57 protein-coding genes, 1 tRNA gene and 2 pseudogenes (1 of these 60 running past the window's edge) are annotated in these 56,066 nt (G+C 66.3%); 23 read left to right on the top strand and 37 right to left on the bottom strand.

The window, feature by feature from the left end; all coding sequences use genetic code 11:
* A protein-coding gene (locus tag V6M48_RS05315; RefSeq protein ID WP_332811482.1) for a TonB-dependent receptor crosses the window boundary here: on the bottom strand, positions 1-1,405 show its 5' portion. It extends 923 nt beyond the left edge of the window; only the first 1,405 of its 2,328 coding nucleotides appear in the window; the start codon lies at positions 1,403-1,405; the stop codon falls past the left edge of the window.
* Positions 1,406-1,923: 518 nt separating this feature from the next.
* Between V6M48_RS05315 and V6M48_RS05310 the strand changes: the two genes are divergently transcribed.
* Both V6M48_RS05310 and rarD read left to right on the top strand, forming a co-directional pair.
* A complete protein-coding gene (locus V6M48_RS05310; protein ID WP_332811481.1) occupies positions 1,924-2,931 on the top strand; it encodes an AraC family transcriptional regulator in 1,008 nt (335 codons plus the stop codon).
* Positions 2,932-3,054: 123 nt separating this feature from the next.
* Positions 3,055-3,999, top strand: coding sequence for an EamA family transporter RarD (gene rarD / locus V6M48_RS05305; protein ID WP_332811480.1), 945 nt, complete (start codon positions 3,055-3,057; stop codon positions 3,997-3,999).
* A gap of 180 nt (positions 4,000-4,179) precedes the next feature.
* Here rarD and V6M48_RS05300 read toward each other — a convergent pair whose 3' ends face one another.
* Positions 4,180-5,889, bottom strand: coding sequence for a cytochrome b5 domain-containing protein (locus tag V6M48_RS05300; protein WP_332811479.1), 1,710 nt, complete (start codon positions 5,887-5,889; stop codon positions 4,180-4,182).
* A gap of 193 nt (positions 5,890-6,082) precedes the next feature.
* On the opposite strand from V6M48_RS05300, the gene V6M48_RS05295 reads away from it, so the two are divergent.
* A complete protein-coding gene (locus tag V6M48_RS05295) occupies positions 6,083-6,514 on the top strand; it encodes a Rid family hydrolase (RefSeq protein WP_332811478.1) in 432 nt (143 codons plus the stop codon).
* Positions 6,515-6,544: 30 nt separating this feature from the next.
* Here V6M48_RS05295 and V6M48_RS05290 read toward each other — a convergent pair whose 3' ends face one another.
* Positions 6,545-6,694: a hypothetical protein gene (locus V6M48_RS05290; protein WP_332811477.1), complete on the bottom strand. Its 150-nt coding sequence runs from the start codon at positions 6,692-6,694 to the stop codon at positions 6,545-6,547.
* Positions 6,695-6,865: 171 nt separating this feature from the next.
* Between V6M48_RS05290 and V6M48_RS05285 the strand changes: the two genes are divergently transcribed.
* Entirely contained in the window at positions 6,866-8,128 is a 1,263-nt protein-coding gene (locus tag V6M48_RS05285) for a cation:proton antiporter (RefSeq protein WP_332811476.1), read from the top strand.
* A gap of 124 nt (positions 8,129-8,252) precedes the next feature.
* Here the strand turns inward: V6M48_RS05285 and V6M48_RS05280 are convergent, their stop codons facing one another.
* Positions 8,253-9,740, bottom strand: coding sequence for an oligosaccharide flippase family protein (locus tag V6M48_RS05280; RefSeq protein WP_332811475.1), 1,488 nt, complete (start codon positions 9,738-9,740; stop codon positions 8,253-8,255).
* A gap of 199 nt (positions 9,741-9,939) precedes the next feature.
* Here V6M48_RS05280 and V6M48_RS05275 point away from each other — a divergent pair, with 199 nt between their 5' ends.
* Complete coding sequence (locus V6M48_RS05275) at positions 9,940-10,629, top strand: hypothetical protein (protein WP_332811474.1); 690 nt, start codon at positions 9,940-9,942, stop codon at positions 10,627-10,629.
* Positions 10,630-10,798: 169 nt separating this feature from the next.
* On the top strand, positions 10,799-12,049 hold the full coding sequence (locus V6M48_RS05270; protein ID WP_332811473.1) for a carboxylate--amine ligase: 1,251 nt from the start codon (positions 10,799-10,801) through the stop codon (positions 12,047-12,049).
* A gap of 556 nt (positions 12,050-12,605) precedes the next feature.
* Here V6M48_RS05270 and V6M48_RS05265 read toward each other — a convergent pair.
* From V6M48_RS05265 to V6M48_RS05210, 12 genes and pseudogenes are all read right to left on the bottom strand, one after another.
* Positions 12,606-12,681, bottom strand: a tRNA-Phe gene (locus tag V6M48_RS05265).
* 40 nt (positions 12,682-12,721) lie between these two features.
* Positions 12,722-12,928: a DNA gyrase inhibitor YacG gene (gene yacG, locus V6M48_RS05260; protein WP_332811472.1), complete on the bottom strand. Its 207-nt coding sequence runs from the start codon at positions 12,926-12,928 to the stop codon at positions 12,722-12,724.
* 138 nt (positions 12,929-13,066) lie between these two features.
* Positions 13,067-13,528 (bottom strand): hypothetical protein, encoded by a 462-nt coding sequence (locus V6M48_RS05255; RefSeq protein WP_332811491.1) that lies wholly within the window; start codon positions 13,526-13,528, stop codon positions 13,067-13,069.
* Between the two features lie 126 nt (positions 13,529-13,654).
* Positions 13,655-13,768 (bottom strand): annotated as a pseudogene (locus tag V6M48_RS05250) (DUF4167 domain-containing protein); the annotation flags it as partial.
* 324 nt (positions 13,769-14,092) lie between these two features.
* On the bottom strand, positions 14,093-14,935 hold the full coding sequence (prmC, locus tag V6M48_RS05245) for a peptide chain release factor N(5)-glutamine methyltransferase (RefSeq protein WP_443019049.1): 843 nt from the start codon (positions 14,933-14,935) through the stop codon (positions 14,093-14,095).
* Positions 14,898-15,983 carry a peptide chain release factor 1 gene (gene prfA, locus V6M48_RS05240; RefSeq protein ID WP_332811470.1) on the bottom strand — a complete coding sequence of 362 codons (1,086 nt, stop codon included), beginning with the start codon at positions 15,981-15,983 and terminating at the stop codon, positions 14,898-14,900. Before prfA ends, prmC begins: the two co-directional genes overlap by 38 nt.
* On the bottom strand, positions 15,980-17,224 hold the full coding sequence (gene hisS, locus V6M48_RS05235; protein WP_332811469.1) for a histidine--tRNA ligase: 1,245 nt from the start codon (positions 17,222-17,224) through the stop codon (positions 15,980-15,982). Before hisS ends, prfA begins: the two co-directional genes overlap by 4 nt.
* Entirely contained in the window at positions 17,221-17,640 is a 420-nt protein-coding gene (locus tag V6M48_RS05230; protein ID WP_332811468.1) for a TfoX/Sxy family protein, read from the bottom strand. Before V6M48_RS05230 ends, hisS begins: the two co-directional genes overlap by 4 nt.
* Entirely contained in the window at positions 17,637-17,966 is a 330-nt protein-coding gene (locus V6M48_RS05225) for a DMT family transporter (RefSeq protein WP_332811467.1), read from the bottom strand. Before V6M48_RS05225 ends, V6M48_RS05230 begins: the two co-directional genes overlap by 4 nt.
* On the bottom strand, positions 17,963-18,847 hold the full coding sequence (locus V6M48_RS05220) for a DMT family transporter (RefSeq protein ID WP_332811466.1): 885 nt from the start codon (positions 18,845-18,847) through the stop codon (positions 17,963-17,965). Before V6M48_RS05220 ends, V6M48_RS05225 begins: the two co-directional genes overlap by 4 nt.
* Positions 18,848-19,045: 198 nt before the next feature.
* The gene (locus tag V6M48_RS05215) at positions 19,046-19,480 is read right to left on the bottom strand and encodes a hypothetical protein (protein ID WP_332811465.1); all 435 of its coding nucleotides are present in this window, start codon (positions 19,478-19,480) and stop codon (positions 19,046-19,048) included.
* A 175-nt stretch (positions 19,481-19,655) separates the two neighbouring features.
* Complete coding sequence (locus tag V6M48_RS05210) at positions 19,656-20,369, bottom strand: threonine/serine exporter family protein (RefSeq protein WP_332811464.1); 714 nt, start codon at positions 20,367-20,369, stop codon at positions 19,656-19,658.
* Between the two features lie 379 nt (positions 20,370-20,748).
* Here V6M48_RS05210 and V6M48_RS05205 point away from each other — a divergent pair, with 379 nt between their 5' ends.
* Positions 20,749-22,146, top strand: a complete 1,398-nt coding sequence (locus tag V6M48_RS05205; protein WP_332811463.1) for a dihydrolipoyl dehydrogenase family protein — start codon at positions 20,749-20,751, stop codon at positions 22,144-22,146.
* Positions 22,147-22,191: 45 nt separating this feature from the next.
* Here V6M48_RS05205 and V6M48_RS05200 read toward each other — a convergent pair whose 3' ends face one another.
* Positions 22,192-22,830 (bottom strand): cation transporter, encoded by a 639-nt coding sequence (locus V6M48_RS05200; RefSeq protein WP_332811462.1) that lies wholly within the window; start codon positions 22,828-22,830, stop codon positions 22,192-22,194.
* Positions 22,831-22,837: 7 nt separating this feature from the next.
* Positions 22,838-23,965 carry a flavodoxin-dependent (E)-4-hydroxy-3-methylbut-2-enyl-diphosphate synthase gene (gene ispG, locus V6M48_RS05195; protein ID WP_332811461.1) on the bottom strand — a complete coding sequence of 376 codons (1,128 nt, stop codon included), beginning with the start codon at positions 23,963-23,965 and terminating at the stop codon, positions 22,838-22,840.
* A 171-nt stretch (positions 23,966-24,136) separates the two neighbouring features.
* Between ispG and V6M48_RS05190 the strand changes: the two genes are divergently transcribed.
* Positions 24,137-25,072: an isoaspartyl peptidase/L-asparaginase family protein gene (locus tag V6M48_RS05190; protein WP_332811490.1), complete on the top strand. Its 936-nt coding sequence runs from the start codon at positions 24,137-24,139 to the stop codon at positions 25,070-25,072.
* 134 nt (positions 25,073-25,206) lie between these two features.
* On the opposite strand, the gene pal is transcribed toward V6M48_RS05190, so the two are convergent.
* The 11 genes from pal to V6M48_RS05135 all read right to left on the bottom strand — a co-directional run bounded on the left by pal (position 25,207) and on the right by V6M48_RS05135 (position 33,035).
* On the bottom strand, positions 25,207-25,725 hold the full coding sequence (gene pal, locus V6M48_RS05185) for a peptidoglycan-associated lipoprotein Pal (protein ID WP_332811460.1): 519 nt from the start codon (positions 25,723-25,725) through the stop codon (positions 25,207-25,209).
* Positions 25,726-25,764: 39 nt separating this feature from the next.
* Complete coding sequence (gene tolB / locus V6M48_RS05180) at positions 25,765-27,135, bottom strand: Tol-Pal system beta propeller repeat protein TolB (protein WP_332811459.1); 1,371 nt, start codon at positions 27,133-27,135, stop codon at positions 25,765-25,767.
* On the bottom strand, positions 27,132-27,938 hold the full coding sequence (locus V6M48_RS05175) for a cell envelope biogenesis protein TolA (protein WP_332811458.1): 807 nt from the start codon (positions 27,936-27,938) through the stop codon (positions 27,132-27,134). The genes tolB and V6M48_RS05175 overlap by 4 nt, the downstream gene beginning before the upstream one ends.
* Entirely contained in the window at positions 27,935-28,375 is a 441-nt protein-coding gene (gene tolR / locus V6M48_RS05170) for a protein TolR (protein WP_332811457.1), read from the bottom strand. The genes V6M48_RS05175 and tolR overlap by 4 nt, the downstream gene beginning before the upstream one ends.
* Positions 28,376-29,056 (bottom strand): protein TolQ, encoded by a 681-nt coding sequence (gene tolQ / locus V6M48_RS05165; protein ID WP_443019048.1) that lies wholly within the window; start codon positions 29,054-29,056, stop codon positions 28,376-28,378.
* Between the two features lie 4 nt (positions 29,057-29,060).
* Positions 29,061-29,519 (bottom strand): tol-pal system-associated acyl-CoA thioesterase, encoded by a 459-nt coding sequence (gene ybgC / locus V6M48_RS05160; RefSeq protein ID WP_332811456.1) that lies wholly within the window; start codon positions 29,517-29,519, stop codon positions 29,061-29,063.
* A gap of 101 nt (positions 29,520-29,620) precedes the next feature.
* Positions 29,621-30,649: a Holliday junction branch migration DNA helicase RuvB gene (gene ruvB / locus V6M48_RS05155; protein WP_332811455.1), complete on the bottom strand. Its 1,029-nt coding sequence runs from the start codon at positions 30,647-30,649 to the stop codon at positions 29,621-29,623.
* A 160-nt stretch (positions 30,650-30,809) separates the two neighbouring features.
* A complete protein-coding gene (gene ruvA / locus V6M48_RS05150) occupies positions 30,810-31,409 on the bottom strand; it encodes a Holliday junction branch migration protein RuvA (RefSeq protein WP_332811454.1) in 600 nt (199 codons plus the stop codon).
* On the bottom strand, positions 31,406-31,918 hold the full coding sequence (ruvC, locus tag V6M48_RS05145; protein ID WP_332811488.1) for a crossover junction endodeoxyribonuclease RuvC: 513 nt from the start codon (positions 31,916-31,918) through the stop codon (positions 31,406-31,408). Before ruvC ends, ruvA begins: the two co-directional genes overlap by 4 nt.
* Positions 31,915-32,658 carry a YebC/PmpR family DNA-binding transcriptional regulator gene (locus V6M48_RS05140; RefSeq protein ID WP_332811453.1) on the bottom strand — a complete coding sequence of 248 codons (744 nt, stop codon included), beginning with the start codon at positions 32,656-32,658 and terminating at the stop codon, positions 31,915-31,917. Before V6M48_RS05140 ends, ruvC begins: the two co-directional genes overlap by 4 nt.
* A 134-nt stretch (positions 32,659-32,792) precedes the next feature.
* A complete protein-coding gene (locus V6M48_RS05135; RefSeq protein WP_332811452.1) occupies positions 32,793-33,035 on the bottom strand; it encodes a DUF2312 domain-containing protein in 243 nt (80 codons plus the stop codon).
* A gap of 214 nt (positions 33,036-33,249) precedes the next feature.
* Between V6M48_RS05135 and pyk the strand changes: the two genes are divergently transcribed.
* Complete coding sequence (pyk, locus tag V6M48_RS05130; protein WP_332811451.1) at positions 33,250-34,722, top strand: pyruvate kinase; 1,473 nt, start codon at positions 33,250-33,252, stop codon at positions 34,720-34,722.
* Between the two features lie 31 nt (positions 34,723-34,753).
* Here the strand turns inward: pyk and V6M48_RS05125 are convergent, their stop codons facing one another.
* The 6 genes from V6M48_RS05125 to galE all read right to left on the bottom strand — a co-directional run bounded on the left by V6M48_RS05125 (position 34,754) and on the right by galE (position 40,636).
* Positions 34,754-35,650 (bottom strand): NAD(P)H-hydrate dehydratase, encoded by an 897-nt coding sequence (locus tag V6M48_RS05125; protein ID WP_332811450.1) that lies wholly within the window; start codon positions 35,648-35,650, stop codon positions 34,754-34,756.
* A complete protein-coding gene (locus tag V6M48_RS05120; RefSeq protein ID WP_332811449.1) occupies positions 35,647-36,387 on the bottom strand; it encodes a histidine phosphatase family protein in 741 nt (246 codons plus the stop codon). The genes V6M48_RS05125 and V6M48_RS05120 overlap by 4 nt, the downstream gene beginning before the upstream one ends.
* Before the next feature lie 305 nt (positions 36,388-36,692).
* On the bottom strand, positions 36,693-37,304 hold the full coding sequence (locus tag V6M48_RS05115) for an HAD family hydrolase (RefSeq protein ID WP_332811448.1): 612 nt from the start codon (positions 37,302-37,304) through the stop codon (positions 36,693-36,695).
* Positions 37,305-37,314: 10 nt separating this feature from the next.
* Entirely contained in the window at positions 37,315-37,440 is a 126-nt protein-coding gene (ykgO, locus tag V6M48_RS05110) for a type B 50S ribosomal protein L36 (RefSeq protein ID WP_006833921.1), read from the bottom strand.
* 110 nt (positions 37,441-37,550) lie between these two features.
* Complete coding sequence (locus tag V6M48_RS05105) at positions 37,551-39,257, bottom strand: M28 family metallopeptidase (RefSeq protein WP_332811447.1); 1,707 nt, start codon at positions 39,255-39,257, stop codon at positions 37,551-37,553.
* Between the two features lie 347 nt (positions 39,258-39,604).
* Positions 39,605-40,636: a UDP-glucose 4-epimerase GalE gene (gene galE, locus V6M48_RS05100; protein ID WP_332811446.1), complete on the bottom strand. Its 1,032-nt coding sequence runs from the start codon at positions 40,634-40,636 to the stop codon at positions 39,605-39,607.
* Positions 40,637-40,731: 95 nt separating this feature from the next.
* Here galE and V6M48_RS05095 point away from each other — a divergent pair, with 95 nt between their 5' ends.
* The 12 genes and pseudogenes from V6M48_RS05095 to V6M48_RS05040 all read left to right on the top strand — a co-directional run bounded on the left by V6M48_RS05095 (position 40,732) and on the right by V6M48_RS05040 (position 52,441).
* On the top strand, positions 40,732-41,331 hold the full coding sequence (locus tag V6M48_RS05095) for a DUF4136 domain-containing protein (protein ID WP_332811445.1): 600 nt from the start codon (positions 40,732-40,734) through the stop codon (positions 41,329-41,331).
* On the top strand, positions 41,328-42,473 hold the full coding sequence (locus V6M48_RS05090; RefSeq protein ID WP_332811444.1) for a M14 family metallopeptidase: 1,146 nt from the start codon (positions 41,328-41,330) through the stop codon (positions 42,471-42,473). The genes V6M48_RS05095 and V6M48_RS05090 overlap by 4 nt, the downstream gene beginning before the upstream one ends.
* Positions 42,473-43,159, top strand: a complete 687-nt coding sequence (gene gpmA, locus V6M48_RS05085; RefSeq protein ID WP_332811443.1) for a 2,3-diphosphoglycerate-dependent phosphoglycerate mutase — start codon at positions 42,473-42,475, stop codon at positions 43,157-43,159. Before V6M48_RS05090 ends, gpmA (V6M48_RS05085) begins: the two co-directional genes overlap by 1 nt.
* A gap of 337 nt (positions 43,160-43,496) precedes the next feature.
* A complete protein-coding gene (locus tag V6M48_RS05080) occupies positions 43,497-44,111 on the top strand; it encodes a hypothetical protein (protein WP_332811442.1) in 615 nt (204 codons plus the stop codon).
* A 351-nt stretch (positions 44,112-44,462) separates the two neighbouring features.
* Entirely contained in the window at positions 44,463-45,794 is a 1,332-nt protein-coding gene (locus V6M48_RS05075; RefSeq protein WP_332811441.1) for an APC family permease, read from the top strand.
* The gene (locus V6M48_RS05070) at positions 45,791-46,363 is read left to right on the top strand and encodes an SAM-dependent methyltransferase (RefSeq protein WP_332811440.1); all 573 of its coding nucleotides are present in this window, start codon (positions 45,791-45,793) and stop codon (positions 46,361-46,363) included. The genes V6M48_RS05075 and V6M48_RS05070 overlap by 4 nt, the downstream gene beginning before the upstream one ends.
* 45 nt (positions 46,364-46,408) lie before the next feature.
* Positions 46,409-47,152: a protein-L-isoaspartate(D-aspartate) O-methyltransferase gene (locus V6M48_RS05065; RefSeq protein ID WP_332811439.1), complete on the top strand. Its 744-nt coding sequence runs from the start codon at positions 46,409-46,411 to the stop codon at positions 47,150-47,152.
* A gap of 10 nt (positions 47,153-47,162) precedes the next feature.
* Positions 47,163-47,327: pseudogene (gene gpmA / locus V6M48_RS05060) on the top strand (2,3-diphosphoglycerate-dependent phosphoglycerate mutase); the annotation flags it as partial.
* Between the two features lie 306 nt (positions 47,328-47,633).
* A complete protein-coding gene (locus V6M48_RS05055) occupies positions 47,634-48,884 on the top strand; it encodes a PIN-like domain-containing protein (RefSeq protein ID WP_332811438.1) in 1,251 nt (416 codons plus the stop codon).
* 228 nt (positions 48,885-49,112) lie between these two features.
* On the top strand, positions 49,113-50,111 hold the full coding sequence (locus V6M48_RS05050) for an ABC-three component system protein (RefSeq protein ID WP_332811437.1): 999 nt from the start codon (positions 49,113-49,115) through the stop codon (positions 50,109-50,111).
* A complete protein-coding gene (locus V6M48_RS05045) occupies positions 50,112-50,609 on the top strand; it encodes an ABC-three component system middle component 2 (protein ID WP_332811436.1) in 498 nt (165 codons plus the stop codon).
* A gap of 2 nt (positions 50,610-50,611) precedes the next feature.
* Positions 50,612-52,441 (top strand): hypothetical protein, encoded by a 1,830-nt coding sequence (locus V6M48_RS05040; protein WP_332811435.1) that lies wholly within the window; start codon positions 50,612-50,614, stop codon positions 52,439-52,441.
* A 232-nt stretch (positions 52,442-52,673) separates the two neighbouring features.
* Here the strand turns inward: V6M48_RS05040 and V6M48_RS05035 are convergent, their stop codons facing one another.
* Together V6M48_RS05035 and V6M48_RS05030 are read right to left on the bottom strand one after the other, a co-directional pair.
* Positions 52,674-53,408, bottom strand: a complete 735-nt coding sequence (locus tag V6M48_RS05035; RefSeq protein WP_332811434.1) for a hypothetical protein — start codon at positions 53,406-53,408, stop codon at positions 52,674-52,676.
* Between the two features lie 258 nt (positions 53,409-53,666).
* A complete protein-coding gene (locus tag V6M48_RS05030) occupies positions 53,667-54,305 on the bottom strand; it encodes a GGDEF domain-containing protein (protein ID WP_332811433.1) in 639 nt (212 codons plus the stop codon).
* 384 nt (positions 54,306-54,689) lie between these two features.
* On the opposite strand from V6M48_RS05030, the gene purE reads away from it, so the two are divergent.
* Positions 54,690-55,178: a 5-(carboxyamino)imidazole ribonucleotide mutase gene (gene purE, locus V6M48_RS05025; RefSeq protein WP_332811432.1), complete on the top strand. Its 489-nt coding sequence runs from the start codon at positions 54,690-54,692 to the stop codon at positions 55,176-55,178.
* 2 nt (positions 55,179-55,180) lie between these two features.
* The coding region (locus tag V6M48_RS05020) for a 5-(carboxyamino)imidazole ribonucleotide synthase (protein WP_332811431.1) at positions 55,181-56,066 on the top strand (886 nt) is incomplete at its 3' end.

The raw sequence follows: 56,066 nt of genomic DNA, 5'->3' as shown, positions 1-56,066 counted from the left end.
CGTGGATCAGCCGGCCGCCGACCACCAGGGTCAGCCGCTCCCCGAGCGGCACGTCGACGTTGGCGAAGCCGGAATAATTGGTGTTCTTGTAGTCGGCCACGTCGATCAGATCGATGCCGGTCGCGCTCGCGCCGAACACGCCCGCGAATAAGGAGTTGGCCGCGGCCAGGAAGCCAAGCGCCCCCTCGGCCTTGACCTGCGAGAAGAAGATGCCCCCTGCCCAGCGCAGCCCGCCGTCGGTCTCGCCGACCGCGCGCACCTCCTGGCTGAAGCTGTTGACCTTGTTGCGCAGCCCGACGTTGACGAAATTGGTCGGCCCGCCGTCGACGTCGACCGCAAGCGACTTGCGGAACCACTTCTTGCTGGTCACCCAGATCAGGTCGAAGCCGTCGAATTCGTAATCGGCGTGCAGCGAGAGATCGTAGGAGCGCGCATAAAAACCGTCGTCACGCGCGAAATCCGCGGCGGTCTGCTCCGATCCCGGCGGCGGGGCGACGAAGCCGAGCCCATCCGGCGTCCCGGGCGGGAGCGCGATCGTGTCGATATGCTGGCCCGCGGCGTTGAACACCGGCGCGATCGCGTGATTCGAATAAGGACCGATGCCGCTCGTCCCGCGCGCGATCGTGCCGGCGAGCCGGACGTTGAGCCGTTCGGTGACGTCGCCTTCAATCTGGAGGCGGCCCGCTAACAATTCCTCCTTGCCGAGATCCTCGCCGAAGCGTGGCCCTGCCGGAGGGGTCGGGATGGCGAGGCCGGTCGGGTAGATGTTCTCGAGCCAGGCATCGTTGCGCGAATAGAGGCCGGAGACGCGCGCGCGCAGGCCCGGGGTGATCGGGCCGCTCATTGCCGCTTCGAGCCGGACCTCGTCGAAGCGCCCGTAACCGGCGTCGATGAAGCCTTCGAATTCCTTGGTCGGGCGCTTGGGGATGAAGTGGATCAGGCCGCCGGTGGCGTTCTTGCCGAACAACGTGCCTTGCGGCCCCTTGAGGATCTCGACGCGCTCGAGGTCGAAGGTGCCGAACACCTGCCCCTGCAGCGTGGGGGCGTAGGTGTCGTCATAATAGACGGCGATCGGGCCTTCGAAGATGTCATTATAGTCGTTCTGGGTGACGCCGCGGATCGAATATTGCTGGCTCTGGCCGGCAAAGGAGCTCGAGATCGAGACGCCAGGCGTGAAGCGCGCGATGTCGGCGCCAGTCTCGACGTTGAACGTCTCGAGCTCCTCCGCTCCCATGGCCGAAACCGAAAGCGCGACGTCCTGCAGATTCTGCTCGCGGCGGTTGGCGGTGACGACGATGTCCTGCACCCCGGTCGTGCCGGCTTGCGGTGCGTCCGGCGCGGCGGCCGGCGCATCCTGCGCGAGCGCCGGCGCGTAAGCGACAGTCGCCGCCGAAATCAGAAGCACTCGCACGAGCGCGTTGCACCGCAATGGCCTTTTCCTCATGACCCGCCCCCCTGTTGTCCGCCGCTCGCCCCGATGGGCTACGGCTTCGGTCGGCTCTATGCCGATCCGATCGTCCCGTTCGGCCGATCCCCATCAGCCTCAGGGACAGAAGGCTGGTCGCAGGCGGGGCGCCGCGCAATCCGGATCGCGCAGACCGCGGCCTCGGCTATCCGGATCGCGCAGAAATCGGACGAATTCGATCCCCGCGCGCCGGCGCGCGTCCCGCCAGCTGCAACGGCGGTTGCAGCCAAGTGCTGACTGTCCGCTCAGACGAACGCGAGACGTTGACCTCGAAGCGAGACGATGATTAGCTGCCTTTGGAGCGTGCGGATTCAGGCTTCGCGGCAAATGGAGACAGGCTTCGTGACTCGGCGACGACGAATGAAACGCGTCTTGCCGATGATGCGGCTGATGACGGGGCCTGCAGTTTCGAAGGCGCGGCGAGGCGCCGATCGCACTGGTGCAGATAGCGGTGCTTCATGACACAGCCCAGACAGCTTGCGCGCGAGACGGCGCTGCACAATTGCCGAATATTCGCATCGCGCGACATGGACGAGACGCGCGCCGGCGTCTCGCGGCTGATGAACCCTTATTTCGTCGAATATGCCGAGGGTCGCAAAGATTGCGAGGCGCATCTCGATTTCCTCGAGATGCGCGGCCTGGCGATCGCTGCGATCAAGCAGCTCGGCCATATCAGGATCAATGTCGCGCCGATCGAAAGCTTCCACTTCCTGATCTTCTGCCTGAAGGGACGCGCGTTGCTGAGCTCCTCGCACGGCGAGGCGATGATCGACTCCAGGACCGGCCTCTATTTCGGTCCCGGCCAGCGCTTCCAGGGAGACCTTCCCGACGATTGCGAGCAGCTCGTCGTGCGCATCGACGCGGCCGCCTTCCAGTCCTACGCTGGTCCTTCCAATGTCGGGCTGCGGGCGTTCGTCGATCTCTCGCAGCCCGAGCTCGGGCCATGGCTGCATCTGCTCAACGCGATGATCAGCGATCCGAGCGCGATCGACCTGCTCCAGCGCAACGACAAGATCGCGCGCGATTACGAGCAATTGTTCATGAGCCTGCTCTTCTCCGGCCAGGGCTACAGCCGAGCGCCCGCCGGCAGCGAAGGCAATCGGGGCGCCGCGCCGGCGAGCATCCGCCGGGCGGAAATGTTCATCGAGGCGAACGCGCGCGAAGCGCTCCGGCTCGAGGACATCGCCGCGGCCGCGAACGTGCCGGCGCGCACCTTGCTCGACGGCTTCCGCCGTTTCCGCCAGACCAGCCCGGGACGATTCCTGCGCGACATCAGGCTCGATCGAGCGCGCGAGAGCCTGCTCGAGCGCGACGGCGAGGCCAGCGTCACCGGCGCCGCGCTCGAAGCGGGCTTCACCCATCTCGGCCGCTTCGCGCGCGCCTATGCCGAGCGGTTTGGCGAGAAGCCTTCCGAGACCTTGGCGCGAGGCTCGACGCGGCGCAGCAGGCCGCTCCGCCGCGATTGATCGGCGCTCCCATTTTGCCCGCAAAAATTGTGGCGGCGTGTCTCCATCTCGGCCACTGTCCCGCACCATGATGCGGACGCCCCGGCAGGGTTTCGCACGTCAAAACCCTTATAGGGACGCAGCATGATCGAGCAGGGAAGCGAAGCGGAACGGATTCGCCAGATGCGGCTGGGGTTCGTCTTCGCCCTTGCCGCCTATCTGATCTACGGCATCATGCCGATCTACATGAAGCTGCTCAAGGCGGTGCCGCCGGGGCAGATCATGGCGCATAGAGTCATCTGGTCGGTGCTGCTGCTGGCGCTGATCGTCTCGCTCACCCGGCGCTGGCCGGCGGTCCGCACCGCGCTGAGCAAGCCGCGCATGGTCCTCGCGATGCTGCTCTGCGCGGTTCTGATCGGCACCAACTGGATGGTCTATATCTGGGCGGTGCTTGCCAACCATGTGCTCGAGACCAGCCTCGGCTTTTTCGTCACGCCGTTGATGACCGTGCTGCTCGGCGTGGTCGTGCTGCGCGAGCGGCTGCCGCGGCCCCAGGCGATAGCGGTCGGCCTGGCGACGATCGGGGTCGCGGCGCTCGCGATCGGCCAGGGCGGCACCTTGTGGATCGCGCTCGTGCTGGCGATCACATTCAGCACGGCCGGGCTGATCCGCAAGCTCGCGCCGGTCGATCCGTTGTGCGAGCTGTTGATCGAGACCTCGCTGATGGCGCCGATCGCGCTCGCCTGGCTGTGGTGGGTGACGGCGCAAGGGCAAGGCGCGTTCGGCGCCGATCCGATCGACGACAGCTTGCTGGTGCTGACCGGCGTCGTCACCGCCGTTCCTTTATTGCTGTTCAGCGCGGCGGCCAAGCGCATGCCTTATTCGCTCGCCGGCCAGTTCCAATATATCGGCCCGACGTTGCAGTTCCTGCAGGCGGTGCTGCTCTTCCACGAGCCGTTCACGCCGCTCCACATGTTCACCTTCGCGTGCATCTGGACCGGGCTTGGGATCTTCACCTACGACGTGTTGCGCACCGCGCGCCGGAACTCGGCGGCGACCGCAGCGGCGGCAGTCGCGACCGCCGATTAGGTAGTCAGGCCGAGCGCCCGTCGCCGCGCGGGTCCGCTTTGCAGCTCCCTCCCCCTTGCGGGGCGCTGCAAGACTCCGTTCGCGGTGAACTGCCAAACCCCCGTCATGCCAGCCTTCGCTGGCATGACGGGGTAGGAGGATGACTAATCGAGTGCCATCCCACCGAGTTCAACGCGCCAATTAGCCCCTGATCGGCTGGGCCGCCTCCGCCGCTTTGTCCTCCTCGACCAGCGGCCCGACGCAGAAATGCGCCATGTGCCGCCACGCTTGGGGGCTGTGATAGTCGCCGAATTCCGCGGTCGCATCCTTGCCGGCATACATGCGGGCGACGAACGGACCGCCGGGATGATGATCCTTCCACTCGGTGAAGTCGTAGACCTTGTTGTGGATGATGATCCAGCAATCCTCGAAGCTGTTGTGCGTCGCGACCTCCGCCCGCGTCACCTTGCGGTCGCCGTTGAGCGACACCGGCGGCACCCACAGATTGGCGAGCATTTCCGCCTTGGCTGCCTTCACCGCCTCGCGGTCGCGGAAATCCCACGGCCCGAGTTTCTTGAGCGGCAATTTGTCGCCGATGTTCCGCGCGTCGTGGGCGTAGATCCAGTTCATGTCGTTGCCGGCGCGCTTGTCATGGTTGAACGCGGCATAATCGCGCTCGTTGGCGGCGGCGAGGATCGCCTGGCGCTGCGGGCTGTCCTCGGGCTCGAGGTGCTTGAACAGGAACTTCGATCCGAACTGGAATCGGGTCGCGCGATAGTGACGAACCCTTTCGTAGTGGAGCAGCGCCTTGTTGACGTCGGTGCCGTGCATCTTGAAGCATTGGCTGAGCGCGGCGCCGTCCTCGAACGCCTGGGTCGCCGCTTGGCCCATCGTCGGCAGCATCGGGTGCGCGGCATCGCCGAGCAGGCAGACCCGGCCTTCCGTCCAATGCTCGAACGCGTCGCGATCGAACAGGCCCCACTTGGTCGGATCCTCGATCGCTCCGGCGAGCGCGAGCACGTCGTCGAGCCGCGGATCGTCCTTGAACGCTTCGCTGGCCCGCGCCCGCAGCTCGGCGCGGTCGGCCGGGAACCAATCGCCTTCCTCGCCGGCGAACTCGGCCGAGTTGGGCTCGTAATAAGCGAACCACACGTTGAGCAGCTCGCCGCCGCGCACCCAATAGGTCAGCGCCCAGGCGCGCAATGTCTTGCGCGTGTCCATGCTCGCGGAGTCGATCGGATTGTTGTCGAGCGGCTGGCCGTTCGCCTTGCGAAGGGCCGCGACCTTGTCGCGCGGGATCAGGCCGCGATAGCAGGTCACCTCGGTCCAGCGCCGCGGCGGCGTCTCCGGCCACACGTCCTGGAGCACCTTCGAATTGATGCCGTCCGCGCCGATCAGCAGCTCGCCCTGCGCGCTCGTGCCATCGGTGAACGTCGCGGTGACGGTGCCGGTGTCCTGGACCAAGGTCTCGAAGCGCTTGCCCATGTGAATGCGGATCGGGCAGGCGACGCCGGAATCGGGACCGAGCTCCATCGCCCTTTTGTGCAGGCACATCAAAAGGTCGAGCCGGTGCATGTGATGGAAGCCGGCGCCGTCGTTGGCGGCGGTGTTGTGATCGAGCGGCTTGGTCGAGACGTCGCCATCCGCCGGTATGTCGCGCGTGGCATCGAGGATGATCGCGCGGCCGCCGTCGACGGCGCCGTGCGGCCCCTTCGGATCGCCGCCGTCGAGATCGATGCCGAGCCACTTGCAAAGCCGCGCGCCGTTGGGCGCGATGTTCAGCCCCGCGCCGGCCGTCGTCGGGGATTTCGCCTGCTCATAGACGTCGACCGAAGTGAACACGCCCGCTTCGCGCAGCGCGATCGCGGTGAACAACCCGCCCATTCCGCCGCCGATGATGATAGCCCTCATGCCGCCCCTCTTTCCGCTCTGTCGTCGTTTTGCGTAAGCTAACAACGCGCGCGAAGCTGTCCAACGATTTGAGGGGCCGCATGCATCGGGGAGCCGCCTTCCCTCCCCTCCGACCGGCGCTGCTTGGAGTCGAACTTTCGACCTGCTAGCCTTGGCGGAACAAGAGCCCAAGAAGCACAGGAGGAGAGCCGACATGGCGAGCATGACCAGGAGCCCCGCGCGCAGCAACGAAAACGTCCTGATGTCCGATGACGAGGAAGCGCGCCGTTCGCAGGAGCAGTTCGGCTTCGCCGATGCGGTGACCGCAGGCGACAAAATCTATCTCTCGGGGATCGTCGCGGTGCTCAACGAGGGCGAGACCGACATCGAAGCGTCGTTCGAACGAGTCTATCAGCGGGTCGGCTCGATCCTGAAGCGTGCCGGCGTCGGTTGGGACGACATCGTCGACATCACCAGCTTCCACACCGACGTCACCACCCAGATCGAGCCGATGGTCAACGTCCAGAAGCGCTACATCAAATCCCCGCCGCCCGCCTGGACCGCGATCGGCATCGACCGCCTGATCCGCCCGAACGGCATCACCGAGATCAAGTTCGTCGCGCAGCGGAGCGACACTGTCGCCTGAGCAACGCACACAGCGTCGTCGTGGTGCTTTTTAGGTGAACTCGACCAGCAGCACGATCAGCGAGATCAGGAAGACGAGGGAAAGCAGCAGGAGCGCGGCCAGCATCGCGACCGGCCTCGACCGGCTCGGGCGATTCCGCCCCGCCCGCCAGCGGTCGTTCTTGAGAGGGGCGATATGCATTGCTTCACCTCCTAAATGTCTGTCCTATATGGGGTTTCCGTCCGTGAATTCCAGCCGGCGCCGATAGCCGCCTTCGGGTCACGCTCGCATGCCGAACGTGGAACCATAGGCTGCGGCGCGCTTTCCGCTGTCTGGCGACCAGCACAAGGCTTTCCAGATTGAACCTCCGCCTTGGCAGATAGCCCGTTCTTCGGCTTCGAAAGCTACCATGTGGTGCTGGCCGCACTAGGGGCTGTCATCCTGCTCGCTTACTGGATTCCGCGCTTTCTGTCCGGGCGGGAGCCGGCCGCCTCGGCGCTGCTCATCATGTTCGGAATGCTGGCATTCTCGTTCGTTCCAGGGATGCCGGCGGCCATGGACCCCCGCACCTCGCCCAGGCTCTGGGAGCTCGGCAGCGAGCTCGCGGTGATCGTCGCGCTGTTCGGGACCGGCCTCAGGATCGACAATTTGCGCTCCTATCGCCACTGGCAGCCGACGGTGCGCCTGCTCGTCATCGTCATGCCGCTGACGATCCTTTCCGTAGCGCTGCTTGGATGGGCTCTCGCCGGGATGACCCTGGCGGGTGCCCTTCTCCTCGGTGCGGTGCTCGCGCCGACCGACCCGGTGCTGGCCGGCGACGTCCAGGTCGGGCCGCCCACGGAGGGCGGCGAGCATCCCGTTCGCTTCTCGCTCACCGCTGAAGCCGGGCTCAACGATGGGCTGGCATTTCCGTTCGTCTATCTCGGCTTGATCATTGCCGCGCACGGTCTCGCGCCCGGCTCCTGGCTGGTGGAATGGTTCGCCCGCGACGTTGTCTATCGCATCGTCGTCGGCGTCGTATCCGGAGCCGCAATGGGCTGGCTGCTCGGCCGCATCTTGTTCGCCATCCCGTTGCGCAACGTCCTCGCCGATACCGGTTCGGGCGTTCTGGCGCTGGCCGGCGTGCTCCTCTGCTACGGCGCGACCGAGCTGCTCGAAGGCTATGGCTTCATCGCCGCGTTCGTCGCCGGCCTCGTCCTGCGCCGCGCGGAGGTGGACCATGCGTTCCACGGCAAGCTGCATGGCTTCAACGAAGCCATCGAGCATGCGCTCACCGCTGTCCTGCTCGTGCTCATCGGCGGCGTGCTGCCGGTGCTGTGGCCGGAGCTCGACTGGCGGCACATCGCGATCGCGCTGGCGCTGATCTTCGTCATCCGGCCGCTGTCCGGCTGGTGGAGCTTGCGCGGCACCGAGCTCAAGCGCCGCGAGCGCCTCGTCGTCGCGGCCTACGGCGTCCGCGGCATCGGCTCGATCTATTATCTTGGCTATGCCACCAGCCATTTGGAACTGGTCAACGAAGGGCAGCTCTGGGCCACGATTGCCTTCACCATCACGGTCTCGACAATCGTCCACGGCCTCACCGCCGGCGCCGCCGTCGAGCGTGCGACGAAGGAAGAGGAAGGGCGATCAGTCTAGAGCCCGATCCGCTGAGGTGGATGCGCTTCGCGCTTCCGCCGAAGGCGTGAATCAGGCTCATTGCAGGGGACTTTTTCGACAGGATGCGACCCATGGCGTACATTCCTGTCGGACCGCGCCTTGATCAGCGGAAACGTCGCTTACGGGAGGCAAGCCGATGCGCTTCACCCAGCATGGTGAACGCTGTTTTCTCGGCTCCGTCCGGACGGCCGCTTGCAGCCCAGATCGCCGCAAGGGCGGCCACATAGATCGCGGCGCCAACAAGGATCGACAGTCCGAGATCCACAGCGACGAAGCCGGTCTGCACCGATGCCAGGCGCACCACCATGCACATCGCTGTTGCCGCGACGAACGGACGACAGACCGCGCGAATGAGCTGGAGCGGTGGCACGCGCGCGATGCGGGAGAAGACCGCCACTCCGCCAAGGAGCGTTGCCCCGCTGAGCGCCAGCGCCGTGAAGGCGATATCATAAACGTCTCCGCCAACCGCGGCGACGAGGAAGACGCTTCCGGCGGTCGCGACCGCGCTGCAGCATGACATGATCGCTGCTGCCCGTGCCCGATCCGATGCCTGAAGCGAAGAAACGATCAGCTTGTAGACAGCGTAAAAGGCGCAGCCAGGGGCAATCAGCTGCAAGAGCCTCGCCCCACCCGACCATTGCGGGCCGAACAAGACTGCTACCGCGTCCTCTGCGACAGCGGCCAGGCCGATCCCGGCGGGGGCGGCGATCATCGCATAGCAGCCGAGCAAGGCGGTCACCCTCGCCGGATCGCTGTCGAGCGGCTGGCCGCGCCGGGCGGTCGTCACGAAGGTGACGCGGTTGAGCGCCGTCGCAATCTCGAGGGTGAAGATCGAAGCGACGTCCTTGCCGACCGAATAGAGCCCGACGAGGTGTGCCGCAGCGATCCGTCCCACAGCCAGCCGCTCGGCCTGCTGCTGAACGACCTGCGCTCCATAGGCCAGGAACATCCACAGCGAGACGTTGAGCAGTTCGGAGCGTTTGGCGAGCGACAGCCGCGGCCGATAGGGATGGAAAAGGTAGGAAGCCCCAAGATGCAGCGCCGACTGCAGGAGGAGCCCGACCACCAGCGCCCAGTAGGATCGCAGCAAGAGCGCTGCGGTGATCGTCCCCGCCAGCGCAAGGAGCCTGACGGTGACCCGCATCCGCAGATCCTTGCCGATCTCCAAGGAGCGGTCGAACTCGACGGTGCCTATGTTCACGAGGCCTTGGAGCACCAGGCGAAGCGAGAGCACCGCCGTGACCAGGGCCAGTGCGGGTTCGTGGAAAAAGGCCGCTACGGCAGGCGCGCTTGCGGCCAACATTGCGGCAAGCATCACCAGCACGATCAACTGGATGGTCCAGGCCGTATCGAGGTGCGCCCGCTCGGGGTGGAGAATGCGCAATAGGGCCTGACGGATGCCAAGGGCGGAGAAGATGTCGACCAGCGCCATCGTCGCCGCCGCGAGCGCGATGATGCCGAAATCGCGCGGCGATAGAAGGCGGGCGAGCACGACCACCGAAAAGAGCCCGATGAAGCGCAGCGTCCAGGTCAGCCCGACCGCCAGCGCGGCGCTGCGATAGACGCCGCCACCGCGGCGTTCGCTTTCCACTGTCGGAGCATCCGATGCCAACGCCGTTCCCCTGCAATGACACGGAGCTATGGCATGACAAGCTTGCAAAAGGACAAACGCCTAGCCGATCGGATGATCGGCCGGTGAGGTGCCATCAACCCCCCATTAGCTTTTTCTCCTTACGCAACCTCGGTGCCGTTTTGCGTGCTGCAGCGGTTGGTGCGAAGGGACTGCGGGCGTGGGTTCAATCGGCAGGGCGGGCTTTGCCTTACTCACGATCTACTCGCTCTGGCTGATCAGCTTCGAGATGAGCAGCTCGCAGGCGCAGGTTAGACCCTATTATTCGGATATCGGCAGCGAGTTGGCGTTCTTCGCCGTCAACACGACGATGAGCGTCGCCTTTCTCGCCGGCGCGGCGCTGCTGCTGCTGTTTGCCGGCACGGCCAATCCCGACCAGCGCGACAAAGGTCGCGAGTTCCTGCTCTCGCAGGCGGCGCTGTTCGCCTTTCTTGCCGCCGACGACCGCTTCCAGCTCCACGAACGGATCGGCTGGCGACTGGGTATCGGTGACCATTATGTGACCTTCGCCTGGGCGCTCGCGGAGCTCGGGCTGCTGGCCGCTTATTGGCGTCCCGCGCTCATTCCCTGGCGTGCGACCCGCCTGTTCCTCGCCGGCGGCGCCCTTTTCACAGTCAGTTTCCTGGTCGACGCGCTAGCAAACGGCGATGCGCTGCTGCGCCTTTCGGCCGAAGATCTCGCCAAGACATGGGGCGCAGCGATGTTCTTCAGCTTCGGCTGGGAAACGGCGCGCTTTCATCTTCGGACGAAGGCAGTGCCCCCGCCGCGCGTCACGGCGCCGATGCCCTGCGCTCCTGGTACCGAGCCGGCGCAAGCCACGACTGCGGACGAGGGTCGGGATCGCATCTGATGGGCGTCCACGCCATTTTCGACGGTTGCATGGACCTTGAGGAGGACGACCGAGGCGCTCTCGGCCGCGACGTCCGACCACGGTTATGCGATTGGCGCGATCGGCCTGGGTTTGCGAGCCCGCTGCTGTCCGAGTTCGTCGCTCGCCTGCTCCGCGGGGCGGACAGCTGGTGACCGACCGCGTCTTAGTCCTCGCCGACGATATGGGGGTCTTTCTTTCGGTCGCCCGCTCGCTCGGCCGGCGAGGGATAGACGTGCATGTCGCGCTCGCCGATGAGCACGCGCCCGGCCTTGCGTCCCGCTATGTCTCCGCCGTTCACGTCCTGCCGCCTTACCACCGCGATGCGGAGGCCTGGGTGGCATCGCTTTGTGGGCTGATTGACGTGCACCGTTACCGGCTCGTCATCCCCTGCAACGACAGCCGCATGCTCATTTTACGCCACCACGCGCGCCGCATCGGTCGCGACATGCTCGCCATCCCGAACGACGAGGCGTTCGAAACCTTCACCGACAAGGCCGCAACGCGAGCGGCAGCGACACGGCTGGGCATAGCCGTTGCGGCCGGCAGATTGCTGACCCGGGGCGAGCAGGCCGAGAAGCTGGCTGCCGAACTCGGCCTGCCGCTCGTGCTGAAGCCGCGCTGCACCTATGCGGTCGGCAGCCCCCAGGAAAGAACGCCGGCAAGGATCATCCGGACGCACGTTGAGCTCGCTGAGGCGCTCGGAACCTTCGCGAACGACTGTTGGATCGCCGAGGCCTTCGTGCCTGGCGAGGGTGTGGGAGTTTCAATACTGGCCCACCAGGGTGAGGTTTTGTTCGCGTGGCAGCACCGCCGACTCCAAGTCGCCACCGAAACGTCGGGGAGCACGGCGCGAGTCGCGGAGCAGCCTGATCCGCAACTGGTTGCCGCCGCGCGCGCTCTGGCAGGGGCGACCCGTCTTACCGGAGTGGCAATGTTCGAGTTCCGGGTCGATCGGCGCGGTGGCCGACATGCTCTTCTCGAGGTCAATCCCCGGTTCTGGGGTTCGCTCCCACTCGCAGTTGCGGGAGGCGCCGATTTTCCGGCCCTGTTGTGGGACGTGGTGACAGGAGCCGAGCCGCAGCTGCCGGTCCAGCAGCCGAAGCTCGTCGCCCGGCGCAACATGTCCGGGGAATATGCCCGTCTAACTGCGATCGCCGACACGCCTCTTGGCTGGCTCGCCAAGTGCCGCGGCATCGCGGCGCTGCTGGGTTTCCTGCCAACCCTCCTGCTCCGCAGCCGCTTCGACAGCTGGGCCGCCGACGATCCGGCCCCCTATCTTCTAGAGCGTCGCCAGATCTGCGCCCGTCTGCTCGGCGCGGCCACGCGACATCTCCAGCGGACGCGCTCCGGGATCGAGGGCATCCACGATCAGGCTTCCGTACGGGAAGGGGCAGGATAGCGTACGCTTGAGGGCAGTGCCTTCGAGCAAAGCCAGCAATCACGCGACCAAAGGTCTAGTATTCGCACGGACGGGAGGGGGCGAGCGTCTTGCTTCGCGTTTCGGGCCCGCGGCCCAGTCCGAGCACAAGCTGGAACGCGCTGACCAAAAATCTGGCAAGCCGCGCTTCCGATCCTTGCCCGCTCCAGAGAAAATGCTCGCGACGCTGGCCCTAAGCGGCGATCCGTTCATCCGCTGTGGCTGCGGTCCCATGAACGAGATCAAGGTACAACCCGGCGAGGTTATAATGTGCCCGCACGACAGCAGGATGATCTGCACTCTGGGCCAGTCGCAACTCAGCTTCGGCACGGGCTTCATAATAAGAACGATCGGCGGGCGACATTCGCAGTCCCTTTCGTTGTGTCGCGCAACCGTAGATCTGTCGGATTTTCACGTCCACAAAATGGGTTAACCACTGCCGGCGCATTTGCATAACCGAGTTATGCAAATGCCTTCGAAGCCCCGATGGTCCATAGTGGCCTAGGGCACGGGGCCTCGGTCTTGGAGACTAGAGAAGTGGTGCCCAGGGGCGGAATCGAACCACCGACACTGCGATTTTCAGTCGCATGCTCTACCAACTGAGCTACCTGGGCACGTCCCGCGGCAAGCGAGAGTGAGCGCCTATAGAGGCGGCTAGGCTTCGCTGTCCAGCCCGCGCCCGTCAGATTCTGCCTCGTCATCCTCGGCCGGCCCGGCCGGCACGCGATAGGAATCGCCCAGCCAGTTGAGCAGGTCACGGTCGCGGCAGCCCTGGCTGCAGAAGGGGCTGAATTGCGCGACGCTCGGCTTACCGCAGAGCGAGCATTTCTGGCGGTGACGGGGCGGTGCGACTGTCGACATCGCCGCGATATGGCGTCGGTCGGATGGCGCTGCAAGCCGAAGGTAGTTGTTGCGGCCCTGGTCTCACGGCCGAGAGCTGGCCAATAAAAAAGGGCGGCGATTATACTCGCCGCCCTCTCTCAGGACCAATTTTCGCGTTCAGGCCGCGGGCGCGATCTCGGCGTCCCCATCGGGCCGCGGACGGCGCACGCGGCGGCGCGGGGCGCGCGGCGCTTCGGCGTCGGCTGCGATCGCGGGCGGAAGCACCTCGAGCGAGATGCGCTCGTCGGCGCCGTCCTCGTCCTGCTCCACCGGGCGGGGCTGGTAAGCGGCGCGCGCCCGGCGCGGCTGGCTCTCGCGCGGCTGGCTCTCGCGGGGACGGTCGTTGCGGTCCTCGCGCGGCCGGTCCTCACGTGGGCGCTCCTCGCGGGCACGCTCCTCACGCGGCCGCTCCTCGCGCGCCTCGCGGGGACGCTCGCTGCGCTCCTCGCGCTGGCGCTCGCTGCGGTCGTCGCGCTGGCGCTCGTTGCGCTCGGCACGCTGGCGATAGTCGGCTTCGCTGCGCTCGTCGCGGCCGGCGCGATCGTCGTCGCGATCGTCGCCGTCAGCGCCGCCTTGCATCGCCTCGTCCTGATCCTCATCCTCGTCGGAGAAGTCGTCGCGCTGGCGGCGCTGCTCTTCGAAGCGCGCGCGGCCTTCGTTCAAGACGCGGAAGTAATGATCCGCGAATTGCAGGTAGTTTTCGGTTTGGACACGATCACCGGCGAGCTGGGCATCGCGCGCCAGCGCCTTGTATTTCTCGTGAAGCTGGGCTGCGTTACCGCGCTGACGATTGTCCTGGCGGTTTCCTGGGCTCGGCACGTTGTTTGACGGACGCTGTCCGCCGCCACGGCCGCGCCTGCGCCCGTTCTGACGATTGTTGATCAAACGTTGGTCCCTCGTGTGGTGGTCGTTTCAGCCACTCCATTGGCCAGGCCCGTCCCGGCCGTCGTTCTTTAGGCGAATCCCGCAGCAGGCGGCCGCATGCGGCTCCTGCCTCCTCACGCTGTATCGTCCAAAGACGCCAGAGCAATCGGGGGTCGCGACGGAAGGCCTCAAGCGATCAATGCTGTGTCAGGCCCCGTCCCTGCCCTCTTATGTAGCTACGATGGCGCGGAAATCCAAGTAGAAAGATGATTATCTGCATCAGCGGGTCAAGATGAGGCATCGCGTGCGCCCGCCGAGGTCCTCGCGCTGGTCCACCCGCAGGCCCTCGGCGGCGAACAAAGCTGTAACGGCGGGCGCCTGGCCAAGCCCGATTTCGATGCAGGCGATGCCGTCCTGCCCAAGCAAGCCGCTGATTTGAGGCGCTATCCGCCGATAGTCGTCGAGCCCGTCGGCGCCAGCGAACAGCGCCTCGTGCGGCTCCCACTCGGCGACGTCGCGCGGGAGATCGGCACCGGCGTCGACATAGGGCGGATTGCACAGGATGAGGTCGAAGCGCTGCTCGAGCCCCTCGCCCCAGTCTCCGAGCCGAAACTGCGCCCGATCGGCGAGCCCGAGCCGCTCGCCATTGGCGCGCGCGATCGCCAACGCGCGCTCGCAGCGGTCGACGCCGACGCCCTGCGCCGTGGGCCATTGGTCGAGCGCGGCGAGCAAAAGCGCGCCCGACCCGGTGCCGAGATCGAGGATCGAGCGCGGCCCATTCGCGCCGAAGTGCGCCACCGCGGCCTCGATCAAGGTCTCGCTGTCGGGCCGCGGCACCAGCACGCCCGGAGCGACCTCGAGCTCGATCGTCCAGAAGCCGCGCCGGCCGACGATATAGGCGATTGGCTCGCCTTTTTCACGCCGCGCGACGAGCTGCTCGAACGCCGCCGGCGCCTCCTCATTCAGATCGGAGAGCAACAGCGCCTGCCGCTCGATGGCCAGCGCCGACGCGAGCAGCAGTTCGGCGTCGAGCCGCGGCGTCTCGCTCGCGCCGGCCAGCCGGCGCGCCGCGCCGGCGAGCGCCTCACGCCTCGTCAAGGCTCGCGAGCCGTTCGGCCTCATCCTCGGAGACCAGGGCCGAGATCAATTCGTCGAGCCCGGGACCGGCGAGGATCTCCTCGAGGCGGTGCAGGGTCAGGTTGATGCGGTGGTCGGTCACCCGCCCCTGCGGGAAATTGTAAGTGCGGATGCGCTCGGAGCGGTCGCCCGAGCCGACCATCGACTTGCGTGCGCCGGCGCGCTCGCTCGCCAGCCGCTCGCGCTCCAGCTCGTAGAGGCGGGTGCGGAGCACCTTGAGCGCCTTGGCCTTGTTCTTGTGCTGCGACTTCTCGTCCTGCTGGATCACGACCAGGCCGCTCGGCAAATGGGTGATGCGGACCGCGCTGTCGGTGGTGTTGACCGATTGCCCGCCGGGCCCCGACGAGCGGTAGACGTCGATGCGCAGATCCTTGTCCTCGATCCGCACGTCGACCTCCTCGGCCTCGGGCAGCACCGCGACCGTCGCCGCCGACGTGTGGATGCGGCCGCCGCTTTCGGTGACCGGCACGCGCTGGACGCGGTGGACTCCGCTTTCGAACTTGAGCTTGGCGAACACGCCCTGGCCGCTGACCGAGGCGACGACTTCCTTGAAGCCGCCGACGTCGGACGCGCTGGTCGAGATCACCTCCACCCGCCAGCCCTGCAGCTCGGCGTAGCGCTGGTACATGCGGAACAGGTCGCCGGCGAACAATGCCGCCTCGTCGCCGCCGGTGCCGGCACGGATCTCGAGCATCGCCGAGCGCTCGTCGGCGGCATCGCGCGGCAGCAGCCTGAGCGCGAGCGCACGCTCGGCCTCGGGCAGGCTCTTCCTGATCGCCTCGGCCTCCTCGCTCGCCATCTGGCGGATCTCGGCCTCGCCGTCGGGATCGTCGATCATCTCGCTCAGCAATTCGAGCTCGGCGCGCAGGCGCCTGACCTCGTGCGCCGCCGCCGCCGCTGGCTCGATCTCGGCATAATCCTTGGACAGGCGCACGAATTCGTCGGGCGCGATGTTCGGCGCCGCCATCGCATTCTGCAGCTCGTCCTTGCGCCGCGTGATCGCCGCGATCCGCTCTTCCGAGATCGAGGTCATCGTCCGCGCAGCGCCTCGACCAGGCGGTCGAGGGCGACATCCTGCTGCTCGCCGCTGCCCAGATCCTTGAGCCCGGCCTGGCCGCGCGCGAGCTCGTCGTCGCCGATGATCACCGCAAAGCGCGCGCCGGTCGCCGCCGCCTTGGCCATGCGCTTCTTCATATTGCCCTTGAACAGCATGTCGGTGGCGATGCCGGCGCGGCGGAGCTCGGCGAGGATGCGCTGCGCCGCGGCCTCGGCTGCCTCTCCCATCGGCACCAGCGCGGCCTCGACCTGCGGCGGCGCGGGCGCATCGAGCAGCATCGCCAGCCGCTCGATCCCCGCCGCCCAGCCGACCGCCGGCGTGTGCGGCCCGCCGAGCGATTCGATCAGCCCGTCATAGCGCCCACCGGCGAGCACGGTGCCTTGCGCGCCGAGCCGATCGGTGACGAATTCGAACGCGGTGTGGCGATAATAATCGAGCCCGCGCACCAGCCGCGCATTGCGTGTCCAGGCCACGCCCGAGGCATCGAGGCCGGCGGTGACCCGCGCGAAGAAATCCGCGGCGGCGGCGCTGAGATAATCGTCGATCGCCGGCGCGCTGTCGGCGATCGGTCGGTCGCGCACATCCTTGCTGTCGAGGATGCGCAGCGGGTTCTTGTCGAGCCGGGCGAGGCTGTCCTCCGAAAGATCGCCGCGGTGCGCCTCGAAATGCGCGACCAGCGCCGCGCGCCAGGCCTCGCGCGTCTCGGCATCGCCGAGCGTGTTGAGCTGCAGGGTGACGCCGTCGGCGATGCCGAGCTCGTGGAGCAGTTGATCGGCGAAGACGAGCAGCTCGACGTCCGCGGCCGCCGCCTCGGCGCCGATGATCTCGGCGTCGAGCTGGTGGAACTGGCGGAAGCGCCCCTTCTGCGGCCGTTCGTAGCGGAACACCGAGCCGTGGGTCGCGATCTTGAGCGGCGCGAGCTGCTGCCAGCCTTCGGACAGATAGGCGCGGCAGAGGCCGGCGGTGAACTCGGGCCGCAGGGTGAGCGAATCGCCGCCGCGGTCGAGGAAGGTGTACATCTCCTTGGCGACGACGTCGGTCGTCTCGCCAAGCGAGCGCGAGAAGACGGCAGTCGCTTCGAACACCGGCATCTCGACCCGCTGGAACGCGTAAAGCCGGCGCACGCGGTCGAACGTCTCGACGACTTTCTGGAAGCGGTCGGCTTCCTCGCCCCAGATATCCTGGGTTCCCCTGATCCGTTGCGGCCCCTTGCTCATGCGCGGCCCTTAGCATTTTTGCCCGAGCGGGGAAGCGGCGGCGCCTTCGCAGCTCGCGCCATCCCAGCCCTGGGAGCCTTCCGGGCCGCGGAGCGCGCGCCGGCCTCGAGCGCGAGCCGCGCCCAATCGCGCAGCGCATCGGGATCGTCATAGACGTCGTCGGGCGCGCGGCGGTAGTTCATCGTCTCGGTCTTGCCGTCCTTGAAGGCGATCGTGAACCTCTCGCAGCCCTGCGCGTCCCACAAGGCATCGCTGTCGCCGTCGGCCTTGAACCAGATCGCATCGCCGTAGAGCAATGCGAAGACGAGGCCGTCGCAATAGAGCATCGCGCCGCCCATCATCTTGCGCATCGAGACGTCGCCGACCGGCTCGAGCGCTTCCTCGACCAGCGCGACCAGAGTCTCGTCGAAGCTCATCCCGCGACCAGCCTCAATCCGATGATGCAGGCGATCAGCCCGATCAGCAGCAGCAGCCGCGCCGCGCCCAATGGCTCGCCGAACCAGAGGATGCCGACCATCACCGTGCCGAGCGCGCCGATGCCGGTCCAGACCGCGTAGGCGGTGCCCATCGGGATTGCGCGCGCCGCGATCGCGAGCAGGCCCATGCTGATCGAGACCGAGACGAGGAAGGCCAGGGTCCAGGGCAGGTTCCTGAAGCCGTCGACGAACCTCAGGCAGGTGGTGAAGCCGATTTCGAACAGCCCGCCGACGACGAGCAGCAGCCAGGCGATCGCAGGGCTCATAATGCCGCCTCGGCGGCCGAGACCGGCTCGCGCTGCGTCCTCGCCGCGATCAAACAGCCGCTGACGATCAGCGCCGCTCCAGCGATCGTCGCAAGCTGCACCTGCTCGTCGAAGAACAAAGCGCCGTACAATGCGGCCCAGATCAGCGCGCTATATTCCACGGGCACGAGCCGCTGCGCCTCGGCACGGCGATAGGCCCAGGCGAGCAGCAGCAAAGATGCCGAGGCGAGCAACGCCGCCGCGAGCAGCCCCGGCAGCAGGGTGGCCGGCGGGACCACCGCGAGCAGCGGCGCGACCAGCCCAAGCACGATCGCGACGGTGAGATTCTGGAAGAAGGCGACCTCGAGCGGATCCGCCACCTGCGCCTGCTGCCGCATCAGCACGATATTATAGGCGTAGAGCAATGCCGATCCGAGGATCGCGAGCACCGCCGCCCAATCCCGCTGCTCGGGCGGCCCGCCTGCCTTCGCGGCGAGGATGAGCAGCATCCCGGCAAAGCCGAGCACCGAGGCGAGGATCGCCCGCCGGCCGATGCGCTCGCCCAGCAGCAGCGCCGCAAGATAGAGCGCGATCAGCGGCGCGATGAACGACAAGGCGATCGCCTCGACAAGCGGCATCCGCACCAGGCCCCAGAAGAAGGCGACCGCCATGAACGCGCTGACAATGCCGCGGACGACATGCAGCCGCATCGCCGCGCGGCTCGGGCGCGCCAGCCGCCCCCAGGCCGATGATGCGGCGTAGAGCAGCCCGGTGAGCGGCACGCCGATGATCACCCGCCACAGCATCGCATTATAGGCGCCGATCGCGATCGACAGCCCCTTCATCACCGCGTCCATCGTCGAGAAGAAGGCGATGCCGAGCAGGCCGACCGCGACCGGCAAAGCGAAGTGCTGAGGCGACAGGGAGTGATGTGACGCGGGCGGGCTCATCAACCGGCGATAGCCGCGCCGTTCGCCCGCGTCACGTCACCCGCGTGCCGCGACGCGGACCACTGCAAAACTCCGTTCGCGGTGAGCGTGTCGAACCGCTTTCCTTTCTTGCTCAAATAAGCCCGTCAGCGTCGGGAGCTGCCAGTGGCCTTAGCCCGCGCCGGAGGCGCCGAACCTATCACGTTTGATGGAGTGCCAGACGAGATATCCTGCCCACACTCCGGCGGCGATCGCGCAGGTCGTGGTGAACACAGTCCCGAGGTCCGCTAATATTCCCGCTGCCGCATCGGCATTCGTCATCACCTTGCCCCTCAAGCTGTGCGTGCCCAGAAAGACGTCGATGGCGCGCAACAAGGGCCCCGACGCCCCGAGCGGGATGAGGCCAGCGGCAGCAACGACTGGAGACAGGCCGCGGCGCGGCATCACGCCGAACGCCACGAGCGAGACAATTGCGGCGGCCAGGAATGTCGCCAGGTTGATGCCGCTGCCCCAACCGAGCAGGACATCGCGGAGCAATCGCGCGAGGAATGCACAGCAGAAGCTCGGAACCAGCGCTCGCGTGGGAGCGGAGAACAGGACAGCCATGCCGGCCCCCAGCAAGCCTGCCCACAGAGAGTTCGAAACGAGAGCTATAAGGTCCATTGTGCGTCCTGGCCTCTAGAGCATCGTGCGCAAAAGTGGGAGCCGGTTTTGCGCAGAAAACGATGCGGTAACAAACGATTAGAGCGGGATGCGTGATCCAGATATCGCGCATTCCGCTCTAAATGGCGGCATTTGCGATGGCGACGGCCACCGTGATCAGGAAAAACAGGAACGTCGCGTCCAAGATCCTTTGGACGCCCACCATCAAATACCGGCGCGATACCACGTCCATGAAGCCGTTGATGAGCGGAACGCCGGGCACCAAATAGGTGACCGCCGCGACAAGCGCCGCCCCGGGCCTCCCGCCCAGCGCGAGCTGCAATCCGGTGGCGGCAATTATTCCCGACGCCAGCGCGCAAAGGAACGTCACCGCATAGGGAGACAGGTTCCTCGCCTGCAGCAGGGAGCGAAGATAGTGGCCCACGCCTGCCGCTACGCCGGCGATCGGCAAGGTTTCCGGAACGGCTCCCAACATCTGGGAGCAAGCGGCGCCCGCGCACGCCGCTGCCAGCACGGCGACCCCTCGACCGTGAGGGGACGGCAATAGCCTGATCCGCTCGGTCTCCGCAGCGAAAGTCGCCCCATCAATGTCTCCGCGTCCTAGCCGCTCTGCAAGACGTGCCGCTTCCGATGCACGGACGAGATGAAGTTTCAGGGGCGTGAGCGGCTGCAAGATCGTCCGGGCCTCATCATCGACGACCGCGCGGGCGGCGATGAAGTCGAGCCGGTATACCGCCGAGACATCATGGACGTCATGTCCGCGAAGAACGTTGCGTAGGGTCCTGTCCGCGAGATCGGTCGAGCCGCCGCTCTGGAATACGATTGCGGCCATCGCCAATGCCTGATCGGCGCCCTCGAGCGCTCCTCCGCCGGCGAAAGGGCGTGCGTTCGCTCCAATCGGACTGCGCACCTCTCCACCTCGCTCCATTGGCCGTAGCGCCCTAAGGATTCCGTTACGGGTCATGCGCATCGATCACGAACACGCCCGACCGGGATAGGCGTGAGGAAGAACCAGCGACAATCGGTGTTTACCCTGAGCGTTCCCTGAGCTTCAGTCCTGCCGCAGGGATGGGGAAAACCCGGATTGCGGGCGCGATCGGAAGCTGCTTTCCCGATCGTAAAGGCAACCACCTTCTCGATGGAGAGCGGGCATATGGTTTCAAGCCGGAACTTGGTTTGCTGGGACCCAGAATTGCCGCTGGAGGGTCGCCGTGGCGACTGAGGCAAGCGATGTATTGGTCCTCGGCGGCGGCCCCGCAGGGGCGATTGCAGCTTTGCGCGCGGCCGACCTGGGCGCCCGAACAACCTTGGTGACGAGCAACGACTTCGGAGGCATGTCCGCCAACGACGGCCCAGTACCCGTCCGAACTCTCGCGCACGCCGCGCGGCTGATGCGGGATGTGGGTCAACTGCAAGATTACGGCATCCAGACAAGCGAGCCGAAGCTCGACTATTCGGTGCTGCTCGTCCGCGTCGCTGAAGTCGTGAAACAGGTTCGGCGCCATTCGACCTTGCGGGGGCAGCTCGACCAGGCAGGCGCGACGATCCATGAGGCCGCGGGGCGCTGTCGCTTCATCGACGAGCGAAACGTTGAAAGTCCATCGGGGCAGCAATTCGAAGCCGACAAGATCATTGTCTGCACGGGCGGGCAGACGCGGACGCTCGCAATTCCGGGCTTCGAGCATGTCGCGACCCACAGCGACGCCTGGGCACTCAAATCCGTTCCTCGAACAATGCTGGTTCTGGGTGGCGGGGCGACCGGGCTGCAGCTTGCCTCCATTTTTGCGGCATTCGGGACGCGCGTGACCCTGTTCGAAGCTGGTTCTCGCTTGCTGCCGGGCGAAGACGAGGACGTCGCGGCGGCCGTGGCAGAGGGTTTCCGCAACAGGGGCATCGTGATCCACGAAGGATTCGGCTCAGTCGAACGCTTCGAGCGGGATGGTGCCGTTACCCGGATGTATTTTTCCGATGCCGATGGCCAGCACATGAGCGAGGCGGAACTGGCGGTGTGTGCCGTAGGCTGGCGCGTCGATGCTGAGGCCTTGGCGCTTTCCGCCGCGGGAATAGAAACAGATGCGCGTGGCTATATAAGTGTCGACGAGCAGGGGCGCACGTCCGCCACGAACATATATGCGGCCGGCGACGTCACTGGCGTTGCGATGCTGGTTCCGCAGGCCATCCAGCAGGGGTACATCGCGGCATCGGCTGCGCTCGGAATTGCAGGCCCTGCGACCGCTCGTCAGCTCGTCCCCGCCGGCAGCTTCACCGACCCCGAATATGCTCGCGTCGGGCCGACGGAAGAAAAGGCGCGGCAGAGCGCGGATGCGATCAGCGTCTCGGTATCTTTCGACTCGGTGACACGCCCGATAATCGACGGCCGCACCTTCGGCTTTTGCAAAGTCATCGCCGATCGATCTTCACGCCAGATTCTGGGCTGCAGCGTCGTCGGCGACAGGGCCGTGGACATCGTCCAGATCGCGGCGGTGGCGATCGCAGCGGAAATGCGAATCGATCAGCTCGCCCATTTTCCCCTGTCGTTCCCGACCTACGCGGGAGCTCTTTGGCAGGCCGCGGCGAAACTCACCTACCGGCTAAACAGCGCGGAATAGGTCCATAGCGGCTGGCGTGAGGGAGGCCGGCGCAGGAAAAGTCCTTTATTCGGCCGGATCGATCTCAGCGCGGCGATATTGCGGCCAGGCCTCGGCGATGACGCGGATCGCCGAGCGGAGGAAGAGGAAGGCGATCACGGCCGCGACGGCAATGTCGGGCCAGGGCGACTGGAACAAGGCGACCCCGCCGGCGGCGGCAATCACGCCCACATTGGCGATCACGTCGTTGCGCGAGCATTCGACCGTGCTCGACAGGTTCACATTGTCGGCGCGGAAGCGCCACAGCAGCTTGAGGCAGAACAGATTGGCGGCCAGCGCAAGCGCGCCGAAGATCACCATCAGCGTCGAGGACGGCGGCACGCCGTTGACGACCTTGTGCGCGATCTGCGCGACCACGCCGAGGCCGAGCAGCAGGATGAAGCCGCCCTTGAACAAGGCGGTGCCGGCGCGCCACCGTGCGCTCCGATCGAGCGCGTAGAGGCTGACGATATAGACCAAAGCGTCGCCGAGCATGTCCATCGAATCGGCCATCAGCGCCGCCGATTGGGCGATCACGCCGGCGCCGAACTCGACGAAGAACATCGCGGCGTTGACGGCAAGGACGATCAGCAGGACCCGGCGGGTCTCCTCGCGCCGCATCGCGATCGCGATGCCATCGCCGCCATGCCCGCAGCAGCCGCTCATCGGCCGCTCATTCCGCTGCGTCCGAAAGCGGCGCGAGCGCCGCTGCCTCGATCTCGGCGGCTTTGGCTTCGACCAGCCGCACGATGTGGTCGATCATGTCGGCGTCCTGGATATGGTGGTCGGTCACGCCCGAGAGATAGACCATGTGGGTGCCGTTGCCGCCGCCGGTGATGCCGATGTCGGTCTCGCGAGCCTCGCCGGGGCCGTTGACGACGCAGCCGAGCACCGACAGCGACAGCGGCGTCGAGATGTGCGCGAGCCGCTCCTCGAGCGCCTGGACGGTGCGGATCACGTCGAAGCCCTGGCGCGCGCAGCTCGGACAGGAAACGACGCGGACGCCACGATGGCGGATCCCCATCGCCTTCAATATCTCGAAGCCGACGCGGACCTCCTCCTCGGGCTCGGCCGAGAGCGAGACGCGGATCGTGTCGCCGATCCCGAACCACAGCAAGGAGCCGATGCCGATCGCCGATTTGACCGTGCCGCCGATCAGGCCGCCCGCCTCGGTGATGCCGAGGTGAAGCGGGCAATCGACCGCTTCGGCGAGCTGCTGGTAGGCGGCGACCGCGAGGAACACGTCGCTCGCCTTCACCGCGACCTTATAGTCGCGGAAATCATGCTCCTCGAGCAGTCGGATATGGTCGAGCGCGCTCTCGACGAGCGCCTCCGGGCACGGCTCGCCATATTTCTCGAGCAGGTCGCGCTCGAGGCTGCCGGCGTTGACGCCGATGCGGATCGCGCAGCCGTTGGCCTTGGCGGCGCGCACGACCTCGGCCACCCGCTCGCTCGAGCCGATGTTGCCGGGGTTGATGCGCAGGCAGGCCGCGCCGGCGTCGGCCGCCTCGAGCGCGCGCTTGTAGTGGAAATGGATGTCGGCGACGATCGGCACCTTCGCCGCGCGCACGATCTCCTTCAGCGCGGCGGTCGAGGCGGCGTCGGGGCAGGAGACTCGGATGATGTCCGCGCCGGCCTCCTCGCAGCGCCGGATCTGGTCGATCGTCGCCCTGGCATCGGCGGTGATCGTGTTGGTCATCGTCTGGACGGTGACGGGCGCATCGCCGCCGACCGGCACGTTGCCGACCATGATCTGGCGTGAGGGGCGGCGCGCGATGTCGCGCCAGGGGCGAATGGACATAGTTCAATATAGTCTTTTGCGGTGGAGAGGCCAAGGCACGGGGAAAAACGGCCTTTCCCCGCCCTTTGCGGTGATGGGCGACAGCAGCTTAATTAATGCTGAGCGGGAGACGGGAGAGACGCAATGCGTTGGCTGATCACTTTGGGGCTGATGATCTTGGGAGTGATGATGATGAGCACAGCCACGGCGGCGCAGGATTGGAAACTGGTGATCCACGGCGGCGCCGGGATCATCGAGCGCGCGCAGATGAAGCCCGACAAGGAGAAGGAGCTGCGTGCCGGGCTCGATCGCGCGCTCGAAGCGGGCGCGAGGCTGCTGGCGAGCGGCGGCAGCGCGGTCGATGCGGTCGAGGCCGCCGCCAAGGCGCTCGAGGACGATCCCAATTTCAACGCCGGGCGCGGCTCGGTCTTCACCTACGACGGCGGGCACGAGCTCGACGCCGCGATCATGGACGGCCGCGACCGCGCCGCCGGAGCGGTCGCCGGCGTGACCCGGACCAAAAACCCGATCAGCCTTGCCCGCGCGGTGATGGCGCAGGGCGACCATGTCTTCCTCGGCGGCGCCGGGGCCGACCAATTCTCGCGCGAGCAGGGCCTCGAGCAGGTCCCGCCCGACTATTTCTCGACACCGGAGCGGCAGCGCCAGCTCGACGAGCTCAAGGCGCGCGAGCATTCGGCGTTCGACACCGAGGTCAAATATGGCACGATCGGCGCGGTCGCGCTCGACAGCCACGGCCACGTCGCCGCCGCGACCTCGACCGGCGGCCTCACCGGCAAGCGCTGGAGCCGGATCGGCGACACGCCGGTGATCGGCGCCGGCACCTACGCCGACGACCGCGCCTGCGCGGTGTCGGCGACCGGCGCCGGCGAATATTTCATCCGCGCCGCGGTCGCGCATTCGATCTGCGCGCGCATCCAGCTCAAGGGCGAAAGCGCCCAGGCCGCCGCCGACGCGGTGATCGCCGACGTCGGCGCGCTCGGCGGCAGCGGCGGGGTGATCGTGGTCACACCGGCGGGCGAGACGGTCGACGCGTTCAACACCCCCGGCATGTACCGCGGCACGGCCAGCGCCCAAGGCAGGAAGGTCGCGATTTTCGGGGATGAATGACTTCCCTGTTCCTCCCCCGGTTTTCCGGGGGAGGGGGACCGCGCAGCGGTGGAGGGGCGCCCTTCACGAACTGCCCCTCCACCACCCTGCGGGTGGTCCCCCTCCCCTGCAAATGCAGGGGAGGAATAACAGGGTTATTGCGGGATGACCGTCACCGCCCGCCGGTTCTGCGCCCAGGCGCTTTCGTCGGAGCCGAGCGCCTCCGGCCGTTCCTTGCCCCAGCTGATCACCGTCATCCGCGACGCGGCGATGCCGCGGCTCTGAAGGTAATTCTTCGCGGCATTGGCGCGGCGGTCGCCGAGCGCGAGATTATATTCGCGGGTGCCGCGCTCGTCGGCATGGCCTTCGATCGTGACGCGGACATTGGGGTAGCGCTGCAGCCATTGCGCCTGCGCGTCCAGCACGGCGCGGTCGCGATCATCGACGTCGTACATGTCGGTGTCGAACAGGATGCGGTCCGCCGGCACGCTGCGCAGGAAATCGGCGCGGGAGCCCGGGATGATGGCATTCTCGACGCCTTGATCGACCGGCGCCTGCTCCTGTTCGGTCATCGGCGCAGGCGGCAGTTGGGGCGGAGGCTTGCGGGCGCAGCCGGCCATCGCAAGTGCGGCCGCGGCCGCGAGCGCGGCGAGCTTCAGGCGTGCGTTCATCATCTTCTCCTTCGGTGCGTCATTGGTCCTCGAACGCCAGATTTACGGGAGCAACGGCCCCCACGCCGGATCCGATCCATCGAGCGGGGTGGGGATGCGGCGCTCGTTGGTGCCGGTGAGATCGACCTGCCAGACGCTCGACTTGCCGCCGCGCCCCTGGCTGGTGCGGAAGAACTGGATGACCCGGCCGTTGGGCGACCAGCTCGGCGCCTCGTCCTGCCAGCTGTTGGTCAGCAGCCGCTCGCCGCCGCCGTCGGGCGTCATCACCCCGACGCGGAAGTTGCCGGCGATCTTGGTGAAGGCGATGAGATCGCCGCGCGGGCTCCATTCGGGAGTCGCATAGCGGCCGCCGCCGAAGCTGATCCTGCGCTGGTTCGAGCCGTCGCTGTTCATCACATAGAGCTGCTGGCTGCCCGAACGGTCGCTTTCGAAGATGATCCGCGAGCCGTCGGGCGAATAGCTGCCGCCGATGTCGATCCCCGGCGAGTTGGTCAGCCGCGTCGACGCGCCGCCGCCGACCGGGACCCGGTAGATGTCGGTGTTGCCGTTCACCGCCATCGAATAGAGGATGAAGCGTCCGTCGGGCGAGATGCGTGGCGCGAAGGTCGGGTTGGCGCTTTCGGTCACCACCCGCTGGCGGCCGGTGCCGATGTCGTAGACGTAGATGCGCGGCCGCCGCTCGACATAGCTCAAATAGACGATCTGCTTATAGTCGGGCGAGAAGCGCGGCGTCAGCACGACCGACTGGCCGTTGGTCAGGAAGCGATGGTTGGCGCCGTCCGAATCCATGATCGCGAGCCGCTTGATGCGGCGGTTCTTGGGGCCCGATTCGGCGATATAGGCGATCCGGCTGTCGAAGAACGGGCTTTCGCCGGTGAGGCGTGCATAGATGGCATCGGCGCATTTGTGCGCCGCGCGGCGCCACTCGCCCGGCGCGATCAGGAAGCCCTGGCGGGTCAGTTCCTGCCGGAGCGCCACATCATAGAGGTAGCAGCCGACCATCAGCCGGCCGTCGCGATTGTCGCGCACGAAGCCCTGGACGAGCGCGACCGCGCCGGTTCCGGGCCAATAATCGAACGCCGGCGCCGTCACCTCGGGATAGACGATGGCGCGCACCACCGACGGCCCCAATGGCTTGAACAGCCCGCTGCCGCGAAGGTCGGCGGCGATCACCTCGCCGATCTGGCGGCCGAGCGCATCGGTGCTTCCCGCCGCGGTGCTGACGCTCTCCGGTGTCGCGAGGCCCGGGACGGCGATCACCATGTCGTTGCCGCTCTCGTCGGTTACGTCGACGCTGAGCTGGGCCTGCGCCGGCTCGACGACGGCGAGCGTGGAGGCGATCAGGCCGATCGCGAGCGCGAGCAGCCGCCGTTTGAGTGCGCCGAACTGTTTCATTGCACCGAGCTGTTTCATTGAGAAAGCCTCTTGTCGAACCCGATCGGGCTCAGGATCTTCCATGTGTCATAATAAGCGGCGGGAAGCTCGAATGGCGATGCCAGCCTGACCGCCTTGATCGCTTGCTCCTGGTGGAGCTTCGCCTGGGCGCGATTGCTCGCGGTGATGCCGGTCTGGCCGAGCACCTCGATGTCGGTGACGGTGCCGTCGCGGGCGAGGGTGATGCTGAGCTCGGTGCGCAGCAATTCGGCGTCGGCCCCGGTCGGCGCTTTCCAATGCGGCTTGAGCTGGCGCAGCACCGCGCCGCGCAGCGACGCCTGGACGGCCGGCGTCGCGGCGCTCGCGCGCGGCGCGGTCGAGCGGCTGTCCGACGGCTTGTCGCTGATGCCTTCGAGCAGGCCATCGAGCCGGCCGCGCGCCGCGGCCGCCTTCTTGGGCGCCGGCTTGGCGGCCGCCTTGGCCGGAGCGGGCGCGGCCTTGGGCGCCGGCTGCTTGGCCGGCTTGGGCAGCGGGGCCGGGGCCGGCACAGCCTTGGGCGGCGCGGGCACCGGCACTGGCTGGGGTTCGGGCACGGGCACCGGCGGCGCGGGCTCGATCGGCCCTTCCACTTCGGCAAGCTTGGCGGCCGGCGCCTCGGCGGAGATTTGCGGTGCGCCGCTTTCGAGCCCGGTCTCGTCGACCAGCTCGACCTCGACCGGCTGGCGCTTCAATTGCAGCGGCGGCGGCGATGCGAACCAGCCGGCCGACAATATTCCGAACAGCAGCAGGTGGCCCGCGGCCGCCACCCCGAAACCGGTGCGTTCGGCGCGGTCGATCGTCACGGCGCATCCTCGGCGCTGGTGGTGACCAGCGAAACCTTGTTGAGCCCGGCGCGGTTGAGCTCGCCCATCACCCGCATCACCCGGCCATAATCAAGGGTACGGTCGGCGCGCAGGAACACCGGCGGCGCCTCGCCGCCTGCCGCGGCGCGGCGCGCGGCGAAGATCGCCGGCAGCTCGGCTTCCTCGACGAGCTGCTCGCCGACGAAGATCGCGCCGCCATTGTCGATCGAGATCGACAGCGGCTCCTTCTGCTGGTCGAGCGCGCCCGCCTTGCTGTCGGGGAGGTCGACCGGGACGCCCGCCACCAGCAAAGGCGCGGTGATCATGAAGATGATCAGCAGCACCAGCATCACGTCGACGAACGGCGTGACGTTGATCTCGGCCATCGGGGCCCGCCGCGCGCGGCGGCCGCCGCTGTGCATCGGGCCGATCGCCATCTAGGCCTCCCGCTCCAGCTCGCGGCTCAACGTCGCGTGGAAGCCTTCGGCGAAGCGGGTCAGCTTCGCTTCCATCCGATTGATGCTGTGCGCCATGCGGTTGTAGGCGATCACCGCCGGGATGGCGGCGAACAGCCCGAGCGCGGTCGCGAACAAAGCCTCGGCGATGCCCGGCGCGACCACCGCCAGGCTGGTGTTGTTGGCGCCGGCGATATCGCTGAAGCTGCGCATGATGCCCCAGACGGTGCCGAACAGGCCGACGAACGGCGCCACCGAGCCGACCGTGGCGAGGATGTTGAGCCGGTCGGCGATCTTGTCGATTTCCGCTCCGATCGCCGAATGCATCGCGGTCGACAGGCGCAGGCGCGTGCCTTCCTTGTCGATCTTGGGGCCGCCGGTCGAGCGCCGCCACTCGGCGACGCCTGCGGCGAATACGCGCGCGCTCGGAATGTCCTCGCGCCCGCGCGCATCATAGAAGCGGTCGACGTCCTCGGCCTTCGAGCAAGCCCGCTCGAACCTTTCGTTCTCGCGCGCCAGCCGCTTGATCCTGAAATGATGGCTGATGATGATCGCCCAGGTCAGCACGCTCGCCAGAATGAGGCCGATCATGACCGCTTTGACGATGATGTCGGCCTGCACGAACAGCGCGAGCGGGGATATGCTATTGGTTTCGCCGCTCACCAAATCAATCACCTTTCGCTTTCATCCGTTGATAGGCTTCGACCCAGCCGCGCGGCTGGCGCTTGGGCCGGCCGTCGCGCGTGAGCAACGCGGCGGTCACAGAGGCGTCGGCGAGGATTTGATCTCCGCGCATGACTCGTTGATGAATGACCAGCGCCGCAGCCCTTATCTCGCCCAACTCGCTCAGGATAAGCAACGTGTCGTCGAGCCGCGCCGGCGCGCGATATTTGATCGACAGCTCGGCGACCGCATAGACGCCCTCGCCCTGCTCGAACGCGGCGCGCTGGTCGATGCCGAGCACGCGCAGCATGTCCGAGCGCGCCCGCTCGATGAAGCGCAGATAATTGGCGTAATAGACGATCCCGGCCGCATCGGTGTCCTCGAAATAAACTCGCAGCGCGAAGTGGTGGATGCCGCCGACGAAGGCGCCCTCATAGGGCCGGTCAAGATCAGCATTCCCCACGCGCAGGCTGATAAGCGGGGCCGATTCGGGTGGGAAGCGCCAAATGGCGAGCCGCGCCATATATGGGGCGGCAGGTGCCGCCGGGCGAGGCCACCAGGCGCCTATTTGTCGCCGAACAGCCCGTCCTGCGCCTCCCGCGGCGGAGGCAGGCCGAGGTGGGTCCAGCCGCGGCCGTTGAGGATGCGGCCGCGCGCGGTGCGCGCGACGAGGCCGAGCTGGATCAGATAGGGCTCGATCACCTCCTCGATCGTGTCGCGCGGCTCGGAAAGGCCGGCGGCGAGCGTCTCGACGCCGACCGGCCCGCCTTTGTAGATGTCCGCGATCATCGTCAGATAGCGGCGGTCCATCGCATCGAGGCCGATCGCATCGACCTCCATCCGCACCAAGGCGCGATCGGCGACCCGGGCGTCGACTGAAGCGTCATTCTCGGCATGGGCGAAGTCGCGCACCCGGCGCAGCAGCCGCCCGGCGATGCGCGGCGTGCCGCGCGAGCGCCGCGCGATCTCGCGCGCGCCATCGTCGGTCAGCTCGAGGCCGAGCAGCCGCGCGGCGCGGCGCACGACCTGCTCGAGCTCGTCGACCGTGTAGAAGATCAGCCGGACCGGAATGCCGAAGCGGTCGCGCAGCGGGGTCGTGATCAGCCCCTGGCGGGTGGTCGCGCCGACCAAAGTGAATTTGGGGAGGTCGATCCGCACCGACCGCGCCGACGGCCCCTCGCCGATCATCAGGTCGAGCGCGCGATCCTCCATCGCCGGATAAAGCACCTCCTCGACCGCTGGATTGAGCCGGTGGATCTCGTCGATGAACAGGACGTCGCCGTCCTCGAGGTTGGTCAGCAATGCGGCGAGGTCGCCCGATTTAGCGATCACCGGCCCCGAGGTGGCGCGAAAGCCGACCCCGAGCTCGCGCGCGATGATCTGCGCGAGCGTGGTCTTGCCGAGCCCCGGCGGCCCGAAGAACAGGACATGGTCGAGCGCATCGCCGCGCGCCTTCGCCGCCTCGATGAACACGCGCAGATTCTCGCGGGTGGTCTTCTGGCCGATGAACTCGTCGAGCGTCTTGGGCCGCAGCGCGGCGTCGAGGTCCTCGGGACGGCGGTCGCCGGACAGGATGCGGTCAGGGTCGGTCATATGACTTCCCCTCCCGCGGTCTTGTCCCCCTCCCGCTTGCGGGAGGGGCTAGGGGTGGGCCCACCCCAGTTTGCCGCTTCCAGGTTCGTTCGGGGAACGAACCGTCGGCAAACTCCCCTCCCGCAAGCGGGAGGGGAAATTATTCGGCAACCCCCACGCATCACCGCGCCACCTTCTTCAGCGCCGAGCGCACCAGTGCGTCAAGGCTCGCCTCGGCGCCGAGCTCGGCTTCGGCCTGCGCGACCGCGCCCGACGCTTCGCTCGGCCTGAAGCCGAGATTGAGCAAGGCCGAGACGGCGTCTGCGCCATGGCTGCCGGCGATCGGCGCCGCCGTGCCGCCGCCGCTGCCGAGGATGACGCCCCCTGCCCGGTCCTTGAGCTCGTTGACGATGCGCATCGCGAGCTTGGGGCCGACGCCCTGGGCGCGCGCGACCATCGCCTTGTCGCCGCTCATCACCGCGCGGTGCAGCTCGTCCGAGGTCAGCGCCGACAGAATCGCCAGCGCGACCCGCGATCCGACGCCCTGCACCGAATTGAGCAATCGGAACCAGTCGCGCTCCTCGGCGCTCGCGAAGCCGACCAGCCGGATCGCATCGTCCGAGACGAGCATTTCGGTGTGGATCATGACCTCGTTGCCGATCGCGCCGAGCGCCGAGATCGTCCGCGTCGAGGCCGCGACGAGATAGCCGATGCCGCCGACGTCGATCACCGCATGATCGGCGGCGAAGCTGTCGAGGATGCCGCGCAGCTTGGCGATCACGCCGCCTGCTCCTTGAGCAAGCGATCCCTGACCGCGCTGCGGCTGGCGAGGTGATGGGCGTGGGTGATCGCGACCGCGAGCGCATCGGCGGCGTCGGCGCCGGCGATCTTCACGCCCGGCAGCAGCCGCCCGATCATCGCATGGACCTGGACCTTTTCCGCGCCGCCGGTCCCGACCACGGCCTTCTTGACCAGCCGGGCGGCATATTCGCCGACCTCGATCCCGCGCAGCGCCGCGGCAAGCAGCACCACCCCGCGCGCCTGGCCGAGCTTCAATGTCGACTGCGGGTTGGAATTGACGAACACCTCCTCGACCGCGGCCGCGGCCGGACAATGTTCGGCGAGCACCGCGGCAAGCGCATCGTGCAAGGCGACCAGCCGCGCGGGAAGGCTCTGCTTGGCGTCGGTCCTGATCTGGCCGTTGGCGACGTGGCTCAGCCGGTTCCCCTCGGCGGCGATCACCCCCCAGCCGGTGCAGCCAAGCCCGGGGTCGAGGCCGATCAGGATCAGCCGAGCTTCTCCATGACCTGCTCGGGCACTTCGTAATTGCCCCACACGGTCTGCACGTCATCGTCGTCGTCGAGCGCGTCGATCAGCTTCAGCAGCGAGCCGGCGTCGACCTCGCCGACCTCGACCGGGGTCTGCGGGCGCCACGCGAGCTTGGCGCTTTCGGGCGCGCCGAGGCTCTTCTCGAGCGCGCGCGCGACTTCGTGGAGGCTGTCGAGCGCCGTCCATATCTCATGGCCGTCGTCGCTCGACTGGACGTCCTCGGCGCCGGCCTCGATCGCCGCCTCGAAGATCGTGTCGGCGTTGCCTGCCGATGCCGGGTAGGTGATCAGCCCGAGCCGCTCGAAGCCGTGGCTGACCGAGCCCGAGGCGCCGAGATTGCCGCCGTTCTTCGAGAAGATCGTGCGGACGTTGGTGGCGGTGCGGTTGCGGTTGTCGGTGAGCGCCTCGACGATCAGCGAAACGCCGCCTGGGCCGAAGCCCTCGTAGCGCAATTCCTCATAATCCTCGCCGCCAGCCGCGGCCGCCTTGTTGATCGCGCGCTCGATATTGTCCTTGGGCATCGATTGGGCGCGGGCCGCGAGCACGGCGGCGCGAAGCCGCGGGTTCATGTCCGGATCGGGCGTGCCCGAACGCGCCGCGACGGTGATCTCGCGGCTGAGCTTGGAAAACATCGCCGAGCGCTTCTTATCCTGCGCGCCCTTGCGGTACATGATGTTCTTGAATTTACTATGGCCGGCCATTGCCGCTCGCACCCTCGCTGATTGTCGTGCGCCGTGTCTAGCAGTTCATCCCCGGCACGGGGAGGGGGATGGCGAAGCGCTGGAACGGATGCTCCCGACGCCAACGTGCCGCCCCCAACCCCCGTTTCGCAAGCTCAGGCCAGCCCCAGCGCCGCCTTATAGGTCTCGAGCAAGGCCTCGGCCTCCTCGCGGACGTGGTTCTCCATTTTGCGCAGGCGGACGATCGCGCGGATCGTCTTGGTGTCGTAGCCGCGCGACTTGGCTTCCCCGTAGACGTCCTTGACGTCGTCCGAGATCGCCTTCTTCTCTTCCTCTAGCCGCTCGATGCGCTCGATCAGCAATCGCAGCTCGTCGGCCGCGACATTTCCTTCCGCCATATTCGCTCCATTAGATGCCAGTAGATGAGTGTCGATTCGGACCGGCCCGCCCCGTGCGCACCTGAATCGCCAGGCCGGTGGCTCTAGAGCCTGATCGGGTCGAGTTGAACCTTTAATCGGCTCCAGACGCGCAAGTCGGATGTGGATGCCGGACCCAGGCGCTTGCGCTGCCGTCAGGAGCGGCTATGCCGCCAGCACGCAGCAAGGGGATGCCATGCCCAGCCAGTTCGTGCCCCGCAGCCGAAAGGTGCGAATCCTCGCCACGCTCGGGCCGGCCAGCAACACCCACGACATGATCCGCAGCCTCGCCGAGGCGGGCGCGGACGCGTTCCGCATCAACATGAGCCACGGCACCCATGCCGAGCACCTCAAGCTGATCGAGATCATCCGCGGGCTCGAGAAGGAGCTCGACCGGCCGACCACGATCCTGGCCGACCTTCAGGGGCCCAAGCTGCGGGTCGGCCGCTTCGCCGGCGACAAGGCGTCACTCCGGAAGGGCCAGAACTTCGTGCTCGATCACGACCCGAGCCCAGGCGATTCGAGCCGCGTCAATCTGCCGCATCGCGAAGTGTTCGACGCGGTCGAGCCGGGCATGCGGCTGCTGGTCGACGACGGCAAGATCGTGCTGAGAGTCGCCAGCGTCGCCCCCGATCGGATCAAGACCAAGGTCGAGGTCGGCGGCACGATCTCGAACAACAAGGGTCTGAACGTGCCCGACGTGGTGCTGCCGCTCGCTGCGCTGACCGCCAAGGACCGTGCCGATCTCGCCTTCGCGCTCGAGCATCAGGTCGATTGGATCGCGCTCAGCTTCGTCCAGCGGCCCGAGGACGTCGCCGAGGCGCGGCGGCTGATCGCGGGGCGTGCCGCCTTGCTCGCCAAGATCGAGAAGCCGGCCGCGATCGACCGGCTCGACGCCATCCTCGAGCTCGCCGATGCGGTGATGGTCGCGCGCGGCGATCTCGGCGTCGAGCTCCCGCCCGAATCGGTGCCGCCGCTCCAGAAGAGGATCGTCGAGAGCGCGCGCCGGCTGGGCCGGCCGGTGGTGGTCGCGACGCAGATGCTCGAATCGATGATCGTCGCGCCGACGCCGACCCGCGCCGAAGTGTCGGACGTCGCCACCGCCGTCTACGATGCCGCCGACGCGGTGATGCTCTCGGCCGAAACCGCCTCGGGGCAATGGCCGCGCGAAGCGGTCGAGATGATGAACCGCATCGCGACGCGGGTGGAGGCCGATCCGAGCCACGGCGCGCGGGTCCATTTCACCGAGACCCTGCCCGATCCGACGACCGCCGACGCGATCGCGCAGGCGGCGAACACGATGATCGGCACGGTCAGCGCGGCGGCGATCGTCTGCTACACCACCTCGGGATCGACCGCGCGGCGGGTCGCGCGCGAGCGGCCGGCGGCGCCGATCCTGGTGCTGACCCCCTCGCCCAAGACGGCGCGGCGGCTGGGGCTGCTGTGGGGCGCGCATGCGGTGCGCACGCGCGACGTCACCAGCTTCGAGGAAATGGTCGCCAAGGCCAAGCGCATGGCGCTGCGCCACGGCGTCGCCAAGGGCGGCGACCGGATCATCATCATGGCGGGCGTCCCGTTCGGCACGCCTGGTTCGACCAACGTCATCCACATCGTCCGCCTCGTCGGCGACGAGCTCGACCGCTACGGCTCCGGGCGGGGCGAGCGGTGACTAATTCCTCCCCCGCACGATCGTTTTTAGGTTAGCCCCGCTCCATCAGCCCCGGCACGAGATCGAGGATTTCGCGGGCGAGGAAGCCGACCTTGCCGACCTGCGCGGTCAGCATCCGTCCCGCCTCGCCGTGCAGATAGACCCCCCACAAGGTCGCGGTCAGCGGATCGGCGCCGCGGGCGGCGAGGCCCCCCACGATGCCGGCCAAGGTGTCGCCCGAGCCCGAGGTCGCCAGGCCGACGCCCCCGCCGCGGAAGCGGAAGCTGCGTCCGTCGGGCGCGGCGATGAAGCTCCAAGAGCCCTTGACCAGCGCGACCGCGCCATAGCGGGCCGCCGCCTCGCGCGCGGCGGCGAGCGGATCGGCGGTGACCGAGTCGCGCTCGCACTCGAGCAGCCGCGCCATCTCGCCGGCGTGCGGCAGCAGGATCGCGCCCACCCGCGAGCCGCGCATTTTCTCGGCGAGCGGCGGCAGCACGCCGAGCGCCGCCGCATCGAGCACCAGCCTGTGGCTTCCGCCGCGATCGAGCACCGTCTCGATCAAGGTCGCAAGCGCCGGACCGTGCCGCATGCCCGGGCCGATGGTCAGCGAATCGACGCCTTCGCACTCCTCGACCAGAGCGGCGATCTCGCTGGCATCGATACAGCCTTCCTCGCCTTCGGCGAAGGCGATCACCCGCGCTTCGGGTATGGCGATGCCGAGCCCGAGCGCGATGCTGTCGGACGTCGCGATGCGCAGCTTGCCGGCCCCTGCCCTCAGCGCGCCGATGCCCGCGAGCAAAGCCGCGCCCGACAATTCGCGGCTGCCGGCGATGAACAAGGCGAGCCCGCGCTCATCCTTGTCGGCATCCTCGGGCGGCTCGGGGAGCGGGAATTGGCGCAGCAGTTCGGAATCGAGCAGCCCAGGATCGCGTAGAGAGGCATCGTTCACCGTGCGGCCACCATCGCGTCGGGCTCGGAGGTGACCGGCGTCGCCTCCTCGATCAGCGGCGCCGCGAAATTGTAGCGGACGAGCTTGGGGACGCAGAGCTTGGCGTCGTCGGGCTCGAATTCATATTCGCACAGGCCGCAGTTCACGACGTCGCCCTCCTTGTCGATCGCAAGCACCTGCGCCTCGTCCATCTCTTCGAGGATGTAGCGCAGGCACAGCACGACGACCTGGTGGCAGACGATCAGCACCCGCCGATCGGCATGGTGGAGGCTGATCGTGTCGAGCGCGCTGCGCAGGCGCAGGATGACGTCGGCCCAGCTCTCGCCGCCCGGCGGGCGATGGTAGAATTTGCCGAGCAGCATGCGATGCTCGGCCTGCTCCGGATATTTCTCGCGGATGCCGAGCGTCGTGAGACGGTCGAAGATGCCGAACTCGCGCTCGCGCAGCCGTTCGTCGACCAGCGGGGTCGTCGCCTCGCCGGCGATCCCGCCCGCCTCGCAGATCAGCTTCGCGGTCTGCCGCGCGCGGATATAGGGAGAGGCGAGGACGATCTCGGGCTTGTGATCCTCGTCCATCTCGGCGAACCAGCGGCCGAGCGCCTCGGCCTGGCGCTCGCCGAGTTCGCTGAGCGGCACGTCGACGTCGCGCACGTCGATGTCGATGATGCTGTGACCGGCGGCATGCGCCGCGTCTCGCGCGACATTGCCGGCGCTCTGCCCGTGCCGGACGATCCACAATCTCTGGGGCCATCTTTGCCGCATCAAAGCGGAAAAGCGCGACCGGCGTTAAAGTTCATCATCCATTCCTCCCCTGCATTTGCAGGGGAGGGGGACCACCCGCAGGGTGGTGGAGGGGCATTTCGTGAAGGGCGCCCCTCCACCGCTACGCGGTCCCCCTACCGGGGGAGGAACGGGGGCCTACAATTCCTCCCCTGCATTTGCAGGGGAGGGGGACCACCCACAGGGTGGTGGAGGGGCAATTTCGTGAAGGGCGCCCCTCCACCGCTACGCGGTCCCCCTCCCCCGGAAAACCGGGGGAGGAATTAGGGGAGCAGGCGCTCGGCCTCGAGCCGCACGCGAAGGTCGGTGGCGTCGACGAACAGGTGCGCCGCCATGCCGACCGCGCGCGCGCCTTCGACGTTGATCGCGCGGTCGTCGACGAACAAAGCCTCATCGGGGCGCAGGCCGAAGCGGCGCAGCGCGAGGAAGTAGATCGCCGGATCGGGCTTGAGCAGCTTGACCTCACCCGAGACGACGATGTCTGTGAAGCGGGCGAAGAAGTCACGCTCGCGCGTGGCGAACGGCGGCCAGAAGTCGGCGGAGAAATTGGTGATCGCGTAGAGCGGGACGCCGTTGGCGTGGAGCTCGTCGACGATCGCATGCATGCCGGGGACCGGGCCGCTGATCGTCTCGCCGAACCGCTCGCTCCACGCCGAGATCAGACCGGCATAAGCGGGGAATTTTTCGGTCAGCTCGGCTGCCGCTTCGGCATACGGCCGGCCGCCGTCGAGCGTCTCGTGCCAGCCGTAGAGGTCGGTTTCCTCGATGAAGCGCAGCCGCGCCTCGTCGTCGGCGATCTGCCTGACCAGGAACGAGTCCGGATCCCAGCCGTAGAGGACGTTGCCGACGTCGAAGACGGCGGCCGTCACCGCCATCTGAGCAGCCTCAGCCCTGGCGCGCCTTGAAGCGGCGATTCGTCTTGTTGATGACGTAGGTGCGGCCCCGGCGGCGGATCACGCGGCAGTCGCGGTGACGCGACTTGAGGGATTTGAGCGAGTTGCGGATCTTCATGGCCGAAACGCCTGTTCTACTGTTTTGCTGCGGAAAAGAAGGCGCTGCCCTAGTGGCGGGCGCGCGCCAAGTCAATCATCGACCGCGGTGGACCGCCGCCACCGGGCGGGTCAGCGCGGCCGCGGCACCTTGGGCGCGTTCGGCGCATAAAGATCGCCGAAATAATCGCCCTGATACCAGCGCGGCCGTTCGTCGGCGTCGGCGAGGTCGCGGCTGATCAGATAGTTCAGGCGCGCATATTTCGCGCCCGCCTGCCAGTCGATCGGCTGGGTCAGATCGTCGCCTACGCTGTGATAGACGTTGCCCAGGAAATGCTTCCATTTCGCCTCGCCGCCGTTGGCGAAGCCGGTCGCGAGCAGGATCGCCGGAACGCCCTGCTTGACGAACATATAATGGTCCGAGCGGACGAAGATATTCTCCTCGGGCATCGGATCGGGCGAGAGCGCGATGCCCATCGACCGCGCCGCCTTGCCGACCGCGTCGGCGACGGTCGAATGTTCGGCGCCGAACGCGATCACGTCGGTGAAATCGTAGAGCAAAAGCGGCATGTCGAGATCGACCACCGCGGCGATATTGGCGAGCGGCACGGTCGGATGGTGCGCGAAATAGTCGGCGCCGAGCAGCCCCTTCTCCTCCGCGGTGTTGGCGATGAACATCACGGTGCGGCGCGGCTGCTCGCCCGCCTCGACGAACGCGCGCGCGGCCTCGATCATCGTCGCGATGCCGGCGGCATTGTCGAGCGCGCCGTTGTAGACGAGGTCCTCCTTGCCGGTGGCCGCGTTGCCGGCCGCGGGCTTCGCGGGTGCACTTTTGACTCCGAGATGGTCGAGATGCCCCATCAGGATCACGGCCTCGTGCTTGAGCTTGGGGTCGCTGCCGGGGAGCGCGGCGATCACTGCCGGGCTGGTGACGTCGGTCCAGACGCTCTCCCTTTTGATCCGCATCTGGGTGCGCAGCGGGAAGCCGGCCGGCCGGCCGTTCCGCGCCGCCTCGGCGCGCAGCGCGGCATAGGTCTTGCCCGATCCGGCGAACAGGATCTCGGCGGCGGCGCCATTGATCGTGGCGGTGGCGCGCAGCCCGGGGGCATCGTTGAGCGGCGCGCCATTCTTGCCCAGCCAGCTCATCCGCGGCGTGCCGAGATAGCCGACCCGCACCGCCCAGGGCGCGACCTTCTCCGATTCCTCGGTGGTGAGCGTGATCATGCCGATCGCGCCGCGCCGCGCCGCCATCACCGCTTTCTGGTCCGAGAAATGCGCCGCGGTCTCGCTCGCGACCCCGCTCGGCGATCCCGCGAGCACGACGATGATCTTGCCGCGCACGTCGAGCCCGCGATAATCGTCGATGCCGGCGGCCGGCGCGTCGATGCCAAAACCGGCGAACACCAAAGGCCCGCCGAAATCCTGGCTTTTCTCGAACGCGCTCGGGCCGATCAGCACGTCAGTGCCGTTCTCGAAGGCGCGGTTCCCGCCCGGCCCGGAGACGCTGATCACCGGCTTTTGCGCGGCGAGCATGCTCGTGCGCAGCGGGACCTGTTGATACCAGCCGCCCTGCTCTCCCGCCGGCTTGAGGCCCAGGCTCTCGAATTGCGAGGCGACATAGGCTGCCGCGATCGCATGGCCGCGCGAGCCGATGCCGCGTCCTTCGAGCAGATCGTCGGCGAGGAAGGCGACATGCGCGCGGAAGCGCTCGGCGCTGAACTCCGGCGCCGCATCCTTCGCAACGGTCGCACTTGCCGCCGGTTTGGGCGCGGGCGCGGCGAGCGCCGGGCTCGCGCACAGCAACGGCAGCGCCAGGAGCAAGGAGAACAGACGGACCATCAAACTTGCTCCACAGATCGAAAGGCATTGGTTAGGGCGCCCGCCGCGGGGCGGCAAGATCGTCCTATACGGGCCCGCGGCCTGCCCCCACCCCGTCACCCCAGCGAAGGCTGGGGTCCATGCGATGCTCGCATAAGCCGCCAGCGGCGAACCCGGGCTACGACGGCGACTTTCCCAAGAATCGCTTGGATGCCAGCCTGCGCTGGCATGACGGGCTTGGGCGGGACCTTCGCCGCTAGCGGCCGCATCGATGACCGCCAGAACTCCGTCCGGGTTGCCAAGCGCATCGTTGCCCAAAGACGCAGGACGGTAACCTTCACGCTCGATCAGCTTCAGGCCTGCTCGATTCAGGCCCGTTCGGCGAGCTTGCGTTCCCAGCCGAGCGCGTCGGCAACGATATCGTCGAGCCGGTCGCGCTTCGGGCGCCACGGCAAGGTCGCGAGGATCCTGCGATTGTCGGCGACGAGGCGGTCGGGATCGCCCGGCCGGCGCGGCTCCAGCCGCCGCTCGATCGTCATGTTGGTCACCCGGTCGACGCTGTCGAGCACCTCGAGCACCGAAAAGCCGCGGCTGTAGCCGCAATTCATGACGTGGCTCTGCTCGGGGTCCTCGATCAGTTTCTCGAGCGCATCGACGTGCGCGGCGGCGAGATCGCTGACATGGATATAGTCGCGGATGCCGGTGCCGTCGGGCGTGTCGTAATCGGTGCCGAACACCGAGACGTGGCTGCGCTTGCCGGTCGCCGCCTCGACCGCGACCTTGATCAAATGGGTGGCGCCCGCGGTCGACTGCCCCGAGCGGCCGCGCGGATCGGCGCCGGCGACGTTGAAATAGCGCAAGGCGCAATAATTGAGCGGGTGCGCGAAGGCGGTGTCGGCGAGCATCCGCTCGGTCATCAGCTTCGACCAGCCATAAGGGTTGATCGGCTGGGTCGGCGAATCTTCCGCGATCGGCACCTGCTCCGGAATCCCGTAGGTCGCCGCGGTCGAGGAGAAGATGAAATGGCGCACGCCGCCCTTGACCGCGCTTTCGATCAGCGCGCGGCTCTTCACCGTGTTGTTCTCATAATATTTGAGCGGATTCTCGACCGATTCGGGCACGATGATCGAGCCGGCAAAATGGATGATCGCCTTGATGTCATGCTCGGCGATCAGCCTTGCCACCAACGCCTGGTCGGCGACGTCGCCGACCGCGAGCACCGCCTCCTTGGGGACCGCCCAGTCGAAGCCGGTGCTGAGATTGTCGAGCACCACCACCGGCCAGCCGGCATCGAGCAAGGCGAGGACGGCATGGCTGCCGATATAGCCGGCGCCGCCGGTCACCAGTACCGCAGGCTTTGGCACCGCAGGCTTTTCGGGCTTCGGCTCATCCTGCGTCATTCAAATCCTCTCTCGTCCCTTCCCGATGCAGCAAATTTGCCGCATGATCGTTTCAGTAGCTATACGATAGCGGCACTTAGCGATGAGGCACTGGAATGAAAGCATTTTTTGCGGGCGGATGCGCGCTTCTCCTGGCCTCGCTCGCGGGCTGCACCACGTCCGGCAAGCCGAGCGCCAACGTCACCCGCTTCCATCTCGGCCAACCGATCGCGCGCGGCCAGATCGCGATCGAGACGGTCGATCCCGCAGCGGCCACCGGCCTTGAGTTCCGCACCTATTCCGCCGCGGTCGAGCGCCAGCTCGCCCGTCTCGGCTGGTCCGTGGTCCAGACCGTCGGCCAGTCCGAGCAGGTCGCGCTGATCGACGTCCGGCGCGGCAGCCGCGAGATGCTCGACCGGAGCGGGCCGGTGTCGGTCGGCGTCGGCGGCGGCACCGGCGGCTGGGGCGGCAGCGGCGTCGGCATGGGCGTCGGCTTCAATCTCGGCGGCGGCGGCTCGCGCGAACAGATCGGAACGATGCTGTCGGTCCGCATCAAGCGCCGATCGGACGGCACCGTTTTCTGGGAAGGGCGTGCAGTGACCGAGGCCCGCGCAGGCACCCCCGAGGCCGATCCCGCGGGCGCGGTCGAACGGCTTGCCGAGGCGCTGTTTCGGGACTTCCCCGGAGAGTCGGGTCGAACTATCAGGGTTCGATGACCCTCTCCATTTCGAGCGCCTTCGACGGCGGCAACATTCGTCTTCTCAATATCGCCGACACCCGGATCGACCTTGAGATCGTCAAGGACAATCAGTCCGAATTCCACCAATGGTTCTACTTCCGGCTGTCCGGCGCGGCGGGCAAGCCGGTCGAGCTGCGCCTGACCAATTGCGGCGACGCCGCTTACCCGCTCGGCTGGCAGAATTACCGCGCCTGCATGTCCTACGACCGCGAGGAGTGGCGCCGGGTCGAGAGTGATTATGCCGACGGCGTGCTGACGATCCGCGTGACTCCGGCGCTGAACAGCGTCTGGTTCGCCTATTTCGCGCCTTATACGATGGAGCGGCACCACGATCTGATCGCCGAGGTCGCCGCGCATCCCGCCGTGCGCCACCGCTCGCTCGGCCAGACGCTCGACGGCCAGGAGCTCGATTATCTTCGGATCGGCGAGGGGCCGGTCCAGGTCTGGCTCTATGCGCGCCAGCATCCCGGCGAGACGATGGCCGAATATTGGATCGAGGGCGCGCTCGAGAAATTGCTCGACGAAGCCGATCCGGTGTCGCGCCAGCTCCTCGACAAAGCGAGCTTCCACATCGTCCCCAACATGAACCCCGACGGGTCGCGGCGCGGGCATCTGCGCACCAACGCGGCCGGCGTGAACCTCAACCGCGAATGGCACGATCCCAAGCCCGAGCGCAGCCCCGAGGTGCTCTATGTGCGCGACGAGATGGACCGGACCGGGGTCGACTTCGCGATCGACGTCCATGGCGACGAGGCGATCCCCGCCAATTTCCTCGCCGGCTTCGAGGGCATCCCCTCATGGACCGAGGAGCAGGGCGCGCTTTACCGGCGCTTCAGCAACGAGCTGGTCAAGCGCTCGCCGGACTTCCAGACCAAGCGGGGCTATGAGGTCGTCAAGCCCGGCAAGGCGAACCTGTCGATGTCCACCGCCCAGGTCGCCGAACGCTTCGGCGCGGTCTCGATGACCCTCGAGATGCCGTTCAAGGACAATGACGATCTGCCCGATCCCGAGCAGGGCTGGTCCCCCGACCGCAGCCGGCTGCTCGCGCGCAGCTGCCTCGATGCGCTGCATGCAATTATCGAAGATTTGGCAATCAAAGCTTTGGAGAAACGCCGCTGATGCCCACTCTCGTTCTCATCCGTCATGGCCAGTCGGCGTGGAATCTGGAGAATCGCTTCACCGGATGGTGGGATGTCGACCTCACCGAGCAGGGCGAGGAGGAAGCGCGCCTCGCCGGCGAGCTACTCGGCGCGCGCGGCCATGATTTCGATCTGTGCTTCACCAGCTTCCAGACGCGGGCGATCAAGACGCTCAACATCGCGCTCGAGGCGATGGGACGGCTGTGGCTGCCGGTCGAGAAGCACTGGCGGCTCAACGAGCGCCACTATGGCGGGCTGACCGGGCTCAACAAGGCCGAGATGATCGCCAAGGCGGGCGAGGAGCAGGTCCATATCTGGCGCCGCTCGTTCGACGTGCCGCCGCCGTTGATCGAGCCGGGCAGCCCGTTCGATCTCGCCAACGACCGCCGCTACGCCGGCGTCGACGTGCCGCGCACCGAAAGCCTCAAGGACACGATCGCGCGGGTGCTGCCTTATTGGGAGCAAAACATCGCGCCGGCGCTCAAGAGCGGCGAGCGGGTGCTGATCTCGGCGCACGGCAATTCGCTGCGCGCCCTGGTCAAGCATCTCTCCGGGATCAAGGACGAGGAGATCGCGAGCCTCGAGATCCCGACCGGCCAGCCGATCGTCTACGAGCTCGACGACCAGCTCAACGCGCTCGACCGTTACTATCTGAAGGACCGGTAGAGGAGAGTCACACGCTGAGCGTGGTACTTCGAAGCGGGCGGGGTGACCGCGGCGCGCCTCGCCACCTCCCCTCTCGCAAGCGGGAGGGGATTGAGGGGTGGGCACGAGCGTAGCGAGCATTTGCCCAGAAGCACCGCGCGATGAACCACCTCCTACCCACCCCAGTTTGCCGCTTCCAGGTTCGTCCGGGGGACGAACCGTCGGCAAACTCCTCCCGCGAGCGGGAGGGGGGTTAGGAGGCAAGCGGCTGCATGGGGTGGGCACGAGCCGCTCACTTTCGGACATCCCAATGCGGCGAGACACTGCTAGGCTGATGCTTCTTTCGTGGGGTTCGCCGATGTTCTTGCCCATTGTGCTTTTCGCCGCCGCCGCCTTGGCTCAGGCTGCCGACGCACCGACGTCTCGGACCGAGATGCTTGGCATCAACGTGCCCGACGAGTTCGAGATGGGGCACCAGGCGCGGAACGACACGCTGCAGATCATGGAATTGGTCGAGCCGCCAGAGACGGTGGAGACATGGTCCAAGCTCATCACGAGCATGATGTTCTTCAACGCGGCGCATCAGGGAATGGACGCGTTCTACGGGCAGTGGCGCGATGGCCTGCGCGCGGCCTGCGAGGGCATCACCGATACGGTGGTCAAGGGGACGGTTGATGGCATGCCCGCCCTCAGGGCGACACTTGCTTGTCCCAAGAACGCGAAAACCGGAAAACCGGAAAATCTCGAAGCGATCGTGGTGCAAGGCAGAGCGAACATGATGATCGTTCAAGTCGCCTTTCGCCGACCGATAACCCCCGACGACGCTGCACTGATCGAGCGGGTCGCGGGTTCCATGAAGGTCTGCGACCAACGAACGCTTCCCTTATGTTCAGCGCGAAAGGCGATCGGGTTTCTGCCGGAAGATGGGCAAAGCCACGATCCATCGGCCAAGCCGTCTGCAACGGGCCGCTAACCCCGGTCTCACCCTGCCTCTCCCGCAGATCATCCATTCCTCCCCTGCATTTGCAGGGGAGGGGGACCACCCGAAGGGTGGTGGAGGGGCATTTCGTGAAAGGACTCCCCTCCACCGCTAACGCGGTTCCCATCCCCCGGAGCCCCGGGGGAGGAACAGGGGCCAGAAGATCCTCCCCTGCAAATGCAGGGGAGGAATTGGGGTCATTCCCTCGAGCGTGGGTAAGGGTCTTCACGGGAAGACAGTCTGTCGAACCTGGTGTACCCGATGCTCGATCGGAGAAGGCATTGCTTCCTCCACGAACGAGCGAGCTGTCCGGATGTGGCTGAGCTTCCTGTAGATCCTGCTGCGGTGGCGTCTCGCTCGCCTGGCATTCCTCGCCCGGACCTCACCGGCCGCGACGTTCTCGCCATAACGGTCGGGATCGTCATCGGCGCGGGCATCTTCAGGACCCCTGCTTTGGTGGCCGGAGCCGCCGGGAGCGAAGCCGCCTTGCTGATCGCCTGGGCGGCGGGCGGGATGCTCTCGATCGTCGGCGCGCTCTGCTACGCCGAGCTGGCATCCGCTTATCCCAACGTCGGCGGCGACTATCATTTCCTCCAGCGCGCTTATGGCGGGAGGATCGCCTTTCTCTACGCCTGGGCGCGGATGGTGGTGATCCAGACCGGGTCGATCGCGCTGCTGGCCTTCGTCTTCGCCGATTATGCCTCTTCGGTGGCCCCGCTCGGAACCCATTCGGTGGTCGTCTATGCCGCGGCCGCGGTGATCCTGCTGAGCGGCGCCAATTGGGCCGGCGTGAAGCTGGGCGCGGGGTTCCAGCGCTGGCTGACCCTCGTCGAGGTCGCCGGGCTCGTCCTGGTGATCGTCGCCGGGCTCTTGCTGGCACCCGCGGAGGCCGTGCCCAGGCCCGCCGCCGGCGGAGGATCGTGGGGGCTGATGATGGTCTTCGTCCTGCTCACCTACGGCGGGTGGAGCGAGGCCGTCTACGTCTCTGCCGAGGTCAAGGACTCTCCGCGGCGGATGGGGACCTATATGGTCGCAGGGCTCGCGTTCGTCACCCTGCTCTACCTGCTCGTCAACCTCGCCTTCCTGAGGGCGCTCGGCCTCGGTGGGCTGGCGGCATCCGATGCGGTCGCGGCCGATGTCATGCGGCTCGCGATGGGCGAGGCCGGCGCTGCCGTGATCAGCCTGGTGGTCGGGATCGCGGCGCTGACCTCCGCGAACGCCACGGTGATGACCGGCGCACGAAGCACCTGCGCCTTGGGCCGCAGCTTCACGCAGCTTGGCTGGCTCGGCCGGTGGCATGGCGAACGCAACACGCCCGGCAACGCGATCATCGCCCAGGCCATGATCGCGCTTCTGCTGGTCGCCGGCGGAGCCTTCGCCCGCGACGGCTTCCAGCTCGCGGTCGAATATACCGCGCCAATATTCTGGTTCTTCCTGCTGCTGGTCGGCATTGCCTTGTTCGTGCTTCGCCTGCGCGAGCCGGACCGCGATCGGCCGTTCCGGGTTCCGCTTTACCCGGCCCTGCCCGCGATATTCTGCGCGACCAGCCTCTATCTTCTCTATTCGAGCATCGCCTACACGGGGATCGGCGCCTTGATCGGAATCGCCGTGCTCGCCGTCGGCGCCGCGTTGCTCGCATTGCTTCAACCCGTCACCCTGGAGGAGACCTGGTCATGAAAGCTGTGGTCATCGTGGCTGCCATGCTCGCCGGTTCGGGCGCTCTTGCCGCAACCGCCCCAACACAGGCACACTCGCCGGCGCCTGCGCCGGTCACCGCCGCGCGCGAGCCGGACGTCATCTATTTGCCCACCCCGCCCCAGGTCGTCGATGCGATGCTCGAAATGGCGAAGGTCCGCAAAGGTGACGTGCTCTACGATCTCGGATCCGGCGACGGGCGCATTCCGATCGCGGCCGCGAAGAAATACAATGTCCGCGCGGTGGGCGTCGACATCGATCCGGTGCGGATCAAGGAGGCGCGCGCCAATGCCGCGGCGGCGGGCGTGGCCGACAAGGTGACGTTCCGGCAGGAGGACCTCTTCAAGACCGAAATTGCGGGAGCGAGCGTGGTGACGCTCTACCTTCTGAGCTCGCTCAACGAGAAATTGCGGCCGCGGCTGCTTGCCGAGCTGAAGCCCGGCACGCGGATCGTCAGCCACGCCTTCCGCATGGGCGATTGGCAGCCCGAGAAGACCCGGGACGTCGAAGGCAGCACGATTTATTTCTGGACGGTCCCGCCCCGAAAATAGGGGCGGAACGTTGATGCCGTGGTGAACGCTCGTGGAAAAGCGGTCGTGAAAAATCTCCTGTCGCTCCTGCCGGCGCTTGCCCTGCTCGGGATCGGCCCGACGCAGGCCGCCGCCGTCGCGCCGGCGGACGAAGCCGGGGAATACCAGGCCGCGCGCGAGCGGCTCGTCGACTTTATCCACGATTACCCCCGCGCGATCGGCGAGCGCCCCGATCCGCGCATCCTCGCCGCGCTGCGCCAGGTGCCGCGCCATCTCTTCGTGCCGGAGGCGGCGCGCGCCGAGGCCTATCAGGATTATCCGCTGCCGATCGGCAAGGACCAGACGATCTCGCAGCCAAGCCTGGTCGCGCTGATGACGCACTTGCTGCGGCCGAAGCCTGGCGACGTGATCCTGGAGGTGGGAACGGGCTCCGGCTACCAGGCCGCGATCCTCTCGCCTTTGGTCGGCAAGGTCTATTCGATCGAGATCGTGGAGGCGCTGGCACGCCAGGCGACACGGCGGCTCGACGAACTGGGCTATGGCAACGTCCAGGTGCGGCACGGCGACGGCTATCTCGGCTGGCCCGAACATGCGCCGTTCGACGGCATCATCGTCACGGCGGGCGCGCCGCATGTCCCCAAGCCCCTGCTCGACCAGCTGAAGCGCGGCGGACATATGGTCATCCCGGTCGGCTCCACCTTGGCGAACCAGGAGCTGAAGGTGATTACCAAGGATCAGCGGGGCCGATTGAGCGAGCGAACCATCATCGGCGTCCGCTTCGTTCCGCTGACGCGGCAAGTGAGGGGGTGATCGAGCCTGGGGCCAATTTGCTGGCGCCGCTCGAACGGGGCGGGCGGCGCTGATCTCCGCGCACGGCAATTCGCTGCGCGCCCTGGTCAAGCACCTCTCCGGCATCAAGGACGAGGAGATCGCGAGCCTCGAGATCCCGACCGGCCAGCCGATCGTCTACGAACTCGACGACTAGCTGGAAGCGCTCGAGCGCTATTATCTGAAGGATCGGTAGGGGCAGTCTCGCGCTGAGGCGGGAAATGGGTTGCGCAACGAGCGGGTCGCCGCACGGACGCGCACGCGTTCCGCCCATAGCGGAATTAAACCGATGGCAAGAATGCCCTCAATGTGCGAGCTTGAGGCGTATCAGGGATTTTCTCGAAAGCCACTTCATCCGTCGCAGGACCCTCGCGCTAAAGCGCGGCAGCTCTATGTTGGTCATACCAGGAAATACCCGTGGCTCAGCAATCTCGATCTGGCAACCACACGCTATGATCCGTAGATGAAAACCGGATTCGCTTGGTACTTGAGTGCCTCCCCATCCGCCGCTCCGGACGCCTGGCGAACCGGTACCTTGACGGTGGACGCCAATGTCTTGCTCGACTTGTACCGCTATCACACCTCGACGTGTGAGAGCATTTTGAGCGCGCTGGAGTCGTTTGCCGGCCGCATTTGGATTTCTCATCAGGCGGCATCAGAGTTCTTCAGGCACAGAAAAAAGGTGATAGCCTCATCGGAAAGGATGTTCCGTGAAGCGTCCGCAGGTTTGGACGAGCTTGAAAAGTCCCTCTTCGGAGGCGTGACGAAGCTGAAGGGATACCGTCTTGTCCCGCGTCCCTCCTTGGACGAGCTGTCAACAGCCCTGCTGGGGGCGGTTGACAAGGCGCGTGAGAGCCTCGCCGAAGCGACAGCGAAACACCCCGATTACCTCCGGGACGACCCGGTACTCGAGCGGCTTTTCAAACTTTTCGAAGGCCGGATGGGCGCCCCCCCGTCTGCCGATGCCAAAGCGACCTCACTTGAGGAAGCAAAGAGGAGGCACGACGAGCGGATTCCCCCTGGTTACATGGACGATGAGAAGGAAGGAGATCGCAGGTACGGCGACTTCCTGCTCTGGAAGGAGGTTATCGATTTCGCAAAAGCGACCGGGAAGCCAATCATCCTAGTCACATCAGAGCGCAAGGAAGACTGGTGGGAGCGGGAGGGGAGCAAGACACTCGGTCCTAGGCCAGAGCTAGTTGAGGAGTTCTGGAAGGCCACAGGACAGCCGATTTTACTCTACCAAACGGAAAACTTCCTCAGACTCGCCAATGAGCAGGCGGGCACAGGTGTCAGCGAAGAGGCCGTCGAAGAGATCCGGAGCCTCGGCGCACGTCGCGCCCGCGGTCGCACTGCACATCCTCCAGCTGTCGAGGTGGAACAACTCGTCTCCGTTGCGGAGTGCGACGAGAACCACGGGCTGCTCGAGATCGAACTCCTCAGGGAGGTTCATCATATGACGGGCAGCGGGCACTTCGAACCTGCATTGGACGCTGTGCCTCATCTCACTGTGGGTGTGATCTCGTGCCCGGAAGGATGCCCGCCCCTCGAAGTAACCGCGAGAACCGGCACCAACTTCGATTTCAATGTCCATGTTCGTTCCGGAACGCACGGCGTCACGCTTCCGGTCGGGCTTTACCGCATAGATTACTCCGCTGTGTGCGTTGACGGTGACGTCGGCGACACAGAGCAGCTTCCGATCGAAACGTCTTAGAAGGCTTAGAGGAGTAGCCTTCAAGGCGCGATCCACCCACGCCGCGCGCAATCGCCGACCTGTCATGGCCGGCTGCTCGGGAGCTGGTCACCTAAATTAAATGATCATGTGCAGGTCTGGGCTCATCCAACAACGCAAGGTCAACATTGCTAGATTCGAGTCTTTTCCGTTCGCGCCCCGGGCAGCTATCCGTTAGCGGTCCGTGCACCGTCGAGAGGGAGTGAAGTTTTGAATCTTGCACCGATCGTCAAGTTGGTGCGCGCTTATGACGCCACCGAATGGGAAATTTTTATTTCTGAATGGCAGAAGGGGCTTTCGGGTTACGCAGCGGTCAAACGGCTCGGCGGGGCCGGGGATCTCGGCCGCGATGTCATCGGGCTGGCCAGCGCGGATGCATGCCAAGGCGTGTGGGACAATTATCAGTGCAAGCATTATGAGATCCCGCTCGCCACTCCGAAGGCTTGTGAAGACGCCGGGAAGATTATCTTCCACGCGTTCAGAGGCGAGTTCGCTCCTCCTCGCATGTGCTCCTTCGTCGCGCCGCGTGGACCCACGACCGAACTTCGTGACCTTTTGCTCAATCCCGACAAATTCAAAGCCGAGGTGATCGCCACTTGGGATAAGCGCGTTGCGGGACGTGTGGTTGCTGGTGAGAAGCACGTCCTTGTCGGCGCGCTGAAGGCGTACGTGGAAACATACGACTTCACGAGCTTCTGTTACGCGACCATCGACGACATCCTGGATGGTCACCGTAAGACGGCATACTGGGCTTCTCGCTTCGGCGGCACGCTGCCGCCGGCGCCCGACGGGCACACGCCTGCTGCGATCGCACCCGGTGAGACCGTCTATGTTGGCAAATTGCTCGAGGTCTACTCAGAGCAGGCTGGCGTGGCCATGACGAGCGCAGCGGATCTGGACGCACACGACCAGTGGAAAGACGATCTGCAAAAGCAGCGTGTCCGCTTTTATGACGCTGAAGCGTTCATGGCGCACTATCGCGATCAGACCGAGCCCGGCACGATCGAAGATTTTGCCGAACAAATCCACGATGCAATCGAACCAGCCGTCGCGACCGAGACAGGCGCATTCTCGAGGCTGACAGCAGCGCTCACCTCGGCTGCTCAGACTGCTCCAGCAAGCGTTCTTGCGCCCCGTGCGAAGGTGCGCGTCAAGCAGGGCGTCTGCCATCAACTCGCGAACGACGACCGCGTCAGTTGGAAAACCTAAATGGCATCGGCAACCCGTAGATCGCTCCAGCCGCGCATCTTCAATACCGCGTTCGAAAGCGGCGTGCGGTCGCTCGTCCTGCTAACAGCCTGTTTTCCGATGCGCCTCGGCTTGCGCCGACTTGTCGTCCTCGACCATCTCGTCGTTCATACCGGGGACGTGAATGGACCAGAGAGTCTGCACCCTAAGGAGAGTTCCCGCTCTGCCGAGTTGCTGGTGCGGCGGGGCTTGGTCAGCGCCGGTCTGACGCTGATGAGCACGCGCGGACTTGTCACCCGACATGCTACTGCCGAAGGGTTCCGGTTCCAGGCGGGCGAAGAAGCGGGCTCCTTTGTCGATCTGTTGCGCAGCGATTACACCATGGCGTTGAAGGCACGTGCTGATTGGTTGGCGAAGGAGGTCGTCACGTTGTCTGACGATGAGATCAATGATCTGGTGCGCGACCGAGTGGATCAATGGGATGCGGAGTTTCAAGTCGACCAAGGCATAACTGGTTAGAAATGCAGCTTCGCTTTCTCTTGATCACCGGCCCCAACAGCCCGCCTGCGTCTGTGGACTTCGGACCTGGGCTGAACGTCATTTATGGCGGATCGAACACCGGTAAGTCGCACGTCTTGCGGCTGATTGATTTTGTCCTGGGTGCCAAGAACGCACCTGAACCAATCGTCGAACAGGCTGGGTATGACCTTGTCCATGTTGGCGTGGTGTTAGACGATGGCGCCGAGAGAACCTTGGTGCGCGCGCTGCAGGGCGGGAACATCAAGATTCTCGATGGACTGGTTCGGGCCCGCCCGACGCAGACTCAAGGCACCACGGTGTCGGCGCAGCACAGTGCACAGAATTCTTTGTCGCGAATGCTGCTGACGCAGGTCGGTGCGAAGGATGCGCGTATTCGCACGGATGCTTCCGGCAAGACGCGCGATCTCAGCTTTAGGGACCTTGAGCGTCATGCATTGATCAGCGAGACCAAAATTCAGGACGTTTCGTCTCCTGTGCTCTCCGGTCAATTTGTCACCAAGACCGCCGAGACCTCCGTGTTCAAGTACATGCTCACCGGTGTTGACGACTCCGCCCTAGACGTGGCGAAGCCAGATTCGGTGCAGCCCATGCGCCAAGCAGCGCAGCTTGAACTGCTCGACCGCCAGATCCGCGACACGGAACGCGAGATTGCCGAAGCCGACCAGGACCATGAAGAACTTCTCGAACTCGACAGTCAACTCGACGCCGAACTCAGCAGGCATTTCGTCGTGCAAGAGAGCGCAGAGGTCAGCTATCGCGAGCTGACCTCGAATCGGCTCGAGATGCGCAAAGAATATGAAGCCATCCAGGATCGGCTTGGTGAAATCGATACGCTGACAGCGCGTTTCGATCTTCTTGCCGAGCACTACAGGTCTGACGAAGCGCGCCTCGCCTCGATCGTCGAAGCCGGACAATTCTTTACCCTCGAAGATCCGGTGAACTGTCCAGTCTGTGGCGCGGCACCTGAGCATCACCGCCCCGAACAGGCATGCGACGGCGATGTAACGGAGATCACTGCCGCAGCGGAGGCCGAGATCACTCAGCTTAAAGAACGGGCAGTCGAACTGCAGGTTACCATTAATGGACTAAAGACAGAACGCGACGTGTTAGCGGCCAGAGCACGCGCACTTCTTCCCCGCCTAGAGGGGCTGCAGGCTGATATTCTTCGTGAGGTGCCAACGGTCCAGACGATCAGGTCTCAGACAAGTCAGGTAATCGCGAGGAAGCTCAGCATCCAGAAGAGCTTGGAGCTCGTTCGTCGTCGAGACGCATTAGTGACACAGCGGGTCGAGCTGGGCGTCAGTCCTGGCTACGACAGCAGCACCATCGTCGCGCAACAGCAGTTGGACGGCGCGACGCTCGATGCCTTCAGCCAAATGGTCGAAGCGGAGCTTCAGACATGGGATTTCCCTGATGCGAAACGCGTTTTCTTCGAGCTCCCGAAGATGGACATAGCCGTCGCCGGTAAATCGCGTGCGGCCAACGGCAAAGGCGTGCGCGCGCTGCTTCACGGCGCCTTTGACGTGGGGCTGATGAAGTTCTGCAAGGGCCGAGGCCTTGCCCATCCCGGATTTCTGATCCTGGACTCGCTGTTCATTACCTACAAGGATCCGTCAGACGACGGCGACAGCGCGATCGCCAGTACTCCGCTCAAGGATCGCGCCTTCCGCGCTTTCTCGACGCTCCCGAGTGACCTCCAACTCATCATCTTGGAAAATGTGGATGTACCCGACTGGCTCGCGGGACAGCCTCAGGTGACCCACTTTACGGGCAGCACGACGACCGGACGAGCCGGCCTATTTCCGAAATGAGGGTAGCGGCAATCTAATGACCGATAATGCAGCTGCGCCGCCCGGAAACGCCCTGTCTGCTGGCGGCCAAGATCTGCCCTTCAGGCAATGGGCAACTAAGCGCCCGGTGCGGCCACCCAGCTTGGTCGGCGGCGGCTCTAAAAGCCGCAATTCTCCGGATGGGAGGTGGAGTCGGCTACTTCGTACAACGCCGGCGTCGCCTAGTGTTGCGTCTCCAGCTTTGGTCCAGGGCTTAATGCGCTGTCACCGGCGTGGATCTGGCTCCCGAATCGCTCCGGGGGGGCACAACGATCTCGTCATAGGTCCGGGGTTGCCAAGTTGCCGTGGGCCGATCAAATTCCTGCCAGACGCCTTGTAGCTTGCTGAAAATCCGCTGCTCTGGAAAGTCTTGAACGACTAGTCCCCAGTCATATTCGATCTCGCCATCCTCCGCGCGTACGTAGACGCGGGACGCCGGGAAAAGAAATATTCCGAGAGGCACAGCATTAGCAACCAACCACTCATTGTGTCCTACTCGATCAACAATACTGGCTTCACAACTCTCTACTGTAGCCAATGACCCCAATGCCTCGCTCGATAACCGACCGTTGCTTCCTGCATCGAAATTGCAAACGCACTCGATCTGAGTAGTGGCACCTAGATCAACCAACACACCGACTGAGCCGAACGCCGCAGACTGTTCTCCCGGCCCAACCTGTGCAGGCCCGCGGTCCGCTGCCTTGATTGTCGAATAGCACATCTTCCATGTAGGATTTACTAGAGCGTCACGCAGATCCTGTGGATAGCCGATCTCATGCTTTGTCGCAGGCGTGTTGAAATGGACGAGGATCACCTCATGGGCCCGAAGCACATTTCGAACACCGTCGATTAAAGTCGAGTTCGTCACTGCGTGGTTGAAGCCGAAACGGTCGAGGCGCGTCAAGGACCCTGCCCGCTTGGGCGGATGCGAGAAAAACTCGCGTTCCATCATTCCGCGCCAACAGCGGCCTTCTGCTAACGGCCAAAAACGGGCTAGCGCCTACCCGCGTTTCCGTTGCATTTGTGACCGTGAGTCTTGTCATAGAAGATCCCCCATTCCCTCGCCGGAGACCGGTTTTTCCCGCCCGCGCGCCAGCGCTTCTTGCGGGCCGCCGGGCTGGTTACGGCCACAAATGGGCTGCGCAGGTGTCGGTGTTCCACTCTGCGGACATGCATGGCTGGGCTCTTCGTTTCCCCCAGGAGCCTCTTATTCCCCCGCCCGCGCCAGCGCCATGTTACGCGCCGCCCGACCGATGACGTCGTCGGCCGTATCCCCCGCCATGATCGTCGCGACGCCGATCGAGGCCGAGACGGCGATCGTGCTGCCGCCGAGATCGAGCGGGGTGCCGGCGATGCAGCAGGCCAGCCGCTCGGCGGTCTCGATCGCGCTATTGTGGTCGAGATGGTCGAGGATCAGCCCGAATTCGTCGTCGCCAATGCGGGCGAGCAGGTCGGTCGAGCGGATCAGGCGCAAGAGCGTGTTGGCGGCGTGGATCAGCGCCGCATCGGCCGCGAAGCGCCCGTGGCGGCGGTTGATCCCGGCGAGATCGTCGAGGCCGATGCAGAGCATCGCCGCCGGAGTGCCATGGCGCTCGGCGACGCCGACGACCCGCCCCAGCTCGCGCAGAAAGCGGCGGCGGTTGGCGAGCGGCGTGACCGTGTCGCGATCGCTGTGCTCCTCGAGCTCGTCGATCCGCCCGCGCATCTCGGCGAGCGAGGCGCGCAGCAACGCATTCTCGTCGCTGAGGCGCCCATCGCTGAGACGCCCATCGCTGAGATGTCCGTCACTAAGATGGCCCGACCCGAGATCGGTAAAATCGGAGGGGTGGCTGCCGCCCTGGTCCACTTTGTACGATCTCCGTTGTGCACCATCACCCTAGTCCGACGCGGTTAACAGATCGCAAAGCGCGCGCGTGTGGCCGGGGCGCGGCCGGCGATCCGCCCCTCGCGCCTCGCCGCGCCGCGTTTCGTGAAGGATGCCCCTCCACCGCTACGCGGTCATGATCCGTTGCACAGTGCCCCGCACTGGGCAGCCAAGCCGGGGGCTTGGCGGCCGGACCATCCCCCGAAAAACCGGGAGAGGAATAAGGTCAGAACAATTCCTCCCCTGCATTTGCAGGGGAGGGGAACCACCCGCAGGGTGGTGGAGGGGCGCCCGCGAAAGCCCGCAATTGCTTCACCGGCAAGGCGCCGATAAGAGGTGCTGCTTCGCCGGGCAGGACGAGTGGGAATGGCAGACGAAGCGCCTCTAGTCGGGATCATCATGGGCAGCCAGTCCGACTGGGAGACGATGCAGCCGGCTGCGGCATTGCTCGCGACGCTCGGCGTCGCGCACGAAACCAAGGTCATTTCCGCGCATCGCACGCCCGAGCGGCTCTACGCCTACGCCAAGAGCGCGGCCGGGCGCGGGCTGAAGGTGATCATCGCCGGCGCCGGCGGCGCCGCGCACCTGCCGGGGATGACCGCCGCGATGACGCGCCTGCCGGTGCTCGGCGTGCCGGTCGAATCGAAGGCGCTGTCGGGGATGGATAGCCTGCTCTCGATCGTCCAGATGCCGGCCGGAATCCCGGTCGGCACCTTGGCGATCGGCAAGGCCGGCGCGACCAACGCCGCCTTGCTCGCCGCGGCGATGCTGGCGACCAGCGACGAGGCGCTGGCGGCGCGGGTCGACGCATGGCGCGAAAGCCAGACAGGCAGCGTGTCCGAAACCCCCGAATGACGATGCTTCCAGGTTCCACGATCGGGCCGGGATCCACGATCGGCCCAGGTTCCACGATCGGAATTGTCGGCGGCGGCCAGCTCGGGCGGATGCTCGCGATGGCGGCCGCGCAGCTCGGCTACAAATGCCACATCTACGCGCCCGACGAAGCCCCGCCCGCCGGCGAGGTCGCCGCCCGTTGCACGCGCGGCAGCTTCGACGACGAGGCGGCGCTCGCCCGCTTCGGCGCCAGCGTCGACGTCGCGACCTACGAATTCGAGAATATCGCCGCCGGGCCGCTGGCGGCGCTTGCCGCCGAGGCGCCCCTGTTCCCGCCGCGCCAGGCGCTCGAGGTCGCGCAGGACCGGCTGACCGAGAAAAGCTTCGTCGCCGGTCTCGGCGGCCGGACCGCGCCGTTCGCCGCGGTCGACGACGAGGCGGGCCTGGTGCGGGCGCTCGAGACGATCGGCGCCCCGGCGATCCTCAAGACGCGGCGCTTCGGCTATGACGGCAAGGGCCAGGTGCGGATCGCCGACGCCGCCGCCGCCGGGCAGGCGTGGCAGGCGATCAAGGGCCGCCCCTCAATCCTCGAAGGCTTCGTCCGCTTCGAGGCGGAATTCTCGGTCCTGCTCTGCCGCTCCGCCGCGGGCGAGATCGTGACCTGGCCCTCGCCCGAGAATGTCCACGAGGACGGCATATTGCGGCGCTCGATCGTGCCCGCCTCGCGCGCGATCGCCGCCCAAGCCCCCGCCGCCGAGGCGCTCAGCCGCCGGATCGCCGAAGCGCTCGACTATGTCGGGGTGCTCGCGCTCGAATTTTTCGCGACCGCGGACGGGCCGGTGTTCAACGAGATGGCGCCGCGGGTCCACAACAGCGGCCATTGGACGATCGAGGGGGCGGCGACCTCGC

The organism is Sphingomonas sp., assembly GCF_036677245.1.
Taxonomy (GTDB): Bacteria; Pseudomonadota; Alphaproteobacteria; order Sphingomonadales; family Sphingomonadaceae; genus Allosphingosinicella.
Note: the sequence above shows the minus strand (reverse complement) of the source record. Positions and strands in the feature narration are given on the sequence as shown.

Excerpts from the sequence above, each read along its gene's own strand:
- V6M48_RS05105 (WP_332811447.1), bottom strand. The coding sequence starts at position 39,257 with ATGGTCCGTCTGTTCTCCTTGCTCCTGGCGCTGCCGTTGCTGTGCGCG.
- pyk (WP_332811451.1), top strand. The coding sequence starts at position 33,250 with ATGCCCAGCCAGTTCGTGCCCCGCAGCCGAAAGGTGCGAATCCTCGCC.
- V6M48_RS05045 (WP_332811436.1), top strand. The coding sequence starts at position 50,112 with ATGGCATCGGCAACCCGTAGATCGCTCCAGCCGCGCATCTTCAATACC.
- V6M48_RS05040 (WP_332811435.1), top strand. The coding sequence starts at position 50,612 with ATGCAGCTTCGCTTTCTCTTGATCACCGGCCCCAACAGCCCGCCTGCG.
- gpmA (WP_332811443.1), top strand. The coding sequence starts at position 42,473 with ATGCCCACTCTCGTTCTCATCCGTCATGGCCAGTCGGCGTGGAATCTG.
- V6M48_RS05300 (WP_332811479.1), bottom strand. The coding sequence starts at position 5,889 with ATGAGGGCTATCATCATCGGCGGCGGAATGGGCGGGTTGTTCACCGCG.
- V6M48_RS05230 (WP_332811468.1), bottom strand. The coding sequence starts at position 17,640 with ATGAGCTTCGACGAGACTCTGGTCGCGCTGGTCGAGGAAGCGCTCGAG.
- rarD (WP_332811480.1), top strand. The coding sequence starts at position 3,055 with ATGATCGAGCAGGGAAGCGAAGCGGAACGGATTCGCCAGATGCGGCTG.
- V6M48_RS05215 (WP_332811465.1), bottom strand. The coding sequence starts at position 19,480 with ATGGCTGTCCTGTTCTCCGCTCCCACGCGAGCGCTGGTTCCGAGCTTC.
- V6M48_RS05095 (WP_332811445.1), top strand. The coding sequence starts at position 40,732 with ATGAAAGCATTTTTTGCGGGCGGATGCGCGCTTCTCCTGGCCTCGCTC.
- yacG (WP_332811472.1), bottom strand. The coding sequence starts at position 12,928 with ATGTCGACAGTCGCACCGCCCCGTCACCGCCAGAAATGCTCGCTCTGC.
- ispG (WP_332811461.1), bottom strand. The coding sequence starts at position 23,965 with ATGTCCATTCGCCCCTGGCGCGACATCGCGCGCCGCCCCTCACGCCAG.
- V6M48_RS05210 (WP_332811464.1), bottom strand. The coding sequence starts at position 20,369 with ATGGCCGCAATCGTATTCCAGAGCGGCGGCTCGACCGATCTCGCGGAC.
- V6M48_RS05055 (WP_332811438.1), top strand. The coding sequence starts at position 47,634 with ATGAAAACCGGATTCGCTTGGTACTTGAGTGCCTCCCCATCCGCCGCT.
- prfA (WP_332811470.1), bottom strand. The coding sequence starts at position 15,983 with ATGACCTCGATCTCGGAAGAGCGGATCGCGGCGATCACGCGGCGCAAG.
- V6M48_RS05115 (WP_332811448.1), bottom strand. The coding sequence starts at position 37,304 with ATGGCGGTGACGGCCGCCGTCTTCGACGTCGGCAACGTCCTCTACGGC.
- tolR (WP_332811457.1), bottom strand. The coding sequence starts at position 28,375 with ATGGCGATCGGCCCGATGCACAGCGGCGGCCGCCGCGCGCGGCGGGCC.
- tolB (WP_332811459.1), bottom strand. The coding sequence starts at position 27,135 with ATGAAACAGCTCGGTGCAATGAAACAGTTCGGCGCACTCAAACGGCGG.
- V6M48_RS05200 (WP_332811462.1), bottom strand. The coding sequence starts at position 22,830 with ATGAGCGGCTGCTGCGGGCATGGCGGCGATGGCATCGCGATCGCGATG.
- V6M48_RS05140 (WP_332811453.1), bottom strand. The coding sequence starts at position 32,658 with ATGGCCGGCCATAGTAAATTCAAGAACATCATGTACCGCAAGGGCGCG.
- V6M48_RS05290 (WP_332811477.1), bottom strand. The coding sequence starts at position 6,694 with ATGCATATCGCCCCTCTCAAGAACGACCGCTGGCGGGCGGGGCGGAAT.
- V6M48_RS05295 (WP_332811478.1), top strand. The coding sequence starts at position 6,083 with ATGGCGAGCATGACCAGGAGCCCCGCGCGCAGCAACGAAAACGTCCTG.
- hisS (WP_332811469.1), bottom strand. The coding sequence starts at position 17,224 with ATGAGCAAGGGGCCGCAACGGATCAGGGGAACCCAGGATATCTGGGGC.
- V6M48_RS05190 (WP_332811490.1), top strand. The coding sequence starts at position 24,137 with ATGAGCACAGCCACGGCGGCGCAGGATTGGAAACTGGTGATCCACGGC.
- V6M48_RS05070 (WP_332811440.1), top strand. The coding sequence starts at position 45,791 with ATGAAAGCTGTGGTCATCGTGGCTGCCATGCTCGCCGGTTCGGGCGCT.
- purE (WP_332811432.1), top strand. The coding sequence starts at position 54,690 with ATGGCAGACGAAGCGCCTCTAGTCGGGATCATCATGGGCAGCCAGTCC.
- ykgO (WP_006833921.1), bottom strand. The coding sequence starts at position 37,440 with ATGAAGATCCGCAACTCGCTCAAATCCCTCAAGTCGCGTCACCGCGAC.
- V6M48_RS05035 (WP_332811434.1), bottom strand. The coding sequence starts at position 53,408 with ATGGAACGCGAGTTTTTCTCGCATCCGCCCAAGCGGGCAGGGTCCTTG.
- V6M48_RS05090 (WP_332811444.1), top strand. The coding sequence starts at position 41,328 with ATGACCCTCTCCATTTCGAGCGCCTTCGACGGCGGCAACATTCGTCTT.
- V6M48_RS05080 (WP_332811442.1), top strand. The coding sequence starts at position 43,497 with ATGTTCTTGCCCATTGTGCTTTTCGCCGCCGCCGCCTTGGCTCAGGCT.
- prmC (WP_443019049.1), bottom strand. The coding sequence starts at position 14,935 with ATGAGGCCGAACGGCTCGCGAGCCTTGACGAGGCGTGAGGCGCTCGCC.
- V6M48_RS05225 (WP_332811467.1), bottom strand. The coding sequence starts at position 17,966 with ATGAGCCCTGCGATCGCCTGGCTGCTGCTCGTCGTCGGCGGGCTGTTC.
- pal (WP_332811460.1), bottom strand. The coding sequence starts at position 25,725 with ATGATGAACGCACGCCTGAAGCTCGCCGCGCTCGCGGCCGCGGCCGCA.
- V6M48_RS05135 (WP_332811452.1), bottom strand. The coding sequence starts at position 33,035 with ATGGCGGAAGGAAATGTCGCGGCCGACGAGCTGCGATTGCTGATCGAG.
- galE (WP_332811446.1), bottom strand. The coding sequence starts at position 40,636 with ATGACGCAGGATGAGCCGAAGCCCGAAAAGCCTGCGGTGCCAAAGCCT.
- V6M48_RS05310 (WP_332811481.1), top strand. The coding sequence starts at position 1,924 with ATGACACAGCCCAGACAGCTTGCGCGCGAGACGGCGCTGCACAATTGC.
- ruvB (WP_332811455.1), bottom strand. The coding sequence starts at position 30,649 with ATGACCGACCCTGACCGCATCCTGTCCGGCGACCGCCGTCCCGAGGAC.
- V6M48_RS05255 (WP_332811491.1), bottom strand. The coding sequence starts at position 13,528 with ATGCAAGGCGGCGCTGACGGCGACGATCGCGACGACGATCGCGCCGGC.